At 72.5% G+C, this 44,137-nt stretch carries 39 protein-coding genes; 21 read left to right on the top strand and 18 right to left on the bottom strand.

Translation table 11 applies throughout. The features are described 5' to 3' along the window. Together JNW98_RS08775 and JNW98_RS08780 are read right to left on the bottom strand one after the other, a co-directional pair. Positions 1–727 (bottom strand): AAA family ATPase (locus JNW98_RS08775; protein ID WP_223767544.1); only part of this gene is annotated, 727 nt, incomplete at its 3' end. A gap of 70 nt (positions 728–797) precedes the next feature. After that, positions 798–1,955, bottom strand: coding sequence for an exonuclease SbcCD subunit D (locus JNW98_RS08780; protein ID WP_223767545.1), 1,158 nt, complete (start codon positions 1,953–1,955; stop codon positions 798–800). 423 nt (positions 1,956–2,378) lie between these two features. On the opposite strand from JNW98_RS08780, the gene JNW98_RS36550 reads away from it, so the two are divergent. Then, positions 2,379–2,867, top strand: a complete 489-nt coding sequence (locus JNW98_RS36550; protein WP_223767546.1) for a Pycsar system effector family protein — start codon at positions 2,379–2,381, stop codon at positions 2,865–2,867. 40 nt (positions 2,868–2,907) lie between these two features. Here the strand turns inward: JNW98_RS36550 and JNW98_RS08790 are convergent, their stop codons facing one another. Together JNW98_RS08790 and JNW98_RS08795 are read right to left on the bottom strand one after the other, a co-directional pair. Continuing rightward, a complete protein-coding gene (locus tag JNW98_RS08790) occupies positions 2,908–3,534 on the bottom strand; it encodes a YigZ family protein (RefSeq protein WP_223767547.1) in 627 nt (208 codons plus the stop codon). A gap of 138 nt (positions 3,535–3,672) precedes the next feature. After that, on the bottom strand, positions 3,673–3,897 hold the full coding sequence (locus tag JNW98_RS08795; protein ID WP_223767548.1) for a hypothetical protein: 225 nt from the start codon (positions 3,895–3,897) through the stop codon (positions 3,673–3,675). A 671-nt stretch (positions 3,898–4,568) separates the two neighbouring features. On the opposite strand from JNW98_RS08795, the gene JNW98_RS08800 reads away from it, so the two are divergent. From JNW98_RS08800 to JNW98_RS08820, 4 genes are all read left to right on the top strand, one after another. Then, the gene (locus tag JNW98_RS08800; RefSeq protein WP_223767549.1) at positions 4,569–4,754 is read left to right on the top strand and encodes a hypothetical protein; all 186 of its coding nucleotides are present in this window, start codon (positions 4,569–4,571) and stop codon (positions 4,752–4,754) included. 320 nt (positions 4,755–5,074) lie between these two features. Next, complete coding sequence (locus JNW98_RS08805; protein WP_223767550.1) at positions 5,075–6,166, top strand: asparagine synthase-related protein; 1,092 nt, start codon at positions 5,075–5,077, stop codon at positions 6,164–6,166. 6 nt (positions 6,167–6,172) lie between these two features. Continuing rightward, the gene (locus JNW98_RS36555) at positions 6,173–7,417 is read left to right on the top strand and encodes a carbamoyltransferase N-terminal domain-containing protein (RefSeq protein ID WP_308015529.1); all 1,245 of its coding nucleotides are present in this window, start codon (positions 6,173–6,175) and stop codon (positions 7,415–7,417) included. 2 nt (positions 7,418–7,419) lie between these two features. Then, positions 7,420–8,670, top strand: a complete 1,251-nt coding sequence (locus JNW98_RS08820) for a hypothetical protein (protein ID WP_223767551.1) — start codon at positions 7,420–7,422, stop codon at positions 8,668–8,670. A gap of 4 nt (positions 8,671–8,674) precedes the next feature. On the opposite strand, the gene JNW98_RS08825 is transcribed toward JNW98_RS08820, so the two are convergent. Beyond that, positions 8,675–10,642 carry an endo-beta-N-acetylglucosaminidase gene (locus tag JNW98_RS08825; RefSeq protein ID WP_223767552.1) on the bottom strand — a complete coding sequence of 656 codons (1,968 nt, stop codon included), beginning with the start codon at positions 10,640–10,642 and terminating at the stop codon, positions 8,675–8,677. A gap of 352 nt (positions 10,643–10,994) precedes the next feature. On the opposite strand from JNW98_RS08825, the gene JNW98_RS08830 reads away from it, so the two are divergent. From JNW98_RS08830 to JNW98_RS08855, 6 genes are all read left to right on the top strand, one after another. After that, positions 10,995–12,227 carry a hypothetical protein gene (locus JNW98_RS08830; RefSeq protein ID WP_223767553.1) on the top strand — a complete coding sequence of 411 codons (1,233 nt, stop codon included), beginning with the start codon at positions 10,995–10,997 and terminating at the stop codon, positions 12,225–12,227. 157 nt (positions 12,228–12,384) lie between these two features. Further along, positions 12,385–15,324, top strand: a complete 2,940-nt coding sequence (locus tag JNW98_RS08835; protein ID WP_223767554.1) for a DUF6603 domain-containing protein — start codon at positions 12,385–12,387, stop codon at positions 15,322–15,324. 17 nt (positions 15,325–15,341) lie between these two features. Beyond that, a complete protein-coding gene (locus JNW98_RS08840) occupies positions 15,342–17,753 on the top strand; it encodes a hypothetical protein (protein ID WP_223767555.1) in 2,412 nt (803 codons plus the stop codon). Then, positions 17,753–21,313, top strand: coding sequence for a hypothetical protein (locus JNW98_RS08845; RefSeq protein WP_223767556.1), 3,561 nt, complete (start codon positions 17,753–17,755; stop codon positions 21,311–21,313). The genes JNW98_RS08840 and JNW98_RS08845 overlap by 1 nt, the downstream gene beginning before the upstream one ends. Positions 21,314–21,327: 14 nt before the next feature. Beyond that, the gene (locus tag JNW98_RS08850; RefSeq protein ID WP_223767557.1) at positions 21,328–22,143 is read left to right on the top strand and encodes a hypothetical protein; all 816 of its coding nucleotides are present in this window, start codon (positions 21,328–21,330) and stop codon (positions 22,141–22,143) included. Between the two features lie 11 nt (positions 22,144–22,154). Then, a complete protein-coding gene (locus JNW98_RS08855) occupies positions 22,155–23,318 on the top strand; it encodes a hypothetical protein (protein WP_223767558.1) in 1,164 nt (387 codons plus the stop codon). A gap of 6 nt (positions 23,319–23,324) precedes the next feature. On the opposite strand, the gene JNW98_RS08860 is transcribed toward JNW98_RS08855, so the two are convergent. After that, positions 23,325–24,089, bottom strand: coding sequence for a hypothetical protein (locus tag JNW98_RS08860; protein ID WP_223767559.1), 765 nt, complete (start codon positions 24,087–24,089; stop codon positions 23,325–23,327). A 411-nt stretch (positions 24,090–24,500) separates the two neighbouring features. On the opposite strand from JNW98_RS08860, the gene JNW98_RS08865 reads away from it, so the two are divergent. Both JNW98_RS08865 and JNW98_RS08870 read left to right on the top strand, forming a co-directional pair. After that, entirely contained in the window at positions 24,501–24,914 is a 414-nt protein-coding gene (locus JNW98_RS08865) for a CoA-binding protein (RefSeq protein WP_223767560.1), read from the top strand. A gap of 20 nt (positions 24,915–24,934) precedes the next feature. After that, positions 24,935–25,480: a GNAT family N-acetyltransferase gene (locus tag JNW98_RS08870; protein WP_223767561.1), complete on the top strand. Its 546-nt coding sequence runs from the start codon at positions 24,935–24,937 to the stop codon at positions 25,478–25,480. A gap of 7 nt (positions 25,481–25,487) precedes the next feature. Here JNW98_RS08870 and JNW98_RS08875 read toward each other — a convergent pair whose 3' ends face one another. Together JNW98_RS08875 and JNW98_RS08880 are read right to left on the bottom strand one after the other, a co-directional pair. Next, positions 25,488–26,039 carry a YbaK/EbsC family protein gene (locus JNW98_RS08875; RefSeq protein WP_223767580.1) on the bottom strand — a complete coding sequence of 184 codons (552 nt, stop codon included), beginning with the start codon at positions 26,037–26,039 and terminating at the stop codon, positions 25,488–25,490. A 30-nt stretch (positions 26,040–26,069) separates the two neighbouring features. Then, on the bottom strand, positions 26,070–26,702 hold the full coding sequence (locus JNW98_RS08880; protein ID WP_223767562.1) for a helix-turn-helix domain-containing protein: 633 nt from the start codon (positions 26,700–26,702) through the stop codon (positions 26,070–26,072). 95 nt (positions 26,703–26,797) lie between these two features. On the opposite strand from JNW98_RS08880, the gene JNW98_RS08885 reads away from it, so the two are divergent. Next, positions 26,798–27,658: an EamA family transporter gene (locus JNW98_RS08885; protein ID WP_223767563.1), complete on the top strand. Its 861-nt coding sequence runs from the start codon at positions 26,798–26,800 to the stop codon at positions 27,656–27,658. Between the two features lie 78 nt (positions 27,659–27,736). Here the strand turns inward: JNW98_RS08885 and JNW98_RS08890 are convergent, their stop codons facing one another. Continuing rightward, entirely contained in the window at positions 27,737–28,486 is a 750-nt protein-coding gene (locus JNW98_RS08890) for an acyltransferase (protein WP_223767564.1), read from the bottom strand. 105 nt (positions 28,487–28,591) lie between these two features. Between JNW98_RS08890 and JNW98_RS08895 the strand changes: the two genes are divergently transcribed. From JNW98_RS08895 to JNW98_RS08915, 5 genes are all read left to right on the top strand, one after another. Then, a complete protein-coding gene (locus JNW98_RS08895) occupies positions 28,592–29,539 on the top strand; it encodes a LysR family transcriptional regulator (RefSeq protein ID WP_223767565.1) in 948 nt (315 codons plus the stop codon). Between the two features lie 209 nt (positions 29,540–29,748). Further along, on the top strand, positions 29,749–30,939 hold the full coding sequence (locus JNW98_RS08900; RefSeq protein ID WP_223767566.1) for a CaiB/BaiF CoA transferase family protein: 1,191 nt from the start codon (positions 29,749–29,751) through the stop codon (positions 30,937–30,939). Further along, entirely contained in the window at positions 30,936–31,313 is a 378-nt protein-coding gene (locus JNW98_RS08905) for a Clp protease/crotonase-like domain-containing protein (RefSeq protein WP_223767567.1), read from the top strand. The genes JNW98_RS08900 and JNW98_RS08905 overlap by 4 nt, the downstream gene beginning before the upstream one ends. After that, positions 31,310–32,131, top strand: a complete 822-nt coding sequence (locus JNW98_RS08910) for a 3-hydroxyacyl-CoA dehydrogenase NAD-binding domain-containing protein (protein WP_223767568.1) — start codon at positions 31,310–31,312, stop codon at positions 32,129–32,131. The genes JNW98_RS08905 and JNW98_RS08910 overlap by 4 nt, the downstream gene beginning before the upstream one ends. A gap of 96 nt (positions 32,132–32,227) precedes the next feature. Next, positions 32,228–33,412, top strand: a complete 1,185-nt coding sequence (locus tag JNW98_RS08915; RefSeq protein ID WP_223767569.1) for an acyl-CoA dehydrogenase family protein — start codon at positions 32,228–32,230, stop codon at positions 33,410–33,412. A 39-nt stretch (positions 33,413–33,451) separates the two neighbouring features. On the opposite strand, the gene JNW98_RS08920 is transcribed toward JNW98_RS08915, so the two are convergent. From JNW98_RS08920 to JNW98_RS36560, 4 genes are all read right to left on the bottom strand, one after another. Continuing rightward, entirely contained in the window at positions 33,452–33,985 is a 534-nt protein-coding gene (locus JNW98_RS08920) for a gamma carbonic anhydrase family protein (RefSeq protein ID WP_223767570.1), read from the bottom strand. 128 nt (positions 33,986–34,113) lie between these two features. Then, complete coding sequence (locus JNW98_RS08925; RefSeq protein WP_223767571.1) at positions 34,114–34,776, bottom strand: DedA family protein; 663 nt, start codon at positions 34,774–34,776, stop codon at positions 34,114–34,116. 114 nt (positions 34,777–34,890) lie between these two features. After that, entirely contained in the window at positions 34,891–35,349 is a 459-nt protein-coding gene (locus tag JNW98_RS08930; protein WP_223767572.1) for a DUF4442 domain-containing protein, read from the bottom strand. A gap of 194 nt (positions 35,350–35,543) precedes the next feature. Beyond that, on the bottom strand, positions 35,544–35,765 hold the full coding sequence (locus tag JNW98_RS36560; RefSeq protein ID WP_308015531.1) for a hypothetical protein: 222 nt from the start codon (positions 35,763–35,765) through the stop codon (positions 35,544–35,546). Positions 35,766–35,834: 69 nt separating this feature from the next. On the opposite strand from JNW98_RS36560, the gene JNW98_RS08935 reads away from it, so the two are divergent. Continuing rightward, complete coding sequence (locus JNW98_RS08935; RefSeq protein ID WP_308015532.1) at positions 35,835–36,593, top strand: DUF8017 domain-containing protein; 759 nt, start codon at positions 35,835–35,837, stop codon at positions 36,591–36,593. 94 nt (positions 36,594–36,687) lie between these two features. Here JNW98_RS08935 and JNW98_RS08940 read toward each other — a convergent pair whose 3' ends face one another. The 5 genes from JNW98_RS08940 to JNW98_RS08960 all read right to left on the bottom strand — a co-directional run bounded on the left by JNW98_RS08940 (position 36,688) and on the right by JNW98_RS08960 (position 42,713). Further along, the gene (locus tag JNW98_RS08940) at positions 36,688–37,533 is read right to left on the bottom strand and encodes a spermidine synthase (protein WP_223767574.1); all 846 of its coding nucleotides are present in this window, start codon (positions 37,531–37,533) and stop codon (positions 36,688–36,690) included. A gap of 76 nt (positions 37,534–37,609) precedes the next feature. Continuing rightward, positions 37,610–38,782, bottom strand: a complete 1,173-nt coding sequence (locus JNW98_RS08945; protein WP_223767575.1) for an elongation factor Tu — start codon at positions 38,780–38,782, stop codon at positions 37,610–37,612. 621 nt (positions 38,783–39,403) lie between these two features. After that, on the bottom strand, positions 39,404–40,870 hold the full coding sequence (locus JNW98_RS08950; protein ID WP_223767576.1) for an MFS transporter: 1,467 nt from the start codon (positions 40,868–40,870) through the stop codon (positions 39,404–39,406). Beyond that, positions 40,867–41,655 carry a methyltransferase domain-containing protein gene (locus JNW98_RS08955; RefSeq protein ID WP_223767577.1) on the bottom strand — a complete coding sequence of 263 codons (789 nt, stop codon included), beginning with the start codon at positions 41,653–41,655 and terminating at the stop codon, positions 40,867–40,869. Before JNW98_RS08955 ends, JNW98_RS08950 begins: the two co-directional genes overlap by 4 nt. Continuing rightward, complete coding sequence (locus JNW98_RS08960) at positions 41,655–42,713, bottom strand: LLM class flavin-dependent oxidoreductase (RefSeq protein ID WP_223767578.1); 1,059 nt, start codon at positions 42,711–42,713, stop codon at positions 41,655–41,657. Before JNW98_RS08960 ends, JNW98_RS08955 begins: the two co-directional genes overlap by 1 nt. Before the next feature lie 682 nt (positions 42,714–43,395). Between JNW98_RS08960 and JNW98_RS08965 the strand changes: the two genes are divergently transcribed. Further along, a partial coding sequence (locus JNW98_RS08965) for an anthranilate synthase component II (protein ID WP_223767579.1) occupies positions 43,396–44,137 on the top strand: 742 nt, incomplete at its 3' end.

A 44,137-nucleotide genomic window follows, 5' to 3' on the forward strand; every position in this document is an offset into this window, starting at 1 on the left:
CGCGGGCCGGGGCGGCGGTGGCGGGCGAGGGGGTGCCGACCTCGGGCAGCGAGGGGTCGTCGGCGGCCTGCCGCATCCGGTGACCGAGCGCGAGCAGCCGCTCGTCGCCCGTCCGCACCCGGGTCTCGGCGGCGCCGCGCAGCTCGGCGAGGCGCCTCTCGACGGCGCCGAACCGGCGGGTGTCGAAGAGCCGGCCCAGCAGCCCGGCGCGGGCGGTGTCGTCGGCGCGCAGGAAGCGGGCGAAGTCGCCCTGCGGGAGCAGGACGACCTGGCAGAACTGCTCCCGGTCCAGCCCGAGCAGCTGCTTGACCTCCTCGCCGATCTCCTGGTGGGAGCGGCTGAGGCCGTGCCACTGCCCGTCGCGCAGCTCGCGCAGGGCGCTGTACGCCTTCTCGCGGGTGAAGCCGCTCCCCCGCTTCTTGGGGCGCGGCTGCTCGGGCCGCCGGGTGAGCTCCAACCGCCGCCCGGCCACGGTGAGTTCGAGGACGACCTCGGTGAGGGTGTCCGGCGCGGCGTGGTCGCTGCGCAGCCCGGGGCCGCTGTTCTGGCGGGCGCCGGGGACGCCGTTGTAGAGGGCGTAGCAGACGGCGTCCAGGATGGAGGTCTTGCCGGCGCCGGTGGGTCCGTGGAGCAGGAAGAGCCCGGCGGCGGAGAGGTCGTCGAAGTCGACGCGCTGGGTGCCGGCGAACGGGCCGAAGGCGGTGATCTCCAGGCGGTGCAGTCTCATCGCTCCCCCTCGGTGGCGGGTTCACCGGAGATGGCGTACCGGCCGGTGCCGGTCTCCCGGCTGCGCGGGCTCATCGCTCCCCCTCGGCGGCGGCGACCCGGACGGCGTCGAGGGCCTCGGTCAGCAGGACGCGCTCGGCCGCGTCGGGGCCCTCGCCCCGGACGTGGGCGACGAAGTCCTCGGCGATCTGCCGGTCGGTCCGGCCCTGCAGCCGGCGGGCGTACGAGGCGAGGGGGTCCTCGGGGGCGCGGTCGGGGTCCAGGACCAGGCTGAGGACGTGCGGGAAGCGGTCGGCCAGCCGGGCCATGGGGTCCTTGGGGCGGACGGGGTCGGTGAGGGTTGCCTCGACCCAGGCGTCCTCGTGCCGGTCGAGGGCGGGGTCGTCCAGCAGCTCGTCCAGCCGGCCGCGGATCCGCGCGAGCGGGCGGGGTACGGGGCAGTCGATCCGCTCGCCGGTCACCGTGCCGTCGGCGGCGAGGTCGATGAGCCACATGGTCTTGCGGTGGGTCGCCTCGGAGAAGGAGTAGGCGAGCGGCGAGCCGGAGTAGCGGACGCGGTCGGTGATCGTCTGGCAGCCGTGGAGGTGGCCGAGGGCTGCGTAGTCCACGCCGTCGAAGATCTCCGGTGGTACGGCGGCGACCCCGCCGACGGTGATGTCGCGTTCGCTGTCGCTGGCCGCGCCGCCCGCGACGAAGGCATGCGCGAGGACGACGGACCGCGTCCCGGCCGGCCGGGCGGCGAGGTCCGCGCGCACCCGGTCCATGGCCGCCTCCAGTACGGCGGCGTGCCCGGCGCCCCGGGCGTCGAGGGCGGTGCGGACGAGCGCGGGTTCGAGGTAGGGCAGGCCGTAGAGGGCGACGTCGCCGTGGGCGTCGGCGAGGACGACGGGGGTGCCGCAGCCGGCGGGGTCGGTGCGCAGGTGGACGCCGGCCCGGCCGAGGAGCCCGGCGCCGACGCCGAGCCGGCGGGCTGAGTCGTGGTTGCCGGAGATCATGACGACGGGCACGCCGGTCTCCGCGAGCCGGTGCAGGGCGTCGTCGAACAGTTCGACGGCGGCGAGCGGCGGCACGGCCCGGTCGTAGACGTCGCCGGCGACGAGCACGGCGTCGACGGCGTGCTCGCGCACGGTGTCGACGAGGTGCGCGAGGAAGGCGCGCTGGGCGTCGAGGAGGCCGACCCGGTGGAAGGAGCGGCCGAGGTGCCAGTCGGAGGTATGCAGCAGTCTCACGCGTCGGCTCCCGTCCCCATGCTCTCCTCGGCTCCCCTTGTTCCTGCTGCCTGTCGTGACCTCGGCCGTACGGGTCACCGTCGTCCGGCCGTTCGGGTCACTGTCGTACGGGCCGCTGCCGTACGGCACACCCGCCCCGGGTGTCCGGGCCGCCCCACAGTCTCGCATCCGGCGGCGGCGCCGGGGACCGCAGGCGGGAGCACGCCGCTCGCGGTCCGGGACACCGCTCTCCGTCAGCCGTCGCAGTCGGTTGTCGCAGCCAGCGGTCGCAGCCAGTGGTCGCAGTCGGTCGCAGCCGGTTGTCGCACGGGCGAAAAGCTGCCGGTCTTCGCGGGCTTTCGGTCAGCTTCCCGCGCGGGGTCCGCGGAACGTCCGGCACCGGGGGACGATCACCCGGAGCGGAGGAAGAGGAGCGAGGTGCCTGTGCCGGAAACCCCCCAGGACACGGCCTGGAGACTGCACGCCGCCCTGTCCGACTGGACGGGCAAGGCGGACGCGAAGGCGTCGTTCGCCCTCACGGCCCAGTCGACCGTCCTCCTGGTGCTGGGGCTGGCGGCGGGCGCGGGCCGGAGCCTCGGCCGCGCGGGAGGGGTCGCGACGGTGCTGCTGTGGGCGGGGGTCGCGGCGCTCGTCGTCGGCCTGGCCTGCGCGGTGCTCGCGGTCGCGCCGAGCCTCCGGGCGGACGTGCCGGGCCCGGCGGAGGAGCGCTTCGTCTACTTCGGCCACCTGCGCCACTGGGAGCCCGGCGCGCTGGAGTACCGGCTCCGGGAGGCGGACCCGCTCCCCGCGCTGAGCCGCGAGCTCGTCGTCATGAGCCGGATCGCGTGGCGCAAACACGTCTACGTGCGCTGGTCCCTCGTGTGCGCGGCGGCCGGCACAGCGGGCGTGGGCGCGGCGGCGGCCTTGACGTGACGAGGACGAGACGAGGACGGGCCCGACCGATGGCTGACGGCTACGCCTCCCCGTACGCCTCGTCCCCGAGCTCCAGCACCGCCGTCCCGGCCGTGGCGTCGGCGAGCCAGGCCCGGAAGGGCTCGACCTCGGAGTCCGGCAGCCCGATCCCGATCGTCACACCCGCGCCGTACGACACCTCGCGCACCGTAAGCCCCGCCGCCCGGAGCTCGTTCTCCAGCTTGCCTGCGCGCTGGTGGTCGACGGTGACGGTGGCGAGCCGGTACCGCCGGCGCGTCACCGTCTCGATCGCGTCGAGCGCCTCGCCGACGACTCCCCCGTAGGCGCGGATCAGCCCGCCCGCGCCGAGCTTGATGCCGCCGAAGTACCGGGTGACGACGGCGACGACGTACCGCATCTCCCGGCGCACCAGCATCTGAAGCATTGGCACTCCGGCCGTGCCACCGGGCTCCCCGTCGTCACTCGCCTTCTGCACCGACCCGTCGGCCCCCAGGACGTACGCGAAGCAGTTGTGCCGCGCCGTCGGGTGCTCCTTGCGGATGCGCGCGACGAACGCCTGCGCCTCCTCCTCGGTGGCGGCGGGCGCGAGCGCGCAGATGAAGCGCGACCTGCTGATCTCGATCTCGTGCACACCTTCATGGGCCACGGTTCGGTACGCGTCCTGCATCCTGCCCTTCCCGGTCGCCGGGTCGTCGGCTCCGACCTGCCGAAACAGGCTATACGAGCGGCTCCGGGCGGCTGCGGCCGGTCGCGGGCGCCGCGGCCGGGGCCGGGGCCGGCCCCCGGAGAGACGTCCGGTCACCGCTCAGCCGAGGATGCCCGCGGCCCCCTGCGCCACGCCTCCGCCGATCCCTTGCAGGGCCTTCCCGAGCCCCTGAACGGTGCGCGAGACCGCCTGACCCACCCCTTGCGCGGCCCCGGCGGCCGCCGCGCCGACGCCTTGTGCCTGCGCGGAGGCGGGCCACACCCCGCCCAGGACGGCGAACGCGGTGAGCAGAGCGACGACGAGACAACGGTGGACACGTTTCATGCCGCCTCCGGATGAGACAGAGCCGTCGGGGGACGTACCTCATGCATTCCAGGTCACCGCCGCTCCCCACCTCCACTCCCCCGGCGGCTCGGAGCGCGGCCGGGGCACACGCGTCCGACGCTCACCACCCCCGCGGCCGACGGAGGCCCACCGGCGGCGGAGCGACGATCGGGCGAGGGCGACCCTCGGGTTCCGGTCGGCGAGTTGAGGCGGTCCGTGCTTCTACTGCCGGTGTGTGACGGCGGCCTGTCGACCGCGGCGCTCGGGGGCGTCCGCCGGCTTCCGGTCTTCATGGACGAGGCCGCCCGCGCCCGGTGCGCCCGGGTGCCGGACGCGGAGCAGGAACTCACCGGGGTGCAGGCTCAGCACGACGGAGTGATGATGGCAGGGGCCCATTCGCCCGTCGCAAGGGAACGGAAAAGGAGATCAACCCCGTCCTCTTCCGTCACCGATGCAATCGGGAACGCGCGGACCGCCTCTCTCCCGATCCGAGTTCTACAGCATCACGAGTCACGGAACTCGGTGAGCGATCGGGACGCCGAGGTGGGCGCCCGCCCAGGTCGAGGTGACTGGCCACAGTGCGCCTCCCGGAGGGCATGGGCCGCTTCTCGCCGCCGAGAGTCAATAGGCGGGCACTAGGCACATCACGACCGGAAATCCAGGAGGTAGGCATGACGCGGGAAAAAGCAGGGTGGAAAGAAACCCGGGATCGGGACGCCACTGATGAACTGACCGGTACCGCCGACGAGTTGTTCGTACCGGAGGAGCCGGGGGCGTCCGCTGATGTGCCCGTCTACTCGCCCACCATGGGCAAATCATCCGGCAACAAAGACGCACAGGCCAAGAAGAACGGCTGATGCTCCGGTTCCGCCTGCACCGTGATGATCTCGGGCGCGTGTGGCGGCCGACCCCCGATGGGTGGTCGGCCGGCCGCAGTCATCTGAGACCTCTGCGCCATCCCGCGCTGGAGGAGATCGCGGCCACGGCGCCGGGACGCTTCTTCCTGACGGTCCGCGAACGGTGTGCCGACGCGCCCGCCGGCCTTCGCCACCCCGGTACGGGAAGGAGCGGGGGCCATCGCTTTCCGGTACGGGTGTGGAACCAGGCGCTGTCCGAGGCACGTGCGTGGCCACTGCAATCGGTCACCACGGTGATCAGGGCGGGAGCCCCGGACGGTGTGCCGGGCACCTTGTCCGTCCACAGCGGGCCGTGGGGAACCGGCCCGGTCTTCGCCGTCGCCAGGGGCGAGGAGGTACACGCCCACTGGGACCCGAGCCGTCTCTATGCCCTGCTGGACGACGACTGCCTGGACTGGCTGCGCGCCGCGGCGTTCTTGGCCTGGTTCGAAACTCCGTACTCACGCCGCACGCTCTTCCGCGACATGTGGCTGCTCAGCGCGGGTTCCTGCGCGACGTGGCCGGTCGGCGACGGGGCAGCGGAAGCCCTGCGGGGCTCCTACCCGCCCCCGGTGCCCCTGCCCCACGTGGGACGGCTCGTCCCGGGCGGTGACGTGCCCGGTGCGTACTGGGACGCACTGACTGCCTCGATGCGCCGTTGGCTCGGCGTCGGCGGTGCGGCCGACGGCGACCGGGCCGCAGCGGAACTGAGTGGCGGACTGGACTCCGGCCTGGTCACAGCCGCCGCGGCGTCGCTGGTCGACCGGCCGTTGCGCACCTACGGGCTGGTGATGCCCGATGCCGGCCGAACGGAGCAGCGGGCCCGGCGCGCCGAACTGATCCGCCGCTACGCACTGGTGGACACCAGCCGGCCGCTCGGCGCCGACCCGCCCTTGGCCCCGATGAGCGAGCGGGCTCTGGCGCGCGGCGTCGTCCCCTGGGAGGAGTGCTACCACGAGGCGCTCGGCGCACTGCGCGCGACCGCCGCCGCGGACGGCATCCGCTTGCTTTCACCGGCTTCGGCGGCGACGAGTTGTGCATCCCGCACCCCGAGGACGGCCCCGTCCGTATGGACGACGATGTCCCCCCGGCACCGCCGACGCCCGCGTTCAGTGTCCCGGGACATCTCTCCCACGCCGCCGCCGGCTCACTGGGCGATGTGGTGGCGGACCCGGCGACCGCGTTCGACATGGCTCCGCACTGGTACGTGGCGCCGTCCGCGGTGCAGACCGCCGCAGTCGGCTCGGCCCTCTACCTCCGCCGCGGCATCTGGCCCGTCCACCCGCTGTGCACACGCCGTGTCTCCTTACGACACCTACCTGACGAGTGGCGCACGCCGCCCGACCCGACACCGTCCCGCTGAACAGAGGTGAGCCGTCATGGGATACGTTCTCGGACTGGGCGGTCCGTACTACCACGACGCCTCCGCCTGCCTGGTCGACGGCCAGGGTGCGATCGTGGCCTTCGCCGAAGAGGAGCGGTTCACCCGCACCAAGCACAACGCCTACTCGCGCTCGTCCACGCAGTCCGCCGCCTACTGCCTTGCCCGGCATGGGCTGCGCCTGGAGGACATCGACGAAATCGCGATCGCCTGGAACCCCCACTGGCCCGAACCGCTCGACAGCACCACGGACCGGGAGCTGGTGGTCGAGTTGCTCCACCCGTCGTTCTTCCACGGCCATGTGCCGCGGCGGCTGACGGTCGTCAACCACCACCTGGCGCACGCCGCCTCGGCCTTCTACCCCTCCGGGTTTCCGGACGCCGCGGTGCTCGTCGTGGACGGTGCCGGAGACGCGGCGGCGACCAGCATCTACCACGGCACTCCTGACGGCCTTCGTCTGCTGCACCAGTATCCGTTCACTCAGTCTCTCGGGTGGTTCTATGAGACGGTCACCGAACACCTCGGAATCGGAGAGTGGACCAGTGCGGGAAAGCTCATGGGGCTCGCCGCCTACGGCCGGCCCGTTCATGAATTCCCTTGCCTGCGAGCCGACGAGGACGGATACCGCATCGACCTTTCACGCTATGGACTCGGCCGCGCCGAGGAAACCGCGGCCGACTACCGACATTTGGACTACTACCACGCTCTGAAGCGGGCCTACGGCAAGGCGTTCACGGACGTCGGGGTGCCCGCCCACCGCCGGACCCACCGCTATGACGCGGCGAGCGGCCGCATGGTCTCCGACACCGGTTTCACGCCCGGCCACGCGGACCTCGCGGCCTCGGCGCAGCACACCCTCGTACGGTGTCTGCTCGCCCTGGCCCGCCGGGCGCTGGCCGAAACCGGCACCACCCGGCTGTGCCTGGCCGGTGGCGTCGGTCTGAACTGCGCGGCCAACGGAGAGCTGTACCGCCACAGCGGGGCCGACGACCTGTTCGTCCAGCCCGCCGCGGGTGACGCCGGTACCGCCATCGGCGCCGCACTGGAGTGCGCCCGCCGACGCGAATGGCTCGGGGTCCCCGGCCCCGCCCTGTCCGGCACGGCACTCGGCCCGGCCTTCAGTGACGACGACATCCGCGCCGCCCTGGACTTCCACCGCGTTCCCAGCACCTCCACCCCCCTGGACGCCCTGGCCCTCGGCGGTCACCTGGTCACGAAGACAGCGACAACAGAAGGAGCATGACCATGAACGCATCCCCCTGCACCACCGCCGGCAGCCGGTTCCAGCGCCTGGACAAACTGCACCTCGCTACCGACTACGGGGATTTCCTCCTGTCCCAGGGTCCGTACAACACCACGACGCCGGCCATCCGCCGTCAGACGACGAGCAGCCAGAAGTCGGGTCCTTACGAGCGGACGAACTGCAATCTCATCACCAACAAGTACAGAAGCCATCCCTCCTACATGACCCGGGATGCCGCCAACAACCTCTTTTACTACAGCCAGAACGGCAAGAGCTACGAACGTAAGTCCGACGGCACGACCAAGGAATTCACCAACGGAAGCGATCACTACGGCGCCATGTACTGGTCGCCGATCGACCAGAAGCTGTACGCCGCTCGTTACGGCGTACGCACCGTCGACGTGTACGGGGCTCCCAGCGGCGGAACCCGGATCGGCACCGCACCGACCAAGTACACCGTCGACCACACTGTCGACGGGTGCTCCTTGAAGTTGCCGCTCCTGGACATGGTCGCGAACCCCAACCGCAAGTCCGGCGGCTCCGACGGAACCGTCTACCTGCTCGCCGACTCCGACAAGGGCCGGCATGTCCTCGCCGCACAGCTCGCCAAACCCCGAGGTACTACCCCGGAGCCCGGCGCCGCCCCGCCGCACTATGCCACGCCGGGCTGCTCCTACCTCACCCTCGCCGACGGCGAGGACTCCGACTCCACACTCCGCGTCGGCAAATACGTCTTCGCCAGCGGCAAGTACGGCGAGGGGCCCAGCATGTACCGGCTCAACACGTCCGTGGCCAACGGAAAACTGAGCAAGGTGGGGAACGCGGGCGGGGTGGCGTCGGTCTGGGGACGACCGGCCGTCACCACCAACGGAAAGTGGGCCGTTCTCGCGGTGGACTCCGACAACAGTGCGCGAATTCAGCTGGGCAGTGTGGAAAATCCCAACGCCACACCTGTCGTTCTCACCGAGAGTTACCTGCAGATGGGGCAGCCCGTGGCGCTGCCGTGGCCGGTAGCCGACGGCAACACTGTCTACTGCGTCGAGCACGCGAACTTCAGGGACGACGCCGAGTGCAGGGGTGCGTACAAGAACCTGGACGTCGCCTGGAAGCTGGACGCCACCAAAACGACCCCGGCCCTGGAATGCGCGCCAAGCCACTGGTCCCCTGACTTCCCGAGGAGGAGATTCGACACGGGAGGTTCCTACTCGGAGTGGCAGCCCATGCTCGCGACCATGCTGTCCTGGTGGGGTTGAGCCGTCAGTCCCAGGTCACGGCCGGAGCGGGCGAGGCCGGCTGGGACGGCCGGCCGTCGGGGCCCACGGCCACGACGCTCAGCGTCGTGCGGTTCTCGGTGCCGTGGCGCAGGACTTCGGGGACATAGCAGACGGTGTTGGTGGTGGCGGCGAGGAAGACGGAGGGGTTGGTGCGGTAGACCTCCCAGTGGTGCACACCCTCACCGGGGTCCGGCGCCACCCATCGAAGGCGCAACGCCTTGCGGTCATGGAGGTGCGCCACCGCGTCGATGGCGGCGCCGGTGGGGGCCGCCGGTGCGGTGAACTCGTCCTGATGGACGGCCAGCCGGCCGATGCGGATGGCGGTGTGGGCGGCGGCGGTGCTGTCGGGGGTGACGCTGAAGTGCAGGCCGATCTGGGTGATGACCCGCTGCCGGTAGGCACTCAGGTCGGCGGTCAGGGTCTGCCAGCCGGCCGACGACACTGCTCCCAGATCGATCAGGACGAAGTCGTCCGGGGCGTCGGAGAGGGCCAGTGCGGCCTTCAGGTGCACCGAGTCGGTGGTGGCGCTCTTGGCGGTCACGGAGATACGGGTTCCGGGGGCCACGGCCAGTTCGGACTGGTACAGACGCAGCAGGTTCGGCTTGCCGTCCTCGATGCGGCCTTGCAGCAGCAGGCTGGTGCCGCCGTGGTAGGCATCGTCGAAGTCCAGCGACGGGGTGAGCCGGGGACCGTCGCTGCGGATGATCCACCGGTAGGTCGGCAGGATGTCCTGGAGCGACAGGCTGTGCCATCCGCCGTCCCGCACCCTGGTCCCCCGGTCGTAGTAGGCGGTGCCGTGACCGGTGTTGAAGCTGGTCACGAACGGCATCTCGCACACCGGCGACTGCTCCGGGAGGCAGTGCGCGATTCCGGGATGGCCCGAGGCCCCGGCGGTGTCGGACGGGTCCGCGTTGGGTCCCACCCAGAACGCCGACTCCTTGCGGTAGTACTCCGCGAGGTTCATCCGGTGCATCTCCGGCAGGGGCGGTACGGATACCCGCTGTGCCGGATACAGGCCTACCGAGACCCGGTGCGCCTTGTCCGGCGGGCAGATGCCCCGCAGGTCGTAGCTGCCCCGTGCGACTTCCAGGCCGGCGTACAGCTCGTAGGGGTCGCGCCCCAGCTTCCGGGCCAGAGCCGCCGAGTCGTCCAGCCCCCGCTCCGTCCACCAGTAGTTGAGGAACAGCGAGTCGGCGATCCGGCGGCCCTGGTCCTGGAAGAACATCTGGTTCTCCGCGGTCAGGGCGTTCTGGTACCGCACCGCGCCGGTCCTGGTCATCGCGTCGTACCACATGACCTCCACGGCGCCCGCGCCCCGGGCGCGGACGTACGCCATGAAGTCCCGGCACTTGTCGGCGATCTTCTCGACGTGCGAGGCGTCGACCTCCTGGTTGATGAACCAACCGTCGAAGCCGTAGGCGAGGGCCACCTCCACCAGCTTGTCCGCCACCGGGTAGGTCACACCGGCGCGACCGGCCTTTTCCTGCACCAGGTCGACAAGATGCCGGACTGCTGCCGCCTGCTCGGGGAAGAAGACGGTGCCGTAGACCTTCACACCGTTGCGATGCGCCGCGTCGATGATCGTCGGGTTCGGCGCCAGGATCAGCCCCTCGTCCAGCGAACCGCCGAACATCACCAGCACATCGACGTACTGCCAGTACCCGAACGCGTAGTACTGCCACGTCAGCGCGCCCTGCGAGGGGTTGTTCGACGTCTCGTGGAACTCGGCCAGGGACGCCAGGTGCGCCCCCTCGCGCGCATGGGGATTGGCTTTCACCCGCAGGTTCCGCACCCGCCGCGCCAACGGCGTCCGGGAACGGTTGAAATCCGCGTCCGGATCGTCCTGCGGATTCCACTCCAGCAAGGTGGAAGGCACCCACGTCGAGGCATAGGGACAGATGTCCGGCAGATACCCGGGCATCTCATCGGACTGGCCGGACGATGCGGGCATCGGCGGACTCCTTCCACGGCACAGGGCACACCTCTCGCCCGAGGCGCACGAGGTCATCGTTTCCCCCGTGGAGTCGGAGGCCACGCGGATCGCGAACGGATTCCGCCTCCCGGACGACGTTCGGCCGCGCCTGGGCCCTCCAGCCCACGCCCCGACGCTCACCGCCGGGTGAATGCGCGCGGTGGTGACCTCGCTGCGCCATCGTGTGATCGGCGGGAACCGGCGGCCTCCGGGCGGCGCGGATCTCTCACCACCACACCGCGACGAGAGGAATGATCCCGTGGGAAACCCGTCCGTCTCTGCTACGTCACCTTCGCGGTTCACCCGCCTCGACAACCTCACCGTGGCTTCCGTGTACACGCTTACCTCCGGACGGCACGAAAGCGACAGCTCCAGCCAGTACTCCTCCGTGCCCCCGCACTGGTCCGTCCGCAAGCAGCGCACCACCGCTCAGCTCAGCGCATCCGGGCTTCCGGGCGGCGAGGACGCGACACCCGTCGCCTCGCGCCCGGAGCAACTCCTGGGCCACATCACCCGCGATACGGCGAGCGGTCTGGTCTATGTCTCCCGGGCCCTCGCCTGGGATTCCTTCGAGTACCGCGCCAACGGCCAGACGGCGTCGTTCACCGGCAATGGGGCCGCTTACGCGGCTTTCCACTACTCCCCGCTGGACAGGAAGTTGTATGCCGCGAGGGCTGGTACACGCGGCATCGACGTCTACGGCGCGCCGGTGGGCGGAACGCGCGTGGGGCAGGGGTTCACCAACTATCCCATCAACGTCAAGATCGACGACGCCGACATCGGCCTGCCGTTCCTGGACATCGTCGCCAAGCCCGCGAGCGGCGGGGGCAGCACCGACGGTGTGGCCTACGTGCTGGCCGCCGTTCCCGCCGGTGTGCGGGTGGTGGCGGTCCAGCTCGGCAAGGCGCAGCCGGGCACGGAGCCGCTGGCCGCGCCCCCCACCTTCCACACTCCCGGCTGCAACCACCTGGCCCTGGTGGACGGGCAGAGCCAGGGAAGCATCGTGCCGGGGAAGTACGTGTACGCCTTCGGGTGCGGCGACCCGAACGAGAAGGGCCGCATGTTCCGGATCAACACGGCGGTGCCGAACGGCAACCTGAAGGAAGTGTCGTTCGAGGGCGCTGCGGACTGGAAGTCCTGGGGGCGCCCCGCGTTCACCGCCAACGGCAAGTGGGTCCGCTATGGGTACAGCCCGGCAGCCGGCGCCTACGGCGTGTTCTACGGCGAAGTGGAGCGGCCGGACGTCCAGGCGAAATTCGCGAAGATCGAGGCGTTCGCGGCCGGTACCCCGTTGGTGGGCGAGCTGGGCGGCCAGCCCTGGCCCGTCGCCGACGGCAACACCGTCTACTGCGTCTCCTACTTCAACGTCTACGACCTCGGCAACAAGTACGCCCCGCACACCAAGGAGCACCAGGTGCGCCAGGCCACCCGCATCGACCTGTCGGGATCCACGGCGTCCCTCAGCACCGCCCCCAGCGACTGGGACCCCGCCTTCCCCGGTGGGGAGGTCGGCTGGTGGGTCCGGGTGAAGCTCCACGCGATGGCCGCCTGGTGGAAGTACTAGGCCCGGCTCGGGCGCTCCTCGGCCCGAGCCGTACCCGTCCGGCCCGCTTCGGGGTGCGTGGCGGGTACCCGCGGGCGATGCTGATGGCCGTAGCCGCCGGGCGATGCCGCGGCCGGTCCCGCGCCCGTGCCGACCGCTACCCGAGAGAGGCATCCCCATGGCGGACACCACGCCCCCTCCCGGATCCGAGGGGGACGACCAGAGCACCTTGGAGAAGATCGCCAACGGCAAGGCGGATGTGGCCTCGGTCACCGGGGACCAGCCAACCCCGCCCGTCTTCGCGTTGAAGCTGGCCAAGGGCCAGATCAAGGGGCCTTACGACAAGGCGGGCAAGTACAGCAAGGCATACGTGGTGTGGGGCGAGGCGGAGTGGGGCAAGGGCGACACCCAGACGATGCGGCCGCAGGTGGCACTGGTGTCGGCGGTGGGCCTGGACGCCAAGCACCCGGCCAAGCGGACGACGGTGGCGCTGGCGAAGTTCTCCATCACCGAGGCCAGGCTGGAGTCGCTGCCGCTGGTCGGCGACGTGGTGAACGGTGAGTTCACCAGCGCCCTGCTCGTGGTCACCACCATCCCCGCCCTCGACAAGGACGTGCGCGAGTCCGTGAACGCGCTGATCGAGGGCGAGTGCGCCACGTGCCCGTCCGTGCCCGCGGCCAAGGAGGGCCAGGCGTGGGGGGCGGGCGCGTACCTGGCGGTGGAGTACAAGCTGTTCGGCAAGGAGATGGACCCGCTGGAACTGCGGCTGCTGAAGCGGAAGCCGGCCGCGCAGAAGGACGACGTGCAGGCGGGCCAGGACCCGCCCAAGGCGCCGGTGGCCCAACGCGGCGGCCGGCTGAGCGCCGCGGTGATGTACCTGCCGGCCGTGCCGAAGGAGAAGAACCCGGCGGGGAAGGACGTACCGGACGCGCTGCGCCTCGCGGTGGACGGCACGGTGAGTCTGCACGGCGGCGGGCTGGAGGTGGGGCTGATCGGAGCCGGGCTGACGGTGCCGCTGTCGAAGAACCTCAAGCCGGCCGACATCCTGCCTCCGCTGGAGGGCCTGAGCGTCAGCTGGAGCAATCCGGCCAAGCCCGACGCCCTGCGGATCGCCGGGGCGCTGCTGTGGGACGCCGAGGCCTGGCGGCAGGGCTTCTTCAAGCTGGACGGCATGCTGGCGCTGACGACACCGTCCCTGGCGTTGAACCTGTCCGGTTCCTATGCCCGGATCACACCGGTGAACGGCACCGCGTTCGACTCCTTCTTCGTGTTCCTGAGCGCCAACGGGTTCAAGGTGCCGCTGGGGCCGGTCACCTTGCAGGGCTTCATGCTGGGCGGCGGGATGAACAGCACCGTGCGCCTGCCCCCGGTGGACCAGGTGTCGACGTTCCCGTTCCTCACCCATCTGGACTCCGGATCGGTGGACGGGGCGACCAAGCCCCACGAGGTGCTGCGGAAACTGTGCGGTACCGGCGACGCCGACCGGTGGGTGACCCCGAAGCCCGGGCAGCACTGGGTGGCGGCCGGGCTGGACCTGGCCTTCGCCGAGGCCGTCCAGGGACGGCTGTTGGGCCTGGTGGAGTTCGGTGACGAGCTGTCCGTCGCCCTGATGGGGCTGCTGTCGCTGGAGGCCCCCCGCAGCAAGGCCAAGAGCGGCGGCGCCGTCGCGCCCCGGGGCGACGAGGAGAAGCCCAAGCCGCTGACGCGGGTGGAGCTCCAGATCCTGGTGCAGTACGTGCGGGCCCAGGGCCTGTTCGCCGCGGCGTGCGCGCTGACCGACGACAGCTACCTCCTGGCCGAGGAGTGCAAGCTCACCGGCGGGGCCGCGCTGTACTGGTGGACCGCCGGGCAGCACGCGGGGGACGTGGTGTTCACCGCGGGCGGCTACAGCCCGGCGTTCAAGCCGCCCGACCACTACCCGCAGGTACCCCGGATCGGGCTGATCTGGGACACCTGGGGGCTGGTCTACCGCGGCGAGTTCTACTTCGCCCGCACGCCGAGGGCGCTGATGATGGGCGGCGCGCTCGCGGTGACCCAGGACCGCGGCTGGTGGCGCTGGTGGCTGGACGCGCACATCGACGCCTGGGGCGAGTGGGACCCGATCTTCGTACGGGCCGATGTGGGCGTCAGCGCCGGGGTGGCGGCCACCATCCGGGTGGGACCGATCAAGGTCAAGGTCTCCGCGGAGATCGCCGTGCAGTACTCCGCCTGGTGGGTGGAGAACAGCGAGGGCAGAACGCTGCACGGCGGGTCGTGGGCGGTGCACCTGTGGGCGATCGACTTCGACGGCTCCTACGGGACGCCTTATCCGCAGGACCGGCCCAAGGTGGGGTGGAAGGACTTCCAGCGGCAGATCCCCTCCCCGCTGAAGGTCGCCAACAAGGTCTCCACGCCCATGGCCGGCGAGCCACAGGCCGGCCGCGGCCAGGACGTCTACGCCACCAGCGGGTTCAGCTTCGACACCGACGCCAGCGGTCCGATCACCCACCTGCGGGTCAACGGCAAGGTCTGGGAGGGGCAGGACCCGGAGAAGGACAAGATCCCCGACGACGCCGGCACCTGGGACCTGGCGCTGATGGGCAACGAGGGAGCGGGCCGGACCTCGCGGCACTCGCTGGAGATCCGCAAGGACGGCCGGCCCGACTACGACGTCCCCCGGGAGCAGTACTGGCAGATCACCAAGGTGACGAGCAACCGGCCCACCGCCCTGTACCAGCGCCACACCGGGCAGAGACTGCCGCTGAACACCCCCAGGCAGCAGGAGAACGCGTTCACCGGTGTGCGGGTCACCGCGCCCGCCCCCCGCCCCTCCAAGCAGCACCTGGTGGCGGACGAGGCGGACCTCACCACCACCCCGATCGAGCTGGAGGGCGGACAGCGCATCCTGCCGCCCAAGGCCACCACACCCTGCGGCCCGCCCGCGAGACGCGGGGACGCCACGACCCGGGCCACCGTGGCCAAAAGCCTCGCGGAGACCGCCGCCGCCCGCCGGAACCTGGCCCGCGACCTGGCCGGGCTGGGAGTGGAGGTGCCCGAGCAGGACGCCGGACTGACCGCCTTCCCCGGCTTCCTGCTCAAGAGCTGGACCGAACCGCCTCTGCTGCTCGCCGACGCCTGAACCGGAGACCCCCGCCCATGGCCACGTTCGCCGAATCGAGCGCGCCCTTGCAGGTAGACCTGCGGGACCAGCGCGTCCCCAGCGCCACGCCCGGCTCCTACACGGTGAAGCTGTCGCACGTCTGGAAGAAGCCCGGCGGCGGAGCGGACGACGCGCTGCCGCCGGCCGAGCACCACTTCGAGGTCCGCAGCGCACAGGTGGCCCTGGAGGAGGGCGCCCTGCACGCGCAGGTGCCGCCGCCGGACGCGACCGGCTACTTCCAGACCGTGCTGCCGCACGTCACCCTGGCCCAGGCGTGGCTGCCCTGGGACCGTCCCCTGTCCACGTCGAACGCCGTGGCGCCGGAGGAGAGCGCCGACGTGCCGCGCGACCCGTGGATGGCCGTGCTGCTGTTCGCCGCCGGGGAGTTGCCCGGCGACCCGGGCGCCGACGGCAAGCGCCAGGCCCGCACCGCGAAGGAGTTCGCCGATCACACCGACACCAAGGTGCGGTGGCCCTCCCTGTCGAAGATCGACACGCCGGGGGACACGCCCTGCTTCAGCATCGATGTGCCGGCCGCCGTGTTCTCCGCGGTCGCCCCCCGGGCAAGCGAGCTGCGCCACCTGGTGCACACCCGCACCGTGAGCAAGAAGAAGAGCGCGGTCCCCTGGTACGGACGCGGGGAGAAGATCGTCGAGGGGGACTTCTCCGTGGTGGTGTCCAACCGCCTGCCGCGCGCCCCGGGCCGCTATGTCGCGCACCTGGTCTCCCTCGAGGGCTGGGCCTCCGCCCTCCCGACCACGGAGACCTCCGGCGAGGCCACCCCGGAGACCGCCACCGGGGCCACGGGAGAGACGACGGACACCAAGCCGCTGCGCATGATCTCGCTGCACTGCTGGTCCTTCGACAGCCGGGACGCCGCCGGGGTGAACTTCGAGCGCGCCCTGCGCACCCTGGCCGCCCCCGCCCGCACCGACGCGCACCACTTCGACCTGACACTGAAGACCGACCTGCGGGCACAGCCGGTGGCCGGCACCGCCGCGTGGGGGGCGGTCGAGCGGCTGGCGCACGGCTACGTACCGCTCCAGTACCAGCTGCACACCGGCGAACGCACCCTGGCCTGGTACCGGGGACCGCTGACCCCCTTCACGACGCGGCCCCTGCCCCGGCCGCTCCCCCCGGCGACCCGCTACCGCAGCGCGGAGGAGTGCCACATCTACTGCGCCAAGCAAGGGGTGTTCGACATCAGCTACGCCGCGGCCTGGGCGCTGGGCCGGGCGATCGTGCTGGCCGACCCCGAGCTGTCCGGGGAACTGAACCGGGCCCGCGCCCAGGTCTGCCGGTCCCTTCAGGCGGTGAACGCCTACCTGCGCCACCGCCCCCGGGCCACCCCCGAGGAGCTGGCGGCCTGCGTCCGCCCGCCCACCGGCCAGGCCCACCTCGCGCGCCTGCTCGGCGAGGGCCTGCTCCAGCGGCTGACCGCCGCCCCGGACGCGGGGGCGCCGCCGCACGCCGAGGCGCCACCCCCGACCGCGGCCCGGGGCCTGTCGCACGCCTGGCGCCAACCCGGCGTGCGCGAAGTCGTCCAGGACCAGATGGTGCGAGTGCTGACACCCCAGGTGGCCGAGCCGGAGGCGGAAGACCTTTCCCTGCTGTGCCCTCCCGACCCCGCGCGGGGCACCGACGGCATGGTGCCGCCAGGCGCGCCGCTGACCTGGCCGATGCTGCTGACCCGCGTGCCGTTCCACTACCTGGTGCCCGACGCGTCCATGCTGCTCGACGCGGAACCCTCCGCGGCGGCAGGGAAGCGGCAACCGAGCCTGGAGGGCCTGCGCCTGTTCCACCTGGATCCGCACTGGCTCGCCCGCCTTCAGGACGGGGCGCTGAGCGTCGGGATCGGGACCGGGCTGGACGAGGAGGCCACCGACGCGCTCAGCGAGTGCCTCCCGTCGCCGGACGCCCCGGTGACCGGGCTGCTGCTCAGCTCACGCCTGGTCGGCGCCTACCCCGACATGCTCGTCGAGGCGTGCGAGGACGACAGAGTACTGACGGCGCTGCGGCGGGAGCTGACCAGCGACGTGCTGATGATGCTGTTCGACGGCGTCCCCGACACCCTCACCTTCCGCGAGCCCGGCCACGGCATCCACTTCGGCACCGCCGACATCTGGCCCGACCCGACCGTGGCGTTGCGCAACATCACCGGCAAGGTCGGCACCCTGACGGGCGGAAAGCTGAAGATCAATCCCGAACAGCACCTGCACCAGCGTGCCGGTGGTGACCCGGACGTACTCCGCCTGGCGGGCACCACCGCCAAGCCCGGCCTGACGACCGACCTGTGCACGGAGCTGCGCTGCACCGCCGGGGACAAGAAGGTCACCCCCGCCCAACTCGCCCTCCAGCTCACCCGATCTCCGCTCTCGCTCCACCTGACCCGCCGCACGAAAGGCTGATGATGAGCCAGGACGTCCCCCGGCCGCTCCTCGTCCCGCTCCAGGTCGACGCCCTGGCCGTCACGCAAACCCGGCGCATCGCCCAGCCCTTCCGCCGGTGGCGACCCAAATACGAGCGGGTGAAGACGTTCCAGAACCCCCTGGACACCCAGCGTGAGGTGTTCAACAAGCAACAGGACTCCGGCAAGAACGGCGTCTACGTGCAATGGCGGTTGCCGGAGGCACTGCGCCGGGGCAGCGCGGTGGGCGAAGGCGGCGAGGGGGACGACTTCTCCTGGCCGCTGATCCCCAACCGGTGGCTGGTCCTGCGGCGCGCGAAGGACAAGGCCCACAACCGGGCGTGGATCGTGGACGGCGACTTCCTGGACAAGAGCAAGGACAAGGCCACCAGCCCCTTCATCGTCCACCGCGACGGCGCCCCGGAAGCCGTGTACATCGGCCGCGCCGTCGACCTCGGCCCGGAGTCCGGCGCGACGACGTGGAACGAGCCGCGCCCGGACGACGAGCTGTTCCTGACCGCGCTAGGGCCGGGGCTGCCCGCCTTCAGCATGTACCAGCCCTACAACCAGAACGTGCTGTCCTTCCACGACCGGCTCACCGGCATCGCCAAGGTCGACCAGGAACTCGTCCTGAGCTACCTGGTGCTGGGCTGGGTCTCCAACCCCCGCCACGATCCACTGACCCCGCCGATGGGCGGATACCTGGCCGAGGTGCTCGCCCGCTATCAGTGGACGGTCACCGAGGACCTGGGCGGTGAGGCGTCGACCCTGTGCGTCGGCACGGCCCTGGGCGTCGTCTGGGACGGCGCGGCGACATCCGGCGCCGGGCGGACCGGCTCCGAGATCCCCGTGGGGGACGACATCACCGTCGTGTTCGGCCAGTCGTGGGCCGACGCCAAGCACACCCTGGACGTCCGGCGCGCCGCACACCCCGAGGGCGATCCGCAGGAGTCCGCCGAGCAGTTGCTGGCCCTGAACGCCTTCTACCACCAGACGCTGGAGCACCTGCCCACCGCCGGGGCGCGGATCCGCACCGAGCAGGAGCAGCACCGCCGGGGCTTCACCCGCACTCCGGGCGGCCGTACCTGGACCAGCCGCTCCGACGCCGCCCTGCCGGGCCGTCCGGCCCACCCTGGACCACAGGACCTCAACGAGGTCCAGCGCACGGCGGAGGAGGCCGCGCGCCGGCTCGACCGGGCGCGCCGCAACCTGTTCGAGCTGTGGTGGATCAAGGGCCTCAAGGACAAGGGGCACTACAAGGGGAAGGACTTCGACGACACCGTCCACTCCCGGTGGAAGACCACGTGGCAGGGAGAGCTGGCCACGGCACTGAAGGACTACCGGGCAGCGGCCGAGAAGCTGAAGCAGGCTCCCCCGGAGGCGTTCACCGTGCCGGTGGAGGAGTTCAGCGAGGTCGGTGATCCGGTCGTCCTGCTGGAAGGCACCAAGGTCACTGAGCCGCTGACCGGCGGCCCCCTGCCGTGCCGCACCGCCGCGCGCACCCTACCGAAGCTGAACCAGCTCAAGCCGGAGGACCCGCTGCCCGGCCAGGCCTACCGCACCAGTCTGCCGGCCCACGCACGCGACGCCGCCACCGCGGTGCTCAAGGAGTTCTCCCTGCTGCACCAGGCGGCCCAGCCGGTGCGGCAGGGGTCCACCGAGCTGGAGAAGTACCTCAAGGCCAACGGCGACCCGGCCGGCCGGCACACCCGCCAGTGGCGGATGCCCTGGCTCCCGGTGTACCTGCACTGGCAGCTTCGGTGCCACCGCATCGCCTACCACAAGGCGGACAAGTCCCCCTGCTGGACGTTCGACGGCACCGCCCACCGGTGGTCGGGGGACGCCGGGACCGCGATCGGCGCCCGCGAGAAGATCGCCGGCAGGAGCCTGCTCACCCCCCTGCCCCAGTACGCCGGCCGTCGACTCGCCCTGCGGTGCGCCGAGCAGGCGGCCACCTCCGAGCAGCAGGCCGCGTTCGAGGAACTGGCGGAGGTCCTGGGCAACGGGGACCAGCTGTGCCAGACCCTGTCCGGGGTCAACGCCTGGTTCCGTCAACGGCTGCCCGTGGCCCATGTCCACGACCCGGAGCACGGCAGCCATCCGAGCACGGAGGCGCCCCAGCCCATGGCCGGCGACTCCGGCCGCACCGAGTTCACCCCGGTACGGGCAGGACAGCTGAACTTCGCCGAACTCGCCCTGGTGGACGCCTTCGGACGCAGCGTGGAGATCATCCACGGCGGCATCAACGGCAACGTCAAGTCCCGCAAGATCATCTGTTCGCCCACCACCTCGCTCACCAGCGACACCGTCCTGGACAAGGAGGACCACGACCGGGACACCGTCGCGGAGCTGCCGCCGCGTATCATCCACCCCACCCGGCTGCGCTTCGACGGCTTGGACCCCGCCACCGATCTGCCGCCGCTCGGCGATCCGGCCAACCCGGTCCGGGGCTGGCTCCAGGTCAACCGCCTCGACCGCACCCTGCTGGTCTACGCGCCCGGCGGCATGCCGTTCGGCCAGGTCCAGATCAACCAGCAGGGCGCCGGGAACGCGCGCACCCTGGCCTGGCGGGCGCTGCCGCCGCGCCCGCCGGCCGAGACCTGGGAGCAGGCCGGGCCCCACTTGCCCCGCCCGCTTCGGCTCCTGCTGGATCCCTTCCTCGCCCGTAGCCCCTCGCTGAGCGTGTCGGACTTCGAGGACCTGCTGCGGCTGATCGACGACAGACTCACCGACCTGGACCGCAAGGACGGGGAGGACGACAACGCCGCCGTCCTCGCCGGACGGCCCATCGCCGTGGTCCGCGCCGGCCTGCGGCTCCAGATGGACGGCGCGCCCCCCACCGGCGCCAAGGAGTCCTTCGGCAAGGAGGGAGACCGCAAGCTCTCCGACTGCGTCTGGTCCCTGCGCCTGGGTGAGGCGGACCTGCCCGAGGACGGACTGATCGGCTACTGCAACGAGGAGGACACCACCACCGTGTGGGCCCCCGAGGCGTACACCAACTGGCTCCCCGGACCCGCCTCCTACGTCCGACGGGTACGCGACACGGACCCCGACAGCCAGGACCCGGGCCTGCGCGTCACGGCCAGCCCCTGCGACGAGGCCCCCTCGGCGAAGAACACCCACCGGGTGACCCTGCTGATGGATCCGTGGCGCAGTGTGCAGGTCGTCTCCGGCATCCTGCCGGTGGTCCGACTGCGCCTGGACGAGGAGCACATCCGCCCCGCGCTGACCCGGCTGAAGGTGCCGTTCGCGCTGGGGCCGATCCTCGCGCGGATCCGGCCTCCGGCCCCCGGGCAGACGGTGTTCGAGGTGGTCATGCCCTGTCCCAGCGGCTGGACCGGCACCTGGGAGTGGACCCAGCCGCCCCACGCGGACGGCCGGTCCTGGCAGCCGCACACCATCACCCCGGCCACGGCCGACGCCGACCTCACCCCCGAACGGCCCGTCGCCCGTGCCGGTTTCCTGCGCAACGTCCGCGACTACCTGCCCCAGACTGCCGAAAACGAACCCGAAAACGAACCCGACACCGCTCCCGGCGCCACTCCTGCCGCGCAGAGCTGACCCCGGAAGGCGCCATGGACCTCAGCAGTCAGACCTTCACCATCACCGGCCTGCACGCCGACCCCCCGGGAACCGCGGCGGGCAAGGGCACCAAGCTCAAGTGGAAGATCAGCGACGGCAAGCCCGTCGTCTACACCATGCGCTACGCCGGTCCCACCACCCCCTACACGTCCATCGACCAGGACACGTTCGGGCGCCAGGTCAAGGTCGAGAACGGCTGGAGCACGTGGCAGACGCCGGCCCTGAACGACTGGACGGTGCTGTTCCTCCTCAGCGCCCAGCGCGCCCAGGCCGGGCAGGACCACGCCTGCGTACCCGTACCCGTCGCCGGAGCCGCGGTGAAGTTCGGCGACCTGGACGCCAAGGGCGCGGTCAGCATCACCGATGCGGGCACCACCCAGTACCTCTTCGACGACACCAAGCTGTTCGTGTCCCAGGGGGAGAAGTGGGCGGAGGGCGTCATCGACGACGTCTCCACCGACAAGAAGAAGCTCGGCTACATCTTCCCCCGTGCCAAGAAGGCCGGCACCGACGGCCTGCTGACCATCCAGTGCACCGGCACACCGGCCACCGACGACCACATGATCGTCAAGACCACCCCGCCGCCTCCGGTGCAGGGCGACCGGGTGTCCGCTCACACAGCGGCTCCCCCTCCGGCGGGCAAGGCCAAGGACTGGAGGATCACCCCCGGCACCACGCTCACCCTGCCCTTGGCCGCCGGTACGCGGCTGGACATGACCGAGCCCGTCTACAGCTCCGGAACCCGCTCCCTGACCATGCACTGGACCGCCTTCGGCGGCCGCATCCCGCTGACCGCCGTCCAGCCGTGAAGGCGAGAACCATGACCGATCCGGCTCCGCTGCAGGTCAAGGGATACGACTTCACGCCCGATCCGCTGGAGGTCGGCAAGGACGGCACGATCGAGATCGCCTTCCAGCCCACCAAGGCCTACGACGCGGACAAAGGGGTGACGATCTGCATCGAGTTCCCGGTGGGCAGTGGGGCCGGGGACCTGGCCACTGCGGACGGGGCCAGGAACACCAACCCCAGCAGCACCAACCAACACGCCTGGGACGTGCCCAGCGAGATGACCGTGGACCAGACGACGGCCACTCTCACCTGCTCCCGCTCGGGCAACTGGGCCGACGAGGAGAGAATCGTCCTGGAGAACACCACGATCAACGCGGCCGTCGGCACCAGCCGCATCACCGTCTACCGCAACGCCACGAACCCGGTGATCCTGGACGGGCCCAGGAACGTCAGCAAGGGCGACCAGGCGTTCACCTTCACCCGGCTGCGCCCCGACCCCATCACCGTGGAACCGGACAAGAGCACGCGGCTGGTCTGGCAGCTGACCAAACCCAAGACCGCCCAGGCCGACTACACCTTCGAGTACGCGGGCGTCAGCACCCCCTACGGCAAGAAGAGCCATCCGAAATACGAGGCCCACTCCTGGACGAGTCAGCCGCTGAACGACCAGGCCGTGGTGTTCGCGGTCACCGCTACCGTCAACAAGGTCCAGCACTGCCAGTGGGCCCAGGTCCACGTCCGCCGGGGCCGGGCCCGCACCGGCCCGCTCACCGCCCGGGGCACCATCGGCCTTCTCGCCGCCCGGAGTCAGCACCTGCTGGACGAGGTCGCTCTCACCGGTACCGGCGACGAGAAGAAGGCCGACGGGCTCGTTGACGGTCATCAACAGACCCTGAGCGGCAAGGAGTTCGACGCCTTCTTCAGCGCGTGGACCCGCACCGCCGCCACCGACGGTCTGTTGATCGTGCGCTGTACCACCCGGGAATCCGCGGGCCGGGGGAAGATGAGGCTGCCGGTGACCGTGTCGGGCGGCCACCGTGTCAAGACCTGGCTGATCACCACCGGCACAGCGCTGACCCTCCCGCTGGCCACCGGCACCGGCGTCGCCCTGGGCGCACCCGTGTACGACGGCGGGCAACGGCACCTCACCCTGCACTGGGTTCCGTTCGGCGGCTACCGCCCCCTCGGGCAGTGAGCGGTCTCACAGGCCCGAGGGCAGATCCTTGGGCGCGCTCGCCGCGAGCGTGGTCTTCCCGTTGACCGAGGCGCCGAGCGGGCAGCGGCGGTACTTCTTCTGTGCCATGTCGACAAGGTAGACGGCCTTGTCGGGACCGGCGAAGCTCGCGCCCACCGCCGTGGCCGGCACACCGGTCAGGGTCCGAGAGGCGGGCTTCCCGGTCGCCAAGAACTGGCAGACCTGGTAGGTGAGCCCCGTGAACAGCGCGACCCAGGAACTGCCCTGCTCGGGGTCGGAGATCAGGTTGGCGGCGGCCGTGAGGAGGCCTGGTTTGTCGGCCGCCTTGCGCCACGAGAACAACCCCTCGATCTTGCCCGTCGTCGGATCCGCCGGAACCTTGTCGGGCTCTTGGACATAGTGGATCCAGTGCGTCTCCAGCAGCAGGTAGAAGTCGATCCGACCGGCCTGAGGACTGGCTTCGGACACCAGCGCGGCGCACGGGCGCTGGCCCTTGCAAGGCGCTTTGCCCAGCGGACTCTTCAGCTTGGGCCACCTGTCGGTCATGGCGTGGTAGTCCGTGGACGGCGAGTGGGAGACCCCATCGGTGTCCTCCCACGTACCCAGCCACGAGCCGTCCGCCGCCAGGTAACGCTCCTGGAGCGAGAATCCGGCCTCGCTGGTCCACTTGAGGAAGTAGATCGACCACACGGCCTGCTTGTTCATGCTGTTGGCAGGGTGGTAGCGAAACCCCGCGTGGGCGGGGAAGGCGGCGTACTGATTGCTGCTCACAGCTGCGCTCCTTCGTTCTGCCGAGACCTGCTTGCCGACTCCTCCTCTATATCCGGCGACCCCGGTGACCGCACCGTCCCAGGATCCCCCTACCGCCTCCGCGGCTCCCGCCGCTCAGCCATGGACGACGGGACCGCAGCTCCGTACCTTTCGGCGACGTTGGGCTACTCGGGTGAAGGGAACCCGTCTCCCCGGGGAGACGCCGCGTCAGTACCGTGCGGTGATGGAGCCGGACAGGGAACCGCGACAGCGCCCGCTGCCTGCCCGCCGCGAGTCACCGACACCATGCGGCCGCCGGGGCGGAGGTCTCGGCACAGGTCCATCACCGGGTGCCGCCGTCCCGAAGCCCTGCGGGCTTACCCGCCGGGTCGCCGGTGGGAATCCCGTGCTGCCTTTCCTCGTTGACCGGGCATGTACGCGGAACCGGGCATCATCGAGAAGATCCTCCAGCGGACCGGCGACACTTGGGCGGTGGTCGGTCTGTCGAACAACAGGCAGCGCGCCGCCTACGGTGTGGCCGATGTGTTGCGGCGGTACGGGAAGCGGGTGGTGCCGGTGCACCCCAAGGCGGAGGAAGTGGGCGGGGAGCGGGGGTACGCGTCGCTCGCCGAGGTGCCGTTCGCCGTCGACGTCGTGGACGTGTTCGTGCGGTCGGAGCTCGCGGGTGCCGTCGCGGACGAGGCCGTGGCGGTCGGCGCCAAGGCGGTCTGGTTCCAGTTGGGCGTCGTCGACGAGGAGGCGTACGAGCGGACGCGCGCGGCGGGGCTGGACATGGTCATGGACCGCTGCCCGGCGATCGAGATCCCCCGACTGTCCGTCCGGTAGGGGCCCGCTAACGTCGGTTCATGATCGCGATACGTGCGGCCCGTCCCGAGGACGCGGCCGAGATGGTCCGGCTGCGCCGGCTGATGTTCGCCGCCATGGACGGGTACGACTCGCCCGGCGCGTGGGAGTCCACCGCCGAGGGGATCGTGAAGGAGCAGCTGTCGGTGCCGTCCCCGCGGCTCGGGGCGTTCGTGGTGGACGGGGAGCCAGGGGTGGCCGGCGCGCCGCACCTCGCCGCGTGCGCCGTCGGGACGGTCGAACAGCGGCTGCCGGCGCCCGGGCACCCGACCGGGCGGTTCGGGTTCGTCTTCTCGGTCTGCACCGACGAGCGGTACCGGGGGCGGGGGTTCGGGCGGGCGACGACGGAGGCGCTGCTCGGGTGGTTCGCGGCGCAGGGCGTCACGCGCGTCGACCTGCACGCGACGGCGGACGCCGAGCGGCTGTACCGCTCGCTCGGGTTCGCCGAGCACGCGATGCCGCTCTCCCTCGACGTTTCGCGCCCGTCCGACATTTGGCGCCCGTCCGACGTTTCGCGCCCGTCCGAGGTTTCGCGCCCGCCGCGCTGAGGCCCGCTCAGCCGGCCGCCGTCGCCAGTCCCTCCAGCACCGTCGCACCCGGGAGTTCGGCGAGGGCCTGCCCGGGGGCGATGAGCTTGCCGCGCCGGCTGCCGCTGCCGATGAGGACGTACGGGGTCGCGACGACCGCCGCGTCGATCAGCAGCGGCCAGTCGGCGGGGAGTCCGATCGGCGTGATGCCGCCGTACTCCATGCCCGTCGCCTCCAGGGCGGTGTCCATGGGCGCGAACGAGACCTTGCGCGCCCCGAGGTGGCGCCGGACGGCGCCGTTGACGTCCACGCGCGTGTGGCCGAGGGCGACGCAGGCGGCGAGGCTGGTGATCCCGTTGCGCTTGGCGGCGACGATGACGCAGTTGGCGGACTGCTCCAGGAGCCAGGGGCCGTAGTTCTCCACCAGCACGGCGGTGTCGGCGACTTCGGGCGCGGTGTCGACGTGCAGCACCTGGTCGGCGGTGCCGGAGCCGGGCCAGGCCCGGAGGGCGTCGGCGACGGGCGGCACCAGCAGCTCCGTCCGCTCCGGCGCGGGCCTGACGTCGTCGAACGCGTCCATGGGAGTCCGTTGCGCAATCATGACGTCACGCTAACAGCCGTCTCCCGCACGGTGGACGGCGTCCCGGCGCACCGGCGTCGCCGACGTCGCCGACGCCACCGGCGGTACCGCCACCACCATCGTCATCGTGACGGTCTCGGTGCCGTCGTTGCGGTACGTGTGCCGGACGTCGGCCTCGAAGGCCGCCGACGTTCCGGCGGGGACGGTGTGCTCCTCGCCGTCGACGACGAGAGTGAGCACGCCGGAGGTCACGCGGAGCAGTTCGACGGTGCCGGAAGGGTGCGGGTCGGAGGCGCTCTCGTCGCCCGGCTCGACCCGCCAGTCCCACAGCTCCAGCGGCGCCGGGCTCTCGGCGCCGATCAGCAGGGACGTGTGGCTGCCCGCGCCGGTGGACCACATCCGCACGGCCTCGCCCTCGGGGACGATCCGGACGCGCGGGCCGTGCTCGTAGTCGAGCAGCGTGGTGATGCTGATGCCGAGGGCGTCGGCGAGCTTGACGGTGGTGCCGACGCTGGGGTTCGTACGCGCCTGCTCGATCTGGATGATCATGCCGCGGCTCACCCCGGAGCGGGCGGCGAGGGCGTCGAGGGTGAAGTTCCGCTCGGCGCGCCAGTGCTTGAGGTTCCGGGCGAGCGACTGCGTGAGCTGGTCGAGGTCCGTCACGTTCCATCCAATATGTTCGATGACGCGGTTCAGTCCAGTGAACTAAGGTGAGCCCGTTCGCGCCATTCACTGTACTGCACTGCGAGGTTCAGCCCATGACACCGATCTTCGCCCTGGCCACCAGCCTCCTCTGGGGGCTGGCCGACTTCGGGGGCGGCCTGCTCACCCGGCGGATCCCGGCCCTGACCGTGGTCGTCGTCTCCCAGATACTGGCCCTGACCGCGCTGGGGACGATCGTCGTCGCCACGGGCGGCTGGACGGAGGCCGGGCCCCGGCTGTGGTTCGCGGTGGCCGCGGGCGTGATCGGCCCGGTGGCGATGCTCTTCTTCTACCGGGCGCTGGCGCAGGGCCCGATGGGCGTGGTCGCCCCGGTCGCCGCGCTCGGCGGCGTCCTCGTGCCGATCGGCGTCGGCCTCGTGGCCGGCGAACGGCCCGGGGCGGTCCGGGTCGCGGGCATCGTGGTCGCCGTGGCCGGCGTGGTCCTGGCGAGCGGGCCGGGCGGCGGCGCGGTACGGCGGCAGACGCTGCTCCTCACCCTCGTCTCGGCGCTCGGCTTCGGCGCGGTGATGGCCCTGATCGCCGAGGCCTCCCACACCCTGACCGGCCTGTTCCTGGCCCTGTTCGTGCAGCGGCTGTGCAACGTGCTCGTCGGCGGCGGCACCCTGCTGGTCTCCGCGCGGCGCGGCGGCGCCGTGCTGCCGGAGGGCGGTTGGAGCGCCCTGCGGCCCGCCCTGCCCGCGCTGGCCTTCGTCGGTCTCGCCGACGTGGCCGCCAACGGCACCTACAACCTGGCCGCGCACAGCGGCCCGGTCACCGTCGCGGCCGTCCTGGCCTCGCTCTACCCGGTGGTGACGGCGCTGACCGCGCGCGGCGTGCTCAACGAGCGCCTGCGCTCGGTACAGGCGTCGGGCGCGGGGCTGGCGCTGGTCGGCACGGTGCTGCTGGCGACGGGCTGACGAAGCGGGCGGGTGCCGGAGAGCAGCGGGTGCCGGAGAGCGACGGGTGCCGGAGAGCAGCGGACGCCGGAGAGCGGCTCACGCCTCCGGCGTCTCCCGCTCCCGCGCAGGCTCCCGTTCCGGCACCGGCTCCCGCTCCGGCACCGGCACCGGCCGCAGCGGCGGCGTCCAGCCCCGCTCCCCGTCCCACCGCCGGACGACCTTGGCCGGCACACCGGCCACCACCGAGTGGTCCGGGACCTCGCCCCGGACCACCGCCCCGGCCGCCACCACGACGTTCCGCCCCAGCCGCGCCCCGGGCAGGATCACCGCCCCCGCGCCCAGCCAGCTGCCGGAGCCGATCACGACGGGCGCGCTGCGCGGCCACTGCCGGCCTATGGGCTGCCCGGGGTCCTCGTACGAGTGGTTGTCGCTCGTCACATAGACGTACGGGCCGCAGAAGACGTCGTCCCCGATCGTCACCTCGCACGAGGCGATCACATGGCTGCCCCGGCCGAGCACCACCCCGTTGCCCAGCCGCAGCAGCGCGTCGGGCCCGAGGTCCATGCCGGGCACCATGCCGACGGTCATCGTGACCTGTTCGCCGATGATGCAGTGGTCGCCGATCTCGATCCACCGCTCCCCGAAAACGGTGCCCAGGGGGAACGCGAGCCGCGTGTGGTCCCCAAGCCGCCGGAAGCGGTACGGACCCGGGCGCTCCGCGGTCACCGCGCCCCGGTCCTGCACCCAGCGCCAGCCGCGGTGGACCGCGCGCGAGACGGCGCGGCGCCGCCAGGCCCCGAGGGCCGAAGCGGCGCCGGACGAGAACGTGTTTCGATACTTCGGCACCCGCCCACCGTACTCAGCCCGCCCCACGCCAGCCGGGACCCATCCTGTGATCTTGCCCCCACCGGCGGCCCCGGGCGCGCGCCCCGCCCTGGGTAGGGTCCGCCGGTGGAGATCTTTCACCTGCGCTATTTCGTGGCGGTCGCCGAGAACCTCAGCTTCTCCCGCGCCGCACGCCAACTGCACATGGCCACCTCGCCGTTGAGCCGGCGCATACGCGACCTGGAGCGCGAGCTCGGACAGCGGCTGTTCGACCGGGACTCCCACCACGTGGCCCTCACCCGCGCCGGTGCCGCGCTGCTGCCCACGGCGAGGGACGTCCTCGGCCGGTTCGACGACATCCCCTGGCGGCTGCGCGAGGCCCTGGGGACCGAGCGGCGCGTGGCGTACGTGGGGGTGGTGCCGGCCCTGCACCCGCGGCTGCGGGAGCGGATCGCGCGCCTGGAGGCGTGCTGCGCCGACGAGTACGACGTGAAGCGGTGGCCCGGCAACAGCGCGCACCTGGTGAACGCCGTGCGGCGCGGCGACCTGGCCATGGCGCTGGTGCACCTGCCCGTGCACGCCGAGGGGATCGAGGTGCTGGAGTTGCTGCGCGAGCCGCTGGGCGCGCTGCTGCCGGCCGCCGCGTTCGCCGGACGGGACGCGGTGTCGCTGAGCGAGCTCACCGGCTACACGTATGTGACGTCCGCGCCCGGCACCCTCCCCACCTATTTCGACCAGCTCAAGGTGCGGCTGAAAGCGGCGGGAATTCACCGGGAGATCAATCTCGAAACCGGCGATTACGCGAGCGTGCGCGAAATGGTGGCGAACGGTTCGGCCTTCGCCGTCACCCTGCTCGGCGCGGGAGGCCGGGGAGAGGAACACGGAGGAACGGCCACGGGAGGAACGGCCACGAGCGTCATCCTGCCGTTCCGCGACTTCTCCCCCGCCCTGGCGACCGGCCTGATCCTGCGCCGGGACCGGGCCCGGCCGGACGGCGACCTGTACCGGCTGGGGCAGGCGGCGACGGCACTGTTCTCCGAGCCCGTCGCCGACGCTCCCCCGGAATCCCGCTGAGCAATCCGCTCTCCGGGAACCCCGCCGAGCGAGCCGCCTCACCGCGAAACGGCGTGACCGCTGCGGTCACACCGCCTTCCGCGCATCGGTGACACTGATCGCTTGGTTTCCCGTATGGCGCCGGACTAGCGTTTTCCTCGGTCCGGGGAATTCCCCGTCGAACGCCCGGAGTTCCCCTTTCCCGTCCCGTTTTCCGCACAGGAGTGGTGATGGAATCCGCTGGAACGACGGACGCGCCGGACGGCCCGCTGGCCGGAGTCCGCGTCATCGACATGGCCACGGTGGTGATGGGCCCGTACGCCGCCCAGATCCTCGGCGATCTCGGCGCCGACGTCATCAAGGTCGAGGCGCCGAACGACACCGTACGGACAGGCGTCCTGCACCGCACACCCGGCATGACGCCCCTGAACCTCAACGTGAACCGCAACAAGCGCAGTGTCCGGCTCGATCTCAAGAACGAGAGCGAACGCTCCATGGCCCTGGAGCTGATCGGCACCGCCGACGTCCTGATCACCAACATGCGCGTAGACGCCCTGCGCCGGCTGGGCATGGACTACGACAGCCTCGCCCCGGACAACCCCCGCCTCGTCCACGTGCACGCGCAGGGGTTCCGTTCGGATTCCGACCGGGCCGGGCTGGCCGCGTACGACGAGACCGTCCAGGCCGCCTCCGGGCTCATCGACCTCGCCGAACGCGCGCGCGGCATCCAGGCGCCGGTGGTGCTGCCGAGCATCTTCGGCGACAAGGTCGCGGCCCTGACGATGGTGTACGCGGCGCTGGCCGCCCTCGTGCACCAGCGCGCGACCGGCCGCGGCCAGCGCGTCGAAGTGCCCATGGTGGACACGCTGCTGGCGTTCAACCTGGTCGAGCACCTGCAGGGCCGCGTCTTCGAGCCGCCGATGGGACCGACCGGTTTCCCGCCGTCCCTGAACAAGGGCCACCGGGCGCACCCGACCGCCGACGGCCTCGCCATGGTCATCCCGTACACCCCGCGGAACTTCCGCGACCTGTTCACCGCCGCCGGACGCCCCGACCTGGCCGAGGACCCGCGCGTCAACGGCGAGTTCATCGACTCCACGCGCGACGGCGAGGCCCTGGCCGGACTGCTGGAGACGGTGACGCCCCGGCTGACCACCGCCGAGTGGGCGGAGGTGTGCGCACGGCACAGCATCCCCTTCGGCCCGGTGCTGCGGCTCGACGACGCGGCGGAGGACGCGTACGTGCGGGAGGGCCAGCTGCTGGACGTCGCCGAGCACCCCAGCGAGGGCGCCTACCGGGTGATCGGCATCCCGACGGCGTTCTCCGCCACCCCGGCCTCCGTACGCCGGCACGCGCCCCTGCCCGGGCAGCACACCGCCGAGGTGCTCGGCGAGCTCGCCCGCGGTGAGGTGCGGCGATGAACGACACCGCAGCGGACGACGGCACGCCGTGCCCGGCGCCCGGCGTCCGCACCCGGACCGTCGGCAGCACCCTCGTCGTCACCATCGACCGGCCGCGGGCCCGCAACGCCGTGAACGCCGCCGTCGCCCGGGGCATCGCCGCCGCCGTCGACCGCCTCACTCCCGACGGCGGCGCCCTGCCCGCCGCCCTGGAGCTCGCCGAGGAGATCGCCGCCAACGCCCCGCTCGCCCCGGCCGCGGTGAAACGGACCGTCCGGCGCGCGGACGGGACCCCGGAACGGGAGGCGTTCGCCGCCCAGGCCGCCGAGCTCGACGCGCTGCTGCGCTCGGCCGACTTCGCCGAAGGCGCCCGCGCGCGTACGGGATCGAGGTGACGGTCACCGACCCGCGCGAGGACCTCGACGCGGCCGTGGACGAGGCGCTGCCCATGCTCGCCGCCGGGCTCCCCGGCACCGACGCGGCGGAGCTGCGCGCCCGCGTCCGTACCACGCCCGACCTCGCCGAGGCCGTCGCCCGGGCGGACGTCGTCCAGGAGAACGGCCCCGAGGACCTCGCGTTCAAGCAGCGGTTGTTCGCCGACGCCGCCCGCCACGCCCCGGCCGGCGCGCTGCCGGCCACCTCCGGCTCCGGCATCGTCGCCACCCGCGTCGCCGAGCGGCTGCCGGACGACGCCGCCGCGCGGACGCTCGTCGCGCGTCCCTTCAACCCCCCGCACGTCGTGCCGCTCGTGGAGATCGTGCCGGGCGAGCGCACGGCGGAGGAGACCGTGGAGGCGGCCGTCGCCTTCTACCGGTCGCTGGGCAGGACGCCCGTGCGGCTGCGCAAGGAGCTTCCCGGGTTCGCGGCCAACCGGTTGCAGGGCGCCCTGCTCCAGGAGGCGTTCCACCTCGTCCTCGGCGGGGTGCTCGACGCCGGGGAACTCGACACGGTGGTGAAGACGTCGCTGGGCGGCCGTTACGCGGCCGTCGGCCCGTTCGAGAGCCTCCACCTCGGCGGCGGCCCCGGCGGCATCCGGCACATGCTGCGGCACCTGGGTCCCGGCCTCACCGAGGGCCGGAGCGCCTGGGCCACCCGGAACCGGACGCCGCCGCCGTCGCCACGCTCGTCGGGCAGACGGAGGCCGCGTACGGGACCGGAGCCGAGGTCTACCGGCGCCGCGCCACCCTCCGCGACCGCAAGCAACTGGCGCTGAACGCGGCCCTGCGCCGGGCCGAGCAGGACTGAACCGCCCGCCGGAAGCCACACGCACCACACAGGACCACTCACGATGTCGACCAAAGGAGTCCCCATGCCGCATTCCGCCGACCCCGCCGCCGACTTCTTCGGTTACGCCGACCTGCTCGACGACGCCGAGCGGAAGGAACTGAGCGACATCCGCGCCTACTTGGAGAGCGAGATCAAACCGCTGGCCGACGCCGCCTGGGAGCGCGCGGAGTTCCCCTTCGAGGCGGTCGGGAAGCTGGCCGCGCTCGACCTGGCCGGCTACTCCTACCCCGAGTTCGGCAACGGCCGCGACCGCGGGCCGCTGTTCTCCGGCTTCCTCACCCTGGAACTCAACCGCGTCGACCCGTCGATCGGCGTGTTCTCCGGGGTCCACACCGGGCTGGCGATGGGCAGCGTCCACGGCGGCGGCAGCGCGGAGCAGCGGGAGCGCTGGCTGCCGGACATGGCCGCCATGAGGAAGATCGGCGCCTTCGCCCTGACCGAGCCCGAGGGCGGTTCCGACGTCGCGGGCGGCATGCGCACCACGGCCCGGCGCGAGGGCGACACGTGGGTGCTCGACGGCGCCAAGCGGTGGATCGGCAACGGCACCTTCGCGGACCTCGTCGTGGTCTGGGCACGTGACACGGCCGACGGCGAGATCAAGGGGTTCGTGGTGCCGAAGGGGACCCCCGGGTTCACCGCCACGAAGATCGAGGGCAAGATCGCGCTGCGGACCGTGCAGAACGCCGACATCGTCCTCGACGGGGTACGGGTCCCCGAGGCCGACCGCCTGCAACGGGTCGACGGCTTCCGCGACACCGCCGCCATCCTGGCGCGCACGCGGGGCGGAGTGGCCTGGCAGGCCCTGGCGGTCGCGGTACGCGCCTACGAACTGGCCCGCGCCTACGCCTTGGACCGCACTCAGTTCGGCCGGCCGATCGGCGCGTTCCAGCTGGTCCAGGACCTGCTGGTGAAGATGCTCGGCAACGTGACCGCCATGTTCGGCATGGTCGTCCGCCTCGCCCAGCTGACCGCCGCCGGCCGCGCGGGCGCCGCCCAGGCCGCGCTGGCCAAGGCGTTCACCACCGCCCGGATGCGCGAGTGCGTCGCCTGGGCCCGGGAGCTCTTCGGCGGCAACGGCATCGTCCTCGAGTACGAGATCGCCAAGTTCTTCGCCGACGCCGAGGCCCTGTACTCCTTCGAGGGGACCCGGGAGATGAACACGCTCATCGTCGGCAAGGCCGTCACCGGCCACAGTGCCTTCGTGTGACGCGCCCTTCGCCCGGGCCCGACGGCCGTTCGACCGGCCTCAGCCGCCCAACGCCTCGCGGTGGGTCTTCGCGAGCTCCACGTACAGGACGGCGTTGATCCGGATGTGTTCGCGCTCCTCGGCGGTCAGCTCGCGCCGGACCTTCGCCGGGACGCCGGCCACCAGGGAGCCCGGGGGGACACGCATGCCCTGGGGGACGAGGGCCTGGGCGGCGACGAGGGAGCCGGCGCCGATGTGGGCGCCGTTGAGGACGGTGGCGCCCATGCCGACGAGGACGTCGTCCTCGACGGTGCAGCCGTGCAGGACGGCGTTGTGGCCGACGGTCACGCGCTCGCCGATCGTGACGGGGAAGCCGGGGTCCACGTGGACGGTGCAGTTGTCCTGGATGTTGCTGTCGGCGCCCACGGTGATGGCGCCGCAGTCGGCGCGCAGGACGGCGTGGTACCAGACGCCGGAGCCGGGGGCGAGGGTGACGTCGCCGAGGACGACGGACGTGGGGGCGGTGAACGCCGCCGGGTCGACCGCCGGTTCCCTGCCGCCCACGCCGCTGATCAACGCCCGTTCCGTCGTCATGATCCGCTCCTCGTCGCCGTCGTCGTCAGGGGATCGCCTTCGTCCTCGGCACGGTAGACCGACGGCCCCGACGCGCGGTGGCGTCGGGGCCGGATGGGGTGAAGATCACAGGAGGGGGCGCGGGCGGGTCAGTCGCCCGCCGGGACCGCCTCCGGCCGCTCGGCGGCCGGCGCCGCCTCGCTCTCGGCCTTGGCCTTCTTGGCCTTGATCCGCATGACGACGAAGGAGCCGACACCGAAGACCACGGCGGCCAGCAGGCCCACCCAGGAGAACTTGCCGATCCACTCCTCGGCCGCCTTGCCGACCGTGTAGATGAGCGCGACCGTGCCGCCGGCCCAGACGATGCCGCCGAGGACGTTGGCGATGAGGAACTTCCAGTACGGCATGTGCAGCACGCCCGCGAGCGGGCCGGCGAAGATGCGCAGCAGGGCGATGAAGCGGCCGACGAAGACGGCCCACATGCCCCACTTCTGGAAGGAGCGCTCGGCGGTGGCGACGTGGTGCGGGCCGAAGTGCTTGGGGAACTTGCGGCCCAGCCACTCCAGCAGCGGCTTGCCGCCCTTGCGGCCGATCAGGTAGCCGATCGAGTCGCCGATGATGGCGCCCGCGACGGCGCAGGCCCCGAGGATGTAGGGGTTGATGTGGTCCTGGGTGGCGGCCATCAGCGTGGCGCTCACGAGGACGATCTCGCCGGGGAGCGGGATGCCCAGGCTCTCCAGCCCGATGACCCCGCCCACCAGCAGGTAGACGGCGACCGCCGGCACCGATTCGAGCCACTCCTGGATGTGCAACGCCGGTTCCTCCCCGGTTGACGAACTGTTCCCGGCGTACGCCGATCGGGCGCACGCCGGGAAGCCTACTGGAGGTAAGGACTCATCTCGGCGGCGAGCGGTTGAGGGGAACGGCTAATTGTTCGGACGCAGCGTCCACACAACGGACATCTCGCCTGTTTCCGCCCCGTCCTCCTCGCGCGTGAGGGAGACGCGCACCGGGAACTCGGGGCGCCCGCCGGCGTCCAGCTCGGCGAGCACCTCGGCGGCCGGCCGGCCGAGGACGGCGGTGGCGGTGACCTCGCCCCGGGCGATCTTCTTGTAGGCGACCTCGGCCCGGACGGGCAGCGGCGTCATCCTCGACAGGTGGTCGCCGAACGCCGCGAGGACGATCGCCCCGCTCGCCGACTCGGCCAGGGTGAACATGGCGCCGGCGTGCGGGCCGCCCACGTGGTTCCGGTACTCCGGCTGGTCCGGCAGGCGCAGCACCGCCCGCTCGGGGGTCGTCACCTCGTAGACGAGGTTGAGGGTGCGGACCATGGGGACGGTGGCCGAGAGCAGATCGCCGATCGAGGGCTGGGTCGTGTCAGACATGCGGCGAAGTTACCAGCCGGTAGCGGCGGGCGGAAAGGGTCGGCGACCATACCGGTCACCTCGGCCCCTTATCGTTGTCGGCCATGTGGCCAGGACAGCAGCCCGCCAACGGGGGCGAGCAGAACCCGCAGCAGCCGAACCCGTACCAGCAGCCGGGGTACCAGCAGCCCAACCCGTACCAGCAGCCGGGGTACTCACAGCAGAACCCGTACGCCCAGCAGCCGGGCGGGACGGCGGCGGGGCAGCCAGGGCAGCCCACGCAGCCGGGACAGCCGGGACAGCCGGGACAGCCGGGACAGCCGGGACAGCCGGGACAGCCGGGACAGCCGGGACAGCCGGGACAGCCGGGACAGCCGGGACAGCCGGGGCAGCCCGGCGGGCCGCAGTGGCAGACCCCGCCCCCGCAGGGCCCCCACACCCCGCAGCTGCCGCCGGGGCCCCCGCCGTCGGGCGGAGGCGGCGGCAAGCGCACCACCGTCATCGCGGTGACGGCGGCGCTGGCCGTGGTGGCGGCCGCGGTGGTCACCGGCGTCGTGCTGCTGAAGGACGACGGCGAGGAGACCTCCGCGCACGACGACCCCAAGCCGCCGCCTTCGGCGTCGGCACCGGCGTCCCCGAGCGCGAGCGCGTCCCCCAGCGGCTCGGCCACCCAGGAGCCGACGGGCGGCGGCCGCGGGGACGACGAGGTCAAGCCGGTGATCGACGGCTGGAAGCCCGTCGTCAGCACCAAGCGGATGACCGTCTTCGACGTCCCGGCGGACTGGAAGGTCGAGCCCGGGATGTCGTCCGGCTTCCTGGACGACAAGGGCAAGTCGGTCATCAGCATGAGCTCGATCGCCAGCTACAAGTCCGGGGCGTGCAAGGCCGACAACAGCGTCGGCGGCACCGGGACCAAGGGCGCGCAGGGCGCGAAGAGCGAGGCCGACGCGGCCGAGAACGAGGCGCTCAGCTGGGTGTGGGCGGCCTTCGACCAGAAGAAGACCGGCAAGTTCGCGCGGAACAAGGCCACGCCCTTCACCAGCGACCACGGCGTCAGCGGCTACACCTCGTCGGCCACCGTGACCGGGGTCGCGAAGTCCGACGCCTGCGCGACGGACGGCAAGGCGTTCACCGTGACGTTCAAGAACAAGCAGAGCGACCTGGTGACCTGGGTGCTGTACTCCGCCAAGGGCGTCAAGGACGAGGTGTCGGACGACGTCATCAAGAAGATCATGAGTTCGCTGCGACCGTTGTCCCTGTCCTGACGCAGCCCCTGTCCTGACGCTGTCCCCGGCCTGACGCTGTCCCCGGCCTGACGCGCCGGGCGTCCGGGGCCGGCCCGGCCCGGCCCCGGACGTCTCACCCGATCCCGAACGCCCCGCCCGGCGGCTCCGGCGAGCCGACCGCCTCCCCGTCGCCCACCGGAACCGCCCCCGCCGCGAAGCGGGCCAGCGCGTCCCCGTGGATGACCCGCGCCGGGAAGGCGTCGGCGGCGGCGCGCCGGGCCAGGGCGTCCGGCGGCAGCCCGGCGGTGGAGGCGACGAGGATCGCGTTGCCGAACCGGCGCCCGCGCAGCACCGACGCCTCCGCGATCAGGCACAGCTCGGGGAAGACCGCCGCGAACGTCGCGACCTGGGAGCGCAGGAAGTCGAACGGCGCCCCGTCGGCCAGGTTGGCCGCGTACCGGCCGCCGGGGCGGAGCACCCGGGCGGCCGAGCGGGCGTACTCGACGGACGTGAGGTGCGCGGGCACCCGCGAGCCGCCGAAGACGTCGGCGACGATCACGTCGGCCGAAGCGTCCGGGGCGTCCTCCAGGGCGGCCCGGGCGTCCTCGGCGCGGACGGTGACGCCCGAGTCCGGCGGCAGCGGCAGGTGTTCGGCCACCAGGCCGACGATCCCGGGGTCGGCCTCCACCACCAGCTGCCGGGAGCCCGGCCGGGTGACCGCGGTGTACCGCGGCAGGGTGAGGGCGCCGCCCCCGAGGTGCAGCACGTCGAGCGGGCGGCCCGGCTCGGCCGCGGTGTCGAGGACGTGCCCGATCCGCCGCGCGTACTCGAACTCCAGGTGCGCGGGGTCCGCGAGGTCGACGTAGGACTGCGGCGCGCCGTCGACCGTCAGCAGCCAGGCGCGCTCGCGGTCGACGTCGGGCAGCAGCTTGGCGGTGCCGCCCGCCACGTCGCGGGTCACGGGTATCGGTTCGTCCACGGCATCATTGTGACGGCCCGCGGGGGCGCCCGGTGCCGGGCCGCGGGCCGGTTCACTCCACTCAGTCCGCCACGTCTCACTCCGCCACGGCGGTCACCGTGCCCGTGCCGATGGTGCGTCCGCCTTCACGGACGGCGAAGCCGAGCCCGGGTTCGAGTGGGGTCGGGCGGTCGAGGACGGCGGTCAGGTCGGCCGTCTCGCCCGGCCGCGCGAGGCCGCGCGGGCCGAGGTCGAGGCCGCCGGACAGGTCGGCCGTGCGGACGTGGAACGTGGCGCGGCAGCCGGTGGTGAGGGGCGTGCGGCGGCCGCCCTCCGCCGGGGTGAGCACCCGCAGGCGCGCCGTGAAGCGCCGGTGGACGGTGACGCTGCCCGGTGTGACGACCACGTCCCCGCGCCGGAGTTCGGGCCCGTGCGCCCCGCGGAGCAGCAGGGCGACCCTGTCCCCCGCCCGTGCGCTCTCCAGCGGGCGCCCGAAGCTCTCCAGGCCGGTCACGAGGGTGCGGCCCAGCGCTCCCGGTACCTCGACCACGTCCCGGAGGCGTACGCTGCCGCGTTCCACGGCGCCCGTGACGGCGGCGCCGGTCCCGCGCAGGATCAGCACTCGTTCCACCGGCAGCAGGAAGGGCGCGTCGTCGCGGCGTGGCGGGTCGGGGACGTAGGTGTCGACGGCGTCGAGCAGCGCCTCGATGCCGGCGGTCGCGCGCGGGTCGCCGGCCAGGGCGCCCAGGGCGGAGACCCGGACGACCGGGGTGAGCTCCCCGGGGTAGCCGTGCGCGGTGAGCAGCTCGCGGACCCGTAGTTCGGTGAGCTCGGTCAGTTCCGGCTGGGCGGCGTCGGTCTTGCTCAGCGCGACGACGAGGTGTTCGACGCCCATCCGCCGGGCGAGCAGGACGTGTTCGGCGGTCTGCGGCTCGACGCCGTCGACCGCCGAGACGACCAGGACGGCCCCGTCGAGCCGGGCCAGCCCGGCGACGACCCGGGTGACCCGGTCCGCGTGCCCCGGCAGGTCCGCGTGGGCGTAGTGCCGGACGTCGGTCTCGTACTCCAGGTGTGCGGCGCGTACGGTGCCGCCGCGCGCCGCCTCCTCCGGCGCGCGGTCGAGGCGGGCGACGGGAACGAACGTCCCCGTGCCATGGGTCGCGAGCACCTTGGTGATGGCCGAGGTGAGGGTGGTCTTGCCGTGGCCGAGGTGGCCGATGGTGCCGATGTTGACGTGCGGCTTGGTACGGGTGAAGGCCTGCTGGGACATCGTGCGGACTCCGGTTCTCCGGTGCTGCGCCGGACTGGATCGTCATGGGCCCCGAGGCCGGGCCGACCCTCCCCGTACGGGGCCGCCGGGGACGATCCGGGAAGGGTCAGCGTCGCGTCGGGCCGGGCGCACCGACGGGAGCACCGGGAGGCACGGGCATGCCGGAGGGCATGGGCGTGGGAACCGGGTCACCAGGCTGGGCAGCCCCGAGCGCGTCCGCGGCGGCGGACGTCTTCGCGCGAGGGGCGGGCCGGAGCATGCTTCTGATGCTCGCTCACCCGGCAGGAGCCGTCGAATGGTTTTCGCGGGGGCGGGGCGCGGCGCGGCGCCGAATACGCGACGGCCGCCCGCCGGGCATGCACCGGGCCGCCACCGCACCGGGCTGGGCGGCGACGGCGAGCACCCGCAGCCCGCCGTTGGCCTTCGCCGCACGGCGCAGCCGTTCCGCCGCCTGCACCGGTCGTCCGGGCAGCGAAAGTCCGTGCGTGGGCCCGGCTTCGGCGTCGGTACGCCGGGGCAGGCCGACGCACCGGCGTCAGGGCTCTGACGCGTCACCGGCCCCGCCCCGTCGGCGGGCCCCGGCGGCGGTACCGTCGCACCCCGGGGCGCGTCCGCCCGCGCTCACCGCTCCCGGCCCACCGCCTGCGCCTCCTCCGCCGCCTCTCCCGCCTCGTGCCGCGCCCTCTCCCCCTCCTGCCCCCGCGCCACCACCACGGCCAGGGCCACCGTCGCGGCGGCCAGGGCCGTGAAGTACAGGAGCGCGCCGTGGAAGCCGGTGAGGGTGTCGAGGCCGCCGGTGGCGTGGAAGACCGCGCCGGCCACCATCACGCCCACGGAGTTGGCGATCTGCTGCGCCGTGGCGAGGAGGCCCGAGGCGACCCCGGAGAGCCGGGGGTCGACGCCGGTGAGGACGAAGCGGATCAGGGTGGGGGCCACCGCGCCGGCGCCCAGTCCGTTGAGGACAAGGAAGGCCGTGGCCGCGGCGTCGGCCGGATGCAACTGATCGGCCCGCAGGGTGGCCAGGCCGAGGTAGCCGACGGCCATCAGGGCGGGGCCGCAGGTGGTCAGCAGGACGGCCCGGCGGGGATCCGCCCGGCCCGCGGCGACCGAGGCGGCGAGGAACGCCGTGCCCAGTCCCGCGTAGAGTCCGGCCGACGCCAGCGGGCTGAGCCCGGCGCCGTTCTGGGCCGTCTGCGACAGCACCACGTAGAACGGCACCTGCGTACCGAAGAACACCAGGCACAGCACCAGCCCCACGCCGAAGGTCCGGCGCCGGAACAGGGCCGTGTGCAGCAGCGGGGAGCCGCCGGCCCGCTCCAGGCGGCGCTCCCAGCGGACGAAGGCCGTGCCCGCTGCGGCCAGCACCAGCAGCGCGGGGACCACGCGGCCCGTCGCGTCCCCGGGCAGCGACCAGGGGAGCACCGCCGCGGCCACCGCGACGGCCAGCAGCGCGGCGCCGGGCAGGTCGGGCCGCCCGGCGGCGCCGTCCGGCCGGCCGCGGGGCAGGAGCGTGCGGCCGGCCAGGAGCACGGCGGCGCAGATCGGCACGTTCACGAGGAACGCGGACCGCCAGCCGCTGCCTGCGAGGTCGAGTCCGGTCAGCAGTCCGCCGCCGAGCTGGCCGAGCGTCGAGCCCGCGCCCAGGACCGCGCCGAACGCGCCGACGGCCGTGCCCCGGCGGGCGGACGGCAGGACCGTCTGGATGCCGGCCAGGACCTGGGGGAACAGGAGCGCCGCCCCGACGCCCTGCGCCGCCCGCGCCGCGACCAGCACCTCGATCGACGGCGCCAGCCCGCAGCCGACGGAGGCGAGGCCGAACACGCCCGTACCGGTGAGGAAGACCGGCCGGATCCCGTACCGGTCGCCCAGCCGGCCCCCCGTCACCAGCAGGCCCGCGTAAGCCATTCCGTAACAGGCGACGACGAGGTACGTCTGCGCGTCGCCCGCGCCCAGTTCCCGCTGGACCACGGGCAGCAGCACGTTGACCACCGAGACGTCGAAGATGGCCAGGAACTCCCCCACCAGCAGCACGCACACCGCGAGCACCGCGCCCCCGCCCGTGCGCGGCTCCCGTGCCGTTCGGTTCACCCGGCCGTTCCTCCCGCCGCCGGGCCGACCCGGCTCAGTCGCAGCAGCCGGTACTCCACCACGTCGTCCCGCTCCCGCACCTCCCGCGCGGCGACGGTCGTCAGGGCGACGCCCGCCTCGCCGGCCAGCCGGCGCAGCGACTCCGTGTCGCCCCTGCCGGAGAACCCGAGGAGCGCGCTGCCTCCGGGGCGTACCCGGTCCGGCGCCTCCCGCAGGAACGCGCGGTGCGCCCGGTAGCCGGGGTCGACGTAGGCGCGGTCGTGGAGGCTCAGCCGGGGGGCCAGTGCCTCGGGGGCGAGGACGAAGTTCGAGTGCCAGAAGACGAGGTCGAACGTCTCGTCCGGAGCGAGCACGGCGAACATGTCGCTCTCCCGGCAGCGGACGCGGTCGGCCACCCCGTGCCGGGCCGCGTTGAGCGCGGTGTTGTGGACGGCGTGTGGGTTGACGTCCGTGGCGACGACGTGCGCGCAGCCGGCGAGCGCGGCGCTGACGGCGATCACCCCGGCGCCGCAGCCGATCTCCAGGACGGAGCCGCCGCGCGGGAAGTCCAGCAGGTCGAGGAGGACGCCGGTGGACGGCGAGTAGACCGGCGGGAAGACCTCGTCGAGCAGCGCCCAGTCGCGGCCCGCGAGCGGGAACTCGGCCGGCCGGTCGCGGCGTTCCCGGCTCTCGCGGCTGCGCGCCAGGGAGGCGTGGTAGTCGCCGCGGCCCGTGACCGGGGGCGTGGCGGAGGAGGCGACCGGGGGCGCGCCCGGGGCCGGGCGCGGCGCGGGGCGCTCCGCCATCACGCCGCTCGCAGCCGGGGCAGCGCCCGCTCGCCGAACAGGGCCACCGACTCGGCGGCCAGGACGGGGTCCAGGGTGGAGAAGTTCACCTGGAGGCTGGCCACCTCGAAGCCGCCGCAGCGCTCGTGGAACTCCAGCAGCGCGTCCACGACGTCGTCCGGCGTGCCCACGAGGGCCGCCGAGCGGGCGCGCACGGACCGGAAGTCGTCCGCGGCCAGTTTCTCGATCATCTGCCGGTAGCCGGGGTAGTCGGCGCTCGACGCCCCGCCGGTCCAGTCGGAGGCGGCGGCCGCCAGGCTGCGCAGGTAGGCGTTGACCGGCTCCTCGGCGCGCGCCTCGGCGGTCCGCCGGTCGGGGGCGCAGTGCATGTGGAAGGCGAGCATCACGCGGCCGCGCCCCGGATGCCCGGCGGCCTGCCAGGCCTTGCGGTAGATCTCCAGGTAGTGCCGCAGGGTGTCGGCGGCCAGGGGGTTGGCCATGATGCCGCAGCCGAGTTCCCCGGCCCGCCGGAAGCTCTGTTCGCTGGAGAGCGCCGCCACCCAGAGCGGCGGGTGCGGCCGCTGCGTCGGCCTGGGGAGGGAGGTGGTGGGCGGGAAGGAGTGGAAGCGGCCGTCGAGGGCCACGTCCTCCTCGGCCAGCAGCCGCCGCACCGCGTCCACGCCCTCGTCGAAGCGGGCGCGGCTGGTGTCCATGTCCACCCCGAACCGGCGGAACTCGTGCGGGAGGAACGCCCGGGCGAAGCCCACCTCCAGCCGCCCTCCGGAGATGGCGTCCAGCATCCCGATCTCCCCGGCCAGCTTCAGTGGGTGGTTGAACGCCGGCAGCACCGCGCCGGTGATCAGCCTCAGGTTACGGCTGCGGGCCGCGGCGGCGGCGAGGAACACGATCGGGTTCGGCGAGTAGCCGCCGTACTGGTGGAAGTAGTGCTCCACGATACGTATGTGGTGGTACCCCAGCCCGTCCGCCAGTTCCACCAGCTCCAGGCACTCGGCGAAATAGCGGTCCGCCGGCTTGTCGCGGTGGTGTACATCAGGGAAGAAATTGATTCCGGCCTCCATCGGCGGCGCCCCCCGTTCGTCTGATGTGGCATCAGAAAGTGCCACAAAAACCGGCCCGCGCGAGCCGGACGCCTTCAGCAGAGCAGGAGGTCCCGCGCGGCGTCAACCCCGTTCGACCGCGCACGGGTTGACGGGATACGCCGCACTTCACCACCGGCGCTCGACATCCCGCCACATTCGATCAATATTCGATCAACTTTCGATCGGCAGCTTTCGAAAGGAAATCCGGATAAGGCGCGGAGAACACGCTTGACATCCGGTCAATGGCACCCACATCCTGTCATTTGACAGGCCGCGGAGGATCCGGGTGCGTGGGGTGCGGAGCCCGCCCGAGCAGCGGCCCACGGGGGGATTGCCATGAGGGATGTCCGGGCCGCGACCCGGGCCGGCGGCCGGCAGCGCCGCCCCGGCCCGTCGACGCCGCGTGCCGCGGAGCGCTGAACTGCACGCTTTCCGACGCGTGAGCACCGACCGCCGGCCATCGGTCACGGGGACGCCGGACGGTCACGGTCCTGACGCGCGATCACCAGCGCGGGGGCGACCCGCGCGACCCCATTCCTTTGCCGCGGAAGAAAGCCGGGGGAAAACGGCGGTAATCCGCGGGGCGGGGAACTCGGGTCCGCACGCCGCGCTTTCACCGGAAGCCGCACGCCGCGGCCGCCGGAAAACGGGGGAAACAACAGTGCGTACGCTGATCGTCGACAACTACGACTCGTTCACCTACAACCTCTTCCACTACCTGGCCGAAGTGAACGGCACGGAGCCGGTGGTGGTGCGCAATGACGACCCGTGCCCGTCGGCCGGGGAACTGCGGAATTTCGACAACGTGGTGATCTCCCCGGGCCCGGGAACCCCCGAACGCCCCGGCGACTTCGGCATGTGCCGCGAGATCGTCGAGCACGGCGGACTGCCCCTCCTCGGCGTCTGCCTCGGCCATCAGGGAATCTGCCACCTGTCCGGCGCCGCCGTCCGCCGCGCCCCGGAAGTCCGCCACGGCCGGGTGTCACCCGTCCTGCACACCGGGACGGGCCTGTTCGCCGGGCTGCCGTCCCCTTTCGACGCCGTCCGTTACCACTCCCTCGCCGTCGACGGTCTCCCGGCGGAGCTGGAGGCCCTCGCCCGGACGCCGGACGGCGTGCTGATGGGCGTACGCCACCGGCGGCGGCCGTTGTGGGGCGTGCAGTTCCATCCCGAGTCGGTGTGCACCGAGCACGGACACCTGCTGCTGCGCAACTTCCGCGATCTGACGGAGGACTGGTACCGGCGGACGGGCCGTCCGCGCCCGGCGCCCCGGCGCGCGACCACCACGCCGGACGCGCCGCCGAGCGCGGCCGGGGCCGACCCTCGTACGGCCCCCGCGACGGCCCCCCCCCCCCCCCCCCCAGACACCCGCCGCAGGCGCGTCCAGGCCGAGCGCATACCCC

The sequence above is a fragment of the Streptomyces huiliensis genome (assembly GCF_020037025.1).
Classification (GTDB): Bacteria; Actinomycetota; Actinomycetes; order Streptomycetales; family Streptomycetaceae; genus Streptomyces; species Streptomyces huiliensis.

Bases quoted from the DNA above. Each gene is read 5' to 3' on its own strand.
- JNW98_RS08790 (WP_223767547.1), bottom strand. From the start codon at position 3,534: ATGCAGGACGCGTACCGAACCGTGGCCCATGAAGGTGTGCACGAGATC.
- JNW98_RS08795 (WP_223767548.1), bottom strand. From the start codon at position 3,897: ATGAAACGTGTCCACCGTTGTCTCGTCGTCGCTCTGCTCACCGCGTTC.
- JNW98_RS08800 (WP_223767549.1), top strand. From the start codon at position 4,569: ATGACGCGGGAAAAAGCAGGGTGGAAAGAAACCCGGGATCGGGACGCC.
- JNW98_RS36555 (WP_308015529.1), top strand. From the start codon at position 6,173: ATGGGATACGTTCTCGGACTGGGCGGTCCGTACTACCACGACGCCTCC.
- JNW98_RS08820 (WP_223767551.1), top strand. From the start codon at position 7,420: ATGAACGCATCCCCCTGCACCACCGCCGGCAGCCGGTTCCAGCGCCTG.
- JNW98_RS08825 (WP_223767552.1), bottom strand. From the start codon at position 10,642: ATGCCCGCATCGTCCGGCCAGTCCGATGAGATGCCCGGGTATCTGCCG.
- JNW98_RS08835 (WP_223767554.1), top strand. From the start codon at position 12,385: ATGGCGGACACCACGCCCCCTCCCGGATCCGAGGGGGACGACCAGAGC.
- JNW98_RS08840 (WP_223767555.1), top strand. From the start codon at position 15,342: ATGGCCACGTTCGCCGAATCGAGCGCGCCCTTGCAGGTAGACCTGCGG.
- JNW98_RS08845 (WP_223767556.1), top strand. From the start codon at position 17,753: ATGATGAGCCAGGACGTCCCCCGGCCGCTCCTCGTCCCGCTCCAGGTC.
- JNW98_RS08850 (WP_223767557.1), top strand. From the start codon at position 21,328: ATGGACCTCAGCAGTCAGACCTTCACCATCACCGGCCTGCACGCCGAC.
- JNW98_RS08855 (WP_223767558.1), top strand. From the start codon at position 22,155: ATGACCGATCCGGCTCCGCTGCAGGTCAAGGGATACGACTTCACGCCC.
- JNW98_RS08865 (WP_223767560.1), top strand. From the start codon at position 24,501: ATGTACGCGGAACCGGGCATCATCGAGAAGATCCTCCAGCGGACCGGC.
- JNW98_RS08870 (WP_223767561.1), top strand. From the start codon at position 24,935: ATGATCGCGATACGTGCGGCCCGTCCCGAGGACGCGGCCGAGATGGTC.
- JNW98_RS08875 (WP_223767580.1), bottom strand. From the start codon at position 26,039: ATGGACGCGTTCGACGACGTCAGGCCCGCGCCGGAGCGGACGGAGCTG.
- JNW98_RS08885 (WP_223767563.1), top strand. From the start codon at position 26,798: ATGACACCGATCTTCGCCCTGGCCACCAGCCTCCTCTGGGGGCTGGCC.
- JNW98_RS08900 (WP_223767566.1), top strand. From the start codon at position 29,749: ATGGAATCCGCTGGAACGACGGACGCGCCGGACGGCCCGCTGGCCGGA.
- JNW98_RS08905 (WP_223767567.1), top strand. From the start codon at position 30,936: ATGAACGACACCGCAGCGGACGACGGCACGCCGTGCCCGGCGCCCGGC.
- JNW98_RS08915 (WP_223767569.1), top strand. From the start codon at position 32,228: ATGCCGCATTCCGCCGACCCCGCCGCCGACTTCTTCGGTTACGCCGAC.
- JNW98_RS08920 (WP_223767570.1), bottom strand. From the start codon at position 33,985: ATGACGACGGAACGGGCGTTGATCAGCGGCGTGGGCGGCAGGGAACCG.
- JNW98_RS08930 (WP_223767572.1), bottom strand. From the start codon at position 35,349: ATGTCTGACACGACCCAGCCCTCGATCGGCGATCTGCTCTCGGCCACC.
- JNW98_RS08945 (WP_223767575.1), bottom strand. From the start codon at position 38,782: ATGTCCCAGCAGGCCTTCACCCGTACCAAGCCGCACGTCAACATCGGC.
- JNW98_RS08955 (WP_223767577.1), bottom strand. From the start codon at position 41,655: ATGGCGGAGCGCCCCGCGCCGCGCCCGGCCCCGGGCGCGCCCCCGGTC.
- JNW98_RS08960 (WP_223767578.1), bottom strand. From the start codon at position 42,713: ATGGAGGCCGGAATCAATTTCTTCCCTGATGTACACCACCGCGACAAG.